Consider the following 56759-nt stretch of genomic DNA (forward strand, 5'->3'; position numbering starts at 1 on the left):
GGACGACAAGGCGCTGAAGATGGCCGACGACCTGCTGCACGGCATCAAGTCGACCTCGAGCGCGACGCCGGCACCGGCAGCGCCCGGCGACAAGGCCGCGGTCGACAAGCCCGGCAACAAGGCCGCGAACTGATCCAATCCAATCGTTGTGGCGAACAGGGCGGCCCTCGGGCCGCCCTTTCTGCTTTCGCCGTCCACCGCAGCCCGTGCTTTGACGGGGGAGGCCGGCGCGCGGGAATGCACCGCATCGTGCTATCGTTCGCGCTGTTGATTCGGGGAGGGGCATGGCAGAAGCGGCCGACGAACTGAGCACGCCGCTTGGGCAGCAGACCGTGGGCAGGACGCGCCGTTTCCGCCTGCCATTCACGGCGATGCAGGCGCTCGCCGTGCTGCTGGGGCTCGTGCTGGTCGGCTTCGCCGGCGTCGCGCTGTTCAACGACAATCCGCTCGGCGGCGAACCGATTGCCCGCATCGCGCTCCGTAGTCCCCCGCCCGCAGCCGCCGACGATAAACACGCCCCGGCCGAACCGGCGGTCAAATCCGCAGCCAAGGCGCCGGCCGCAGCCGGCGATGCCAGGAACGACGCCAGGACCGTCACCATCATCGACGGCTCCAGCGGCAAGCGCCAGGATGTGGTGATCGGCGCCGGCGATCCGGCCGAAAAGACGACGGATGGCGACGCGCCGCCGCTCGCGATGACCGGGATCGACCCGCGCCTGCTGGAAAAATCGCGCTACGGCATGATCCCGGCGGTCGCCGACGGCCTGAAGCCGTTCACGGTCTATGCGGCCGAGGCCGACCGCGCCAAGGCGGCCCGGATGCCCGTGGTCGCCATCGTGATCGCCGGCCTCGGGGTGGGCGCCGCCAAGACCACTGACGCCATCATGAAGCTGCCGCCGGCCGTGACGCTGGCCTTCACACCCTATGGCGCCGACCCCGGCAAGCTCGCGGAACGCGCGAGGGCGCAGCGCCACGAGATCCTGCTGCAGATCCCGATGGAGCCATTCGACTATCCCGACAACGATCCGGGCCCGCAGACCCTGCTGACCACATTGAGCAGCGAGCAGAACCTCGACCGTCTCTATTGGCACCTCAGCCGCCTGCAGGGATATGCCGGGATCGCCAATTTCATGGGAGCCCGGTTCGTCGCAACCGACCCCGTGATGCAGCCCATCGTGCGCGAGGCGGCCAAGCGCGGCCTGAGTTATTTCGACGACGGTTCCACCCCGCGCAGCGTCGCGCAGAGCCTCTCGGCCGGCCAATCGTTGCCGTTCGCCAAGGCCGATTTCGCCATCGACGTGGTGCCGACATCGGCGGAAATCGACCGCGCGCTGGTCAAGCTGGAAACGATCGCCAAGGAACGCGGCACGGCCGTGGGCGTCGCCTCGGCGCTGCCGGTCTCGATCGAGCGGCTCGGCACCTGGCTCAAGACACTGGACTCCAAGGGCATCATGCTTGTGCCATTGACAACGGCGATGCTGAAATCAAAATCGGGCTAGAAGATCAATCTGTTGGTGCAACCTAAGACCTTGCCGGGGGGCCGGGTCGGGTGGCGCCAGGAACTGTGCGAGGTAGCGGCAGCATGGCACGTTATGAGGACCTGCCCTATCGAACCTGCGTCGGCATCATGCTTTTGAATACGGCGGGACTGGTCTTCATCGGACGCCGCGCCGGCGGCATCGAGCATGTCGACGACGCGCATGTCTGGCAAATGCCGCAAGGCGGCGTCGATCCCGGTGAGGATACGTTTCAGGCCGCACGGCGCGAGCTCTATGAAGAGACCAGCGTCAAGTCGGTGGAGAAGCTCGGCGAGGTCTCGGACTGGCTGATCTATGATATCCCGCGCACCGTCGCGGGCCGCGCCTGGAAGGGCCGCTATCGCGGCCAGCGGCAGAAGTGGTTCGCGCTGCGCTTCACCGGCGACGAGAACGAGATCAACGTCGCCCACCCCGGCGGCGGCCACAAGGCCGAGTTCGTCACCTGGCGCTGGGAGCCGATGAAGAATCTTCCGGAGCTGATTGTGCCGTTCAAGCGTCCGGTCTATGAGCGCGTCGTGAAGGAATTCGCCGGTCTGGCGGCCAAGTGATTGGCCAGATGATCGGCCAGATCAACGCGCGACGCACCGGTCGAGATGTCATCAGATAAGCCCTATCGCCCCAATGTGGGCATTGCGCTGTTCAACGGCGACGGACGCGTGTTGATCGGCCACCGGATCAAGGACGACGGTCCGGAGATCGTGCTGCCCGGCCTCGAATGGCAGATGCCGCAAGGCGGTATCGACGATGGCGAGGATCCGCGCCAGGCCGTGATGCGCGAATTGTGGGAGGAGACCGGAGCGGTCAACGCCGACTATCTCGGCGAGACCGACTGGATGACCTACGAATTCCCGGCCTATGACGGGCCGGCATCGCATCGGCTGGCCAAATTCCGCGGCCAGCGGCAGAAATGGTTTGCGCTGCGCTTCACTGGACGCGACGAGGAGATCGATCCATTGACGCCGCGCAACGGCCAGCCCGCCGAGTTCGATCAATGGCGCTGGGAGCGTCTCGATCGCGTCGCCGATCTCGTGGTGCCGTTCCGCCGCGAGGTCTATCGCGCGGTCGCGATCCGGTTCGCGGAATTCGCTAAAGCGCGATGAGATTAGGTTGAATCGTCATCGCGCTTTAGATTCTCGTTCGAGCATGATCTCCGCGCAAACGCGTTCCGCGTTTGTCGCGAGGGAAAACCGCTTCACACTTTTCCGGATCATGCTCTAGCTGATCCTGCGGCGGAAGGCGCCGCGCATCACCCGGCGTCATGCCGTAGGTCGCGCGGAACACGCGATAGAAGGTCGCGATGCTGTCGAAGCCGCACGAGAACGCGATCTTGTCGATGCCGCGTTCCTGCATCGATGAGAGAAGCCGCCTCGCCTCCTTCAACCTCGTCGCTGTCAGCGTTCGCGCAAACGAGAGACCGGTCGGCTCGAACAGCGCATGCAATTGCCGCAGTGAAATGCCGAGCTCGGCGGCGACGGCGGCCGGCGTGAGCGAGGCGCGATGCAGATCGCGCAGCAGGATCTCGCGCGCGGCATGCAGGTAGCCCGCATGCAGCGCCGCACGGATCTCATCCTGGCGTGGCCGCACGCGTCCGCGCGCAAGCAGCGCCAGGCGCGCCATATGCGTAACCTCGCCGGCGAACTGCCCGGCTTGCGCCGGATCGCGCGTCATGGAGCGGAACATGGCGCCGACAAGCTGGGTCAGGCTCGCATCACGCGCCAGCGTGACCGGCGGCACGTCCTCGATCCGCGCACCGAGCACGAGCTCGTCGGTGACGGGAATCTTGAGGCTGAAGAAGCGAAAGCCGTCGGTCCGATCGGGCGTCGACGCAAACGGAAGATTGGAATGGCCGAACACCATATCTCCGTTGCCTACCCATTGGATGCGATCGCGGCCGATATTCATGTGACCGGGGCCGCGCACCTGCCAGCCGAGATGCAGGCTGTTGCTCGGAACACGTCCGATGTCGGATGATGTCCGGCTGACGCGGTAGGACGACGCCGACATTTCCGCCAGCACGGCGCCGCCGACCTGCGTCGCGGAAAAGTGTCCGCGGAAATCGGGCCGCTTGTCGCGCTCGAGCTCGATGGTAACCCCGAACAGGCTTTTGCCGCGCACGTCGCACCAGTGCTCGAAACGGTCCTGCGGGCGGAGAGCATCGGTGGAGAAAGTCAGCACAGCATCTTGTCCGTTACATCCGAAGTAGCATCACGATACCATGGGGCCAATTCGTCATCGCGCCGCAGCTTGTCATTGGTGCACGATCCCCGCTGTAAGCTGCTTCACATTTTTCGGATCGTGTTCAGAGCGCGATGACGATTCACCTCAATCTTATCGCGCCTGGGCTCTCGGTTTGCGCATGATCCCCGCGTTACACGTTTGTCGCGAAGCAGCTCTGCCGGATCATGCTCTGGTGAGCTGAATGCGAAGTTCGTGCGATTTCGCGGCAGCCGCTTTCACGAACTTCGCATTCATAAAGCACACTAGAATCATAAGTTTGCTAGTGTCCTTATCGAATCCGAAGTTCGCTCCGAAGGTGCGGCGAATGATACGAACTTCGGATTCGGGACACTAGTCCGGGACGACCGCAACCGCCTTCCAGCCTGCCGTCGGAGACGCTTCCGGAAGCAACAAGTATTCAACGCCCGCCGGGGTGCGGCGAGCGTTGAATTGTTCAGGCCTTCGTCGGCGATGACTGGAAAAGTGTGAGCGATTTCACAAAGAGAGCCGGCTCACTCGACGCTATGGCGCGATCGCTGGTCAGCAATCGCGCCTTAGTGCATAGCCGTCGCGTTGAGCTCGTGCTGGATGCCCTTGAAGTGGTCGAGCCGCTCGATCGCGTGGTCGAGCTCGGAGCCTTCCTTCTCGGAGAGCTTCTCCTCCATCTCGTTGATCGTCTCGGCGAACTTCGCGCGATCGAGATCTGCAATCGCGGTCGCGACGTCGGCGAGCACGGTGAGGCCCTTGTCCGACACCTCGGCGAGGCCGCCGAGCACGATCACCTTCTCGCGCTTGCCTGCGCTCGTGATCGTCAGGATACCCGGACGAATCGTGGCGATGACCGGAGCATGGCCGGCGAGCACACCGAAATCACCCTCCACGCCGGGGACGTCAACCTGATCGACCTCGCCGGAGAAGGCGAGCTTTTCGGGAGAGACGAGATCGAAGTGGAAGGTGGCCATGGTCTTTCCGTTCTTTGCGCTGTCACCCGCGGGCTCGACCCGCGGGTCCATCAGTCAAAACAGTTCTCGTTCGATGGATCGCCGGATCAAGTCCGGCGATGACGACATCATGAAGCTTAGGCCGCCTCGGCGGCGAGCTTCTTGCCCTTCTCGACGGCTTCTTCGATCGTGCCGACCATGTAGAACGCCGCTTCCGGCAGATGGTCGTACTTGCCCTGGCAGAGATCGCGGAAGCCCTTGATGGTGTCGGCGAGATCGACGAACTTGCCGGGCGAGCCGGTGAAGATTTCGGCGACGTGGAACGGCTGCGACAGGAAGCGCTCGACCTTGCGGGCGCGGGCGACGGTCAGCTTGTCCTCTTCCGACAGTTCGTCCATGCCGAGAATGGCGATGATGTCCTGCAGCGACTTGTAGCGCTGCAGGATCTGCTGGACGAGGCGCGCGGTGTTGTAGTGCTCTTCACCGACAACGAGCGCCGACAGCATGCGCGAGGTCGAGTCGAGCGGGTCCACCGCCGGATAGATGCCCTTTTCCGAGATCGCGCGCGACAGCACCGTGGTGGCGTCCAAGTGCGCGAACGAGGTGGCGGGCGCCGGGTCGGTCAAGTCGTCGGCCGGCACGTAGATCGCCTGCACCGAGGTGATCGAACCCTTCTGGGTGGTGGTGATGCGCTCCTGCAGCGCGCCCATGTCGGTCGCGAGCGTCGGCTGATAACCCACCGCCGAAGGAATACGGCCCAGCAGCGCCGACACTTCCGAACCCGCCTGGGTGAAGCGGAAGATGTTGTCGACGAAGAACAGCACGTCCTGGCCCTGGTCGCGGAAGTGCTCGGCGACCGTCAGACCGGTCAGACCGACGCGGGCGCGGGCGCCCGGCGGTTCGTTCATCTGGCCGAACACCAGCGCGCACTTCGACTTCACGCTCGGATCCGGATTGTGCGGATCGGCGTTGACCTTCGATTCGATGAACTCGTGATAGAGGTCGTTGCCTTCACGGGTCCGCTCGCCGACGCCGGCGAACACGGAGTAACCACCGTGCGCCTTCGCGACGTTGTTGATCAGCTCCTGAATCAGCACGGTCTTGCCGACGCCGGCGCCGCCGAACAGGCCGATCTTGCCGCCCTTCGCGTACGGAGCAAGAAGATCGACGACCTTGATGCCGGTGACGAGAATTTCGGCTTCGGTCGACTGGTCGGTGTAGGTCGGCGCTTCCTGGTGGATGGCGCGCAGGCCTTCGGACTTGATCGGACCGGCTTCGTCGATCGGCTCGCCGATGACGTTGATGATGCGGCCGAGCGTGCCTTCGCCGACCGGCACCCGGATCGGCTCGCCGGTGTCGGTGACTTCCTGGCCGCGCACCAGACCTTCGGTGATATCCATCGCGATGGTGCGGACGGTCGATTCACCGAGATGCTGTGCGACTTCGAGCACCAGGCGGTTGCCGCCGTTCTTGGTCTCGAGCGCATTCAGAATCGCCGGAAGATGGCCTTCGAACTGCACGTCGACCACGGCGCCCGTGACCTGGGTAACGCGACCGATCTGATTGGCTGCTGTAGCCATGGACTGTTCTCCTTCGAAAATCTGCCTTAGACCGCCTCAGCGCCGGAGATGATCTCGATCAGCTCCTTCGTGATCTGGGCCTGACGGGTTCGGTTGTAAATCAGGGTTTGCTTACGGATCATCTCGCCGGCGTTGCGCGTCGCGCTGTCCATCGCGCTCATCTGCGCGCCGTAGAACGAGGCGTTGTTCTCCAGCAGCGCGCGGAAGACCTGCACCGCGAGGTTGCGCGGCAGCAGGCTGCCGAGAATCTGGTCCTCTTCCGGCTCGTATTCGTACGAGGTCGCGGGAGCCGCGCTGGCGGCGGGTGCAGCCACCTCGAGCGGGATGATCTGCTGCGCGGTCGGGATCTGCGCGATCACCGACTGGAAGCGCGAATAGAACAGCGTGCAGACATCGAATTCGCCGGCCTCGAACCGCGCCAGCACCTTGTTGGCGATGTCCTCGGCGTTGACGAAGCCGATCTGCCGCACCGAGCGCAGGTCGAGGTGCTCGACGATCCGCTTCTCGAACGTCCGCCGCAGCTGCTCGTAGCCCTTGCGGCCGACGCAGAAGAATTTGACTTCCTTGCCCTGCGCGAGCAGCGACTGCGCCCGCTCGCGCGCCAGACGCACGATCGCGGAGTTGAATGCGCCGGACAGGCCGCGCTCGCCGGTGCAGACCAGCAGCAGGTGCACCTGGTCGCTGCCGGTGCCGGCCAGCAGCGCCGGCGCACCGGGCGAGCCGTTGGCCGCGGCAGCGATGTTGGAAATCACCGCGTCCATCTTGGTGGCATAGGGCCGCGCCGCCTCGGCGGCGTTCTGCGCGCGGCGCAGCTTCGAGGCTGCGACCATCTGCATGGCCTTGGTGATCTTCTGCGTCGCCTTGGTCGAGGCGATGCGGACCCGCATGTCTTTCAGTGACGCCATTCTTCGTCCACCCCGGCAATCCGACCGCAACGGTCAGATCGCAAGCCTCTCTGTTCCTATCGTCCGGCCAACGGCCAGGCGATGCCCTTATGCGAAGGTCTTCTTACGCAAACGTCTTGGCGAAGCCCTCGACCACCGTCTTGAGCTTGGCAGCGGTGTCGTCGGACAGATCGCGGCTGGTGCGGATCGCGTCGAGGATCTCGACGTTCTTGCCGCGCAGCAGCGAGAGCAGGCCGTCCTCGAACGCCTTCACCTTGTTGAGCGGCAGCGGATCGAGGTAGCCGTTGGTGCCGGCCCAGATCACGCAGACCTGCTCTTCCATCTTCAGCGGCGAGAACTGCGGCTGCTTCAGGAGTTCGGTCAGGCGCGAGCCGCGATTGAGCAGGCGCTGGGTCGAGGCGTCGAGGTCGGAGCCGAACTGCGCGAACGCCGCCATTTCGCGGTACTGCGCGAGTTCGCCCTTGATCTTGCCGGCGACCTTCTTGGTTGCCTTGGTCTGCGCGGACGAGCCGACGCGCGACACCGACAGACCGACGTTCACGGCGGGACGGATGCCCTGGAAGAACAGGTCGGTTTCCAGGAATATCTGGCCGTCGGTGATCGAAATCACGTTGGTCGGAATGTAGGCCGACACGTCGTTGGCCTGGGTTTCGATGACCGGCAGCGCCGTCAGCGAGCCCAAGCCATGCTCCTTGTTGAGCTTGGCGGCGCGCTCGAGCAGGCGGGAGTGCAGATAGAACACGTCACCCGGATAGGCTTCGCGGCCCGGCGGGCGGCGCAGCAGCAGCGACATCTGGCGATAGGCGACGGCCTGCTTGGACAAGTCGTCATAGATGATCACGGCGTGCATGCCGTTGTCGCGGAAGTACTCGCCCATGGTGCAGGCAGTGAACGGCGCGATGTACTGCATCGGCGCCGGATCGGACGCGGTGGCAGCGACGATGATCGAGTATTCCAGCGCACCCTGCTCTTCGAGCACCTTGACGAACTGCGCGACGGTGGAACGCTTCTGGCCGATCGCGACATAGACGCAATACAGCTTGAGGTTCTCGTCCGGCTGGGCGTTCAGCGGCTTCTGGTTCAGGATGGTGTCGAGCGCGATCGCGGTCTTGCCGGTCTGACGGTCGCCGATGATCAGCTCGCGCTGGCCGCGGCCGATCGGAATCAGCGCATCGATCGCCTTCAGGCCGGTGGCCATCGGCTCGTTGACCGATTTGCGCGGAATGATGCCGGGCGCCTTGACGTCGACGCGCTTGCGTTCGGTGGCCTGGATCGGGCCCTTGCCGTCGATCGGATTGCCGAGCGCGTCGACGACGCGGCCGAGCAGGCCCTTGCCGATGGGCGCGTCCACGATCGCGCGGGTGCGCTTGACGGTCTGGCCTTCCTTGATCTCGCGGTCGGCGCCGAAAATCACGATACCGACGTTGTCGGTTTCGAGGTTGAGCGCCATGCCGCGCGTGCCGTTCTCGAACTCGACCATTTCACCGGCCTGGACGTTGTCGAGACCGTAGACGCGAGCGATACCGTCACCGACCGACAGCACCTGGCCAACTTCGGTGACTTCGGCTTCCTGGCCGAAATTCTTGATCTGGTCCTTGAGGATCGCAGAAATTTCTGCGGCGCGGATGTCCATCAGCCTGCCTCTTTCATCGCGTTCTTGATCGAATTGAGTTTGGTGCGAAGCGAACTATCCACCATGCGGCTGCCGAGCTTGACCACCAGGCCACCAATAATGGAGGGATCGACCTTCACGTTGAGCGCGACGTCCTTGCCCGTCACTGATTTCAGTGCGGCCTTCAGCCCGTCGAGATTCTTGTCACTGAGCTGCTCGGCGACGGTGACTTCGGCAGTCGCCTCGCCCTTGAACTTCGCCACCAGCGCGCGATAGGCGCGGATCACATCGGCCACGGCGAACAGCCGGCGATTGGCGGTGAGCACCTTGAGGAATTTCGCCGACGTACCGGCGATACCGGCCTTGTCGAGCACCACGGTCAGCGCCTTCAGCTGGGCGTCCGCGGAAAACACCGGACTGCGGACGAGGCGCTTGAGATCGGCGCTCTCGTTGAGCATGGCCTCGAATTTGTCGAGGTCGGCCCTGACTTGATCGACGGATTGCTCGTCGCGCGCCAACTCGAACAAGGCCGTTGCGTAACGACCGGACACTCCCGAAACGGACGGATCTTCAGCAGCCACGTGCTCGCTCTTTTTTGCTGTCAAATTCGCAAGGGAAAAACCGTCGCCACCAAAGCAGCGCCTAGCGATCCAAGCCCTTGGAATTCAAGCGGGACTTCGATTTTCGACCGGCACAGGACGTGCCGGGACCGTTAAAATCGCGGCTTTGCTAACATAGCAATCGCGCAGGTGCAACATGACGGCATCGTGCGAGCCGCCTTGTCGCATGCGGTTTTTGGCGACCGCACCCGGCGGTCGAATCAGAAAAATTCGACGCGCGGAAATTCAGCGCGCAGCCCCCGATTCGCGCCACCGCGGATTTGTTCCATCGAAATTTGCATGGGCCTATGGCCAAACGCGCAAGGAACCCGAAACGCACCGTCGTTTCATTTGGCGATTACTTACGGAAACCTTACCGCTGGCCTACTAATCAGTACTCGTAAGTATATTATTGGTTAAAGATTGGTTAAAGGCCAAGATTACGGAACATCGATTGAATACCCCGAGGCGGTAACAAGATATTTCAGCCCGAGACAATCGGGATTTACTGCCCAATTCGTGCCTCATTGCGAAACCAAACGGCGATGGTCAACGAAGGGACGGGGGTCCACTTGCCGCGTTAGTGGCAATACTGTCTGAGGGTCTTATCAATGCTGAATATCAAGAAGGCGGCGGGCAATGTAACCCGCTCGCGCACGGCGCTTGCGTTTGTAGCCGCAACTATCCTGGTGGGGGGCAGCGTGACGGAGGCGTCCGCGAAGTCCAGGCACCACCATCATCGCCACCACCATCATCACCAGGCCCGCGCCGAAGGTTCGTCCTGGCGCGACGCCAATGCATCGATCCAGCCGTCCGGCGGCCACACGTTTTCGGGGATGGCCTCCTTCTACGGCAGTGAGTCGGGCAGCCGCACCGCTTCCGGCCAGCGCTTCAATCAGAACGCCATGACCGCCGCCCACCGCTCGCTGCCGTTCGGCACCAGGCTCCGCGTCACCCACGGCGGCCGCAGCGTCGTCGTCACCATCAACGATCGTGGCCCGTTCATCCGCGGCCGCGTGCTCGACCTCTCGACCGGCGCAGCCCGCGCCATCGGCCTGACCGGTGCCGGCGTCGGCCGCGTCACCGCCGAGGTCGTCTCGTAAGCGCATCAGTAAGCGTTGCGTTGCGTATCGGCCGCGAGGCCTGCCTCGCGCCAAAAGGCCTGCCGTCGCAAATGACGGCAGGCTTTTTCTTTGCCGGCTCGCCTACAGGAAGCTCTGCGGATCGACGTCGACCTCGAGCTTCAGATTGCCCTTGGTCTTCGGACCTGCCTCCAGCCATTCGCGCAGATATTGCGACAGGTCGACATTGCGCAGCGACTTCACCAGCAGGCGGAAGCGGTAGCGGCCCTTGATGACGGCAAGCGGCGCTTCGGCGGGGCCGAGCACCTGGATCCGCTCGTCGAGCGGCGCGACCGCAGCGAGCTTGCGGGCAAACCCCTCCGCTGTCGGACGATCCCCGGCGGAGACGATCAGGCTCGCCAGCCGGCCGAACGGCGGATAGCCGGTGCGCTCGCGGATATCGATCTCGCTGGCGTAGAACGCCTCGCGATCGTTCGCGATCAGGGCCTTGATGACCGGATGCTCCGGCTGATGGGTCTGCAGATAGCCGACGCCACGGCCCTGCTCGCGGCCGGCACGGCCGACCACCTGGTTCAGCAACTGGAACGTCCGCTCGGCCGCGCGCGGATCGCCGTTGCTCAAGCCGAGATCGGCATCGATGACCCCGACCAGATTGAGCCGCGGGAAGTTGTGTCCCTTGGCCACCAGCTGGGTGCCGATGATGATGTCGACGCGACCCTCGGCAATCTCGTTGAGCTCGCTGCGCATGGTCTCGATCGAGGTGATGAGATCGCTCGACAGCACCATGGTGCGGGCCTCGGGAAAAATGCTGGCGGCCTCCTCCTGCAGGCGCTCGACGCCGGGGCCGACCGCAACCAGCGATTCCTCTGCCGCGCAATGCGGACAAATGTTCGGGCGCGGCATCGAGAAGCCGCAGTGATGACAGACCAGCCGCTGCCGGAAGCGATGATCGACCAGCCAGGCGTCGCAGATCGTGCAGGCGAAGCGGTGGCCGCAGGCGCGGCAGAGCGTCAGCGGCGCATAGCCACGGCGATTGAGGAACAGCAGCGCCTGCTCGCGGCGCTCGATCGCATGGCGAATCTGCTCAGCCAGAACGGGCGAGATGAAGCGGCCGCGCGGCGGCGGCGCACGGCGCATGTCGATCGCCTCGATATGCGGCATGTGCTGGCCGCCGAACCGCGACGGCAGCGCCACGCGCTGGTAGCGCCCCTTGCGCGCATTGACCTCGCTCTCGACCGAGGGCGTGGCCGACGCCAGCACGATCGGGATCTTCGCGATATGGGCGCGGACCACCGCCATGTCGCGCGCGTGATAATGCGCACCGTCATCCTGCTTGTAGGCCTGGTCGTGCTCCTCATCGACGATGATGAGACCGAGATCGGCATAGGGCAGGAACAGCGCCGAGCGGGCGCCGACCACGACCGGCGCCTTGCCCTCGGAAATCGCAGCCCAGTTTCGTGCCCGCGTGCGCGGCGTGAGCTCCGAATGCCATTCCAGCGGCCGCACGCCGAAGCGCTGCGCGAAGCGGTCGAGGAACTGGCCGGTCAGCGCGATTTCCGGCATCAGGATCAGGGTCTGCTTGCCGCGTCGGATATTCTCCGCAATCGCCTCGAAATAGACCTCGGTCTTGCCGGAACCGGTGACGCCGTCGAGCAGTGCGACGTGAAAGCTGCCGCTCGCCGCCAGCGTCCGCATCACGTCGACCGCACTGCGCTGCTCGCGCGAGAAATCCGGCTGCGCGTAGGAAGGATCAGGAATCGGTGGCGGTGCGGGCGGCGGCATCGCCTCGACCGTCAGCGTGCCCTCGTCGACCAGGCCGTCGACCACGCCCGAGCTGACACCGGCCTCCCGCGCCGCCTCGGACTTGCCGTGCAGCAAGCCATCCGACAGCACCTCGATCAGCCGCCGGCGCGCCGGTGTCAGGCGCTGCGGCGGCTCGCCTACGAGGCGCACCCCGAGCCGCATCCGCTCCGGCCCGAGGTTCTCGCCCATCCGCAGCGTCATCCGCAGCACCATGCCGCGCGCCGACAAGGTGTAAGTGGAGACCCAGTCGACGAGCTGGCGCAGCTCGGCCCTGAGCGGCGGAACATCGAGCTTCTCGCTGACGTCCTTGAGCCGGTTGTGCAGCCGCGGATCCGGCCTGGCATTCTCGGCCCACACCACCGCGACGACCTCGCGCGGCCCCAGCGGAACAGAGATCACGTCGCCGGGCACAAGCTCCATGCCGCGCGGCACGCGGTAGGAATAGGTCTGATTCAGCGCGACAGGCACCAGCACGTCGACGACGCGTGTCGTCGATGCGGGGGCTGGGCTGGGGCGCGTGGTGTGGTCCATTGAATCAGAGCTTTGAGCCGGGGCTAGCACCGCTGCGCTCTCTTAGCGAACGGTAAACGAAGGCAGTGCGATATAATCAGGAGATCAGCAGCGCCAATAGCCCTTAAGGACTTGCCGCTCAAGACATGGCCCGGACCGATCAGCCCATGCAACCGCTCGAGCTCGACTGCGCCGACGTGTCGGTCACGCAGGAGATGACGCGCTGGCTGTCGCATCTGCGCGCCGAGCGGCGACTGTCGCCGAAGACGCTCGAGGCCTACGCCCGCGATGTGCGTCAATGCCTGGTCTTCCTGGCCGGGCACTGGGGCACGCGCGTGACGCTTGCGGCATTTTCCGCGCTCGAGGCCAGTGACGTCCGCGCCTTCATGGCGATGCGCCGCGCCGACGAAATCGGCGGGCGATCGCTGATGCGGGCGCTGGCGGGCCTGCGCTCGTTCGGACGTTTCCTGGAACGCGAGGGCAAGGGCAAGGTCGGTGCGCTGTCGGCTATCCGCGCCCCCAAGGTGGCGAAGAGCCTGCCGAAGCCGATCCATATGGAAGCGGCGAAACGCTTTGCCGACGCCGACGAGCGCGCCGGCGAAACCCGCGAGACCTGGATCCTGGTGCGTGACGCCGCCGTGATGGCGCTGCTCTATGGCTCGGGCCTGCGCATCTCCGAAGCATTGGGGCTGAAGCGCCGCGACGTGCCGAAGCCGGGCGAAGGCGACGTGCTGGTCGTCACCGGCAAGGGCAACAAGACCCGCATGGTGCCGGTGCTGCAGAACGTGCTGCAATTGATCGCGGACTATGCGGCGATCTGTCCGCATCAGCTCAGCCCGACCGGGCCGATGTTCGTCGGTGCGCGCGGCGGCCCCTTAAGCCCGCGCATCATCCAGCTCACCATGGAGCGGCTGCGCGGCGCGCTCGGCCTGCCCGACAGCGCAACGCCGCATGCGCTGCGGCACTCCTTCGCCACGCATCTGCTCAGCCGCGGCGGCGATTTGCGCGCGATCCAGGAATTGCTCGGCCACGCATCGCTGTCGACCACGCAGATCTACACCGGCATCGACAGCGAGCGCCTGCTGGAAGTCTATCGCTCCGCGCACCCGCGCGGCTGAACGCGCGGGCCTGAGTTGAAAACAAGGCGCGGGGCCGGCATCAACGCGCCGTTCATCTTGCGCCGTTCATATTCATACGGCTGCCACAAATCGCTCGGCACTTGCCTTGTGCGCCGCATTCAGCAATCGTGGCGCGGTCTCATCCGGAGGGGGAATCATGAGCGCACATGAAAGTATGGAGCAGGCGGAGCATGCCGAGCATGCGTCGGGCGAGAACAGGAAGATCGCCCTCCTGATCGCCGTGATCGCGCTCTGCCTTGCGCTGTCGGAAACGCTCGGCAAGGGCGCCCAGACCGAATCGATCAGCAAGAACGTCGAGGCCTCCAACCTCTGGGCTTTCTTCCAGGCCAAGAGCATCCGCCGCACCGCGGTGCAGACCGCAGCCGAACAGGGCAAGCTGAACCTCGCGACCACCACCGATGAGGCGGCCAAGGCCGCGCTGCAGAAGCAGATCGACGACTGGCAGAAGACCGCGGCACGCTACCGCTCGGAGCCGGAGACCGGCGAGGGCTCGGAGCAACTCTCCGAACGCGCCAAGCACGCCGAGCATGAGCGCGACGAGGCCACCGCGAAATATCATCACTTCGAACTTGCCTCCGCCGCCTTCCAGATCGCCATCGTGCTGGCGTCCGCGACCATCATCACCGGCATCGCCGCGCTGGCCTGGGTGTCCGGCCTGGTGACGCTCGCCGGCGTCGTGATGACCTTGCTCGGCCTGCTCCAGCCGCACCTGCTGCATCTGCATTGAGGCGCACGACTCCCCTGCGCGACCGTCATCCTGAGAGGATGTGAGGCTATATCCTCGTCCACCGCGGTCATCGCCCGGCCTGTGTGCAATTGCGCACATGGACCGGGCGATCCAGTACGCCGCGGCCCCTCGGCTCGAGCACTGCGGTCTCTGGAATACTGGATCACCCGCATGCGCGGGTGATGACACTGAGCAAGCAGAGCAATCACCCCGTCACCCTGAGGAGCCGCGAAGCGGCGTCTCGAAGGGTCGACGGCCCGGCTGGTGGCCGTGCATCCTTCGAGACACGCGCAATGCGCGCTCCTCAGGATGACGGTACAAAAGGTCTTGCTTAGAGAACCTTGCTGGTCTGGTGGACGCTTTTGCGGAAGCGGGCGATCAGGCGCAGCGTCCGTGCCGTCCAGCCGTCACCATCGCCACTGATCATCTCGAGGATGCGCCGCTTGATCGGATCGACCAGCTCGGTGGCCTTGGCGCGCAGCGCCATCACGAAGTTATAAAGCGCCTCGAACCAGGGCATCTCAAGCAGTTTCGACCGTGTCACGTCGAACAGGAATGCGGTGACGCCGACGCCGACGATCTTGGCGAACAGGATCAGCGAGACCGCGCTGAACCAGTACTGGTTCGCCAACAGCCAGAGGCCGACCAGCTTGAGCGGAAACAGCGGGATCAGCGGCACGACGAAGACGATCAGCGTCATCGCCGGCGACAGCGCATCGACCCGGTCGGCAAGCCATTGCTTGAGCGCGCGCAGCGGGATCCACGCCACCACCCGGGCCACGATCGGCTCGACGTGATCCCATAGCCAAGCCTCGATCAGGAAGATGATCGCAAGCAGGACCCAGAACGGCTGAAGCAGGCGGCGCAACATCACTATGATCTCTACCCGGCTCGCGCCGGACGGTTGATCACATATGGATGGCGCGCTTGCCCACCGCAAGCGCGGCTTCCTTGATCGCCTCAGAGCGGGTCGGATGTGCGTGGCAGGTGCGCGCCAGATCCTCGGCCGAACCGCCGAATTCCATCAGGACGCAGGCTTCGTGGATCATTTCGCCGGCTTCCCGGCCGACAATGTGCACGCCGAGCACCCGATCGGTCTTCGCATCTGCGAGAACCTTTACGAAGCCCTCGGTGGTCTGGTTGACCTTGGAGCGGCCGTTCGCGGTGAAGGGGAATTTGCCGACGGTATAAGCGATGCCGGCTTGCTTGAGATCTTCCTCGGTCTTGCCGACCGACGACACTTCCGGCGTGGTATACACAACACCTGGAATGACGTCGTAGTTCACATGGCCGGCCTGGCCCGCGATGATCTCCGCGCAGGCAACGCCCTCGTCTTCCGCCTTGTGCGCAAGCATCGGCCCCGCGACGACGTCGCCGATCGCGTAGATGCCCTTCACATTGGTCGAGAAGTGCGCGTCGATCTCGACGCGGCCGCGATTGTCGAGCGCAACGCCGGCTTCCTTCAACCCGAGGCCCTCGGTGTAGGGCACGCGGCCGATGCACACGAGTACGACGTCGGCTTCGATGGTTTCCGCAGCGCCGCCCGCGGCCGGCTCGACCTTGGCCTGGAGCGTCTTGCCCGAGGTGTCGACCGCTGTGACCTTGGCGCCGAGCTTGAAGGCAAAGCCCTGCTTCTCCAGCAGGCGCTGGAATTGCTTCGCCACCTCGCCGTCCATGCCGGGCAGGATGCGATCGAGGAATTCCACCACGGTGACCTTGGCACCGAGACGATGCCAGACCGAACCGAGCTCGAGCCCGATCACGCCGGCGCCGACGATCAGCAGGCTCGACGGCACCTTCTCCAGCGACAGCGCGCCGGTCGACGACACGATGCGCTTCTCGTCGATCTCGATGCCCTTCAACCGCGCGATGTCCGAGCCCGTCGCGATGACGATGTTCTTGGTCTCGACGGTCTCGGTCTTGCCGTCGTCGGAGACCTCGACCTTGCCGGCGCTGATGATCTTGCCGGTGCCCTTGAGGACGTCGATCTTGTTCTTCTTCATCAGGAACTCGACGCCCTTGACGTTGCCGTCGATGCCCTGCTGCTTGAAGTCCATCATCGCGGGCAGATCGAGCTTCGGCGCGGAGACGCTGACACCCATCTTGGCGAAGGAATGCCCGGCTTCCTCGAACATCTCGGAGGCATGCAGCAGCGCCTTCGACGGCATGCAGCCGACATTGAGGCAGGTGCCGCCCAGCGTCGCGCTCTTCTCGACGACGGCAACCTTCATGCCGAGCTGCGCCGCGCGGATCGCGCAGACGTAACCGCCGGGGCCAGTGCCGATGACGACGAGATCGTAAGAAGCCATGATTGAGGTCCTGTAGCTAAACTCGGTGACAGTTAGGCGGGCGCGCGATCTTGTCGGAAGACCGCTCCCGCTGATCGTGCTCTAGCGACCGCCCGACACGTCGAGGATCGCGCTGGTGACGTAGGAGGCTTCGTCAGAGATCAGCCAGACGATGGCGTTGGCGATCTCGTCCGCGGTGCCGACGCGCTTCATCGGCACCATATGGGCCAGCCGATGGGCGCGATCGGGCTCGCCGCCCGCGGCGTGGATGTCGGTGTCGATCAGTCCGGGCCGGATGCCGGCGACGCGGATGCCTTCACCGGCGACTTCGTAGCCGAGGCCGATCGTGAAGGAATCGATCGCCCCCTTGGAGGCGGCATAGTCGACATAGGTGTTGGGCGCGCCGAGCTTTGCCGCGACCGAGGAGAGGTTGACGATGACGCCGCCTGCACCGCCGTGCTTGGTCGACATCCGCTTCACCGCCTCGCGCGCGCACAGGATGCTGCCGGTGACGTTGACCGCCATCATCTGCTGGATGCGCTCGGCCGACATCTCGTCGACGCGCACACCGCTCTTGCCGACGATACCGGCATTGTTGACGAGCGCGCCGAGCGTGCCGAAGCTATCTGCCGCCTTGAACAGCGCCAGGATGTCCTGCTCGCTGCCGACGTCGCACTTCACCGCGATCGCCTTGCCGTTGCTGGCCTCGATCGCGGCGACGACCTCGTTGGCCGCAGCCTGGTTGGAGGCGTACCCGACCACCACGCGATAGCCGCGCGCTGCAGCCGCAAGTGCGGTGGCGCGGCCAATGCCGCGGCTGCCGCCGGTGATGACAACGACCTTGTCCGTCACATTGATCCCCAAACGTGAGCACCCAACGAATCGCGACGCCCGAGCCGATCGGGCGCCGCGCGCGATATGACCTCAGAGATCCAGCACCAGCCGGGCCGGATCTTCCAGGCTCTCCTTGACGCGCACCAGGAAGGTGACCGCTTCCTTGCCGTCGATGACGCGGTGATCGTAGGACAGCGCCAGATACATCATCGGGCGCACCTCGATCTTGCCGCCGACCACCATAGGCCGCTCCTGGATCTTGTGCATGCCGAGGATGCCGGACTGCGGCGCGTTGAGGATCGGCGTCGACATCAGCGAGCCGTAGATGCCGCCATTGGTGATCGTGAAGGTGCCGCCCTGCATCTCGTCGATCTTGAGCTGACCGTCGCGGGCGCGACGGCCGTAATCGGCGATCGACTTCTCGATCTCGGCGATCGACTTGTGGTCACAGTCGCGCACCACAGGCACCACCAGGCCGCGGTCGGTGCCGACCGCAACGCCGATGTGGTAGTAGTTCTTGTAGATCAGGTCGGAGCCGTCGATCTCGGCGTTGACGGCCGGAATGTCCTTCAGCCCCTGCACCACCGCCTTGGTGAAGAAGCCCATGAAGCCGAGCTTCGAGCCGTGCTTCTTCTCGAACGTATCCTTGTAGAGGGCGCGCAGCTTCATCACCTCGGTCATGTCGACCTCGTTGAAGGTCGTCAGCATCGCGGCGGTGTTCTGCACGTCCTTGAGGCGGCGCGCGATGGTCTGGCGCAGCCGGGTCATCTTCACGCGCTCCTCGCGCGCGGCGTCGTCCGCCGGCGAGGGCGCACGAACCTGCACGGCGGCGGCCGGCTGGTTGACCGGGGTCGGCGCCGAGGCGGCCTTCTCGATCGCGGCCAGCATGTCGCCCTTGGTCACGCGGCCATCCTTGCCCGAGCCCGGAACGGTGGAGGCGTCGACGCCGCTTTCGGCGGACAGCTTGCGCACCGAAGGCGCGAGCGGCGCATCCGCCGGCGGCACCTTGGGCGCGGCAGGGGCCGGTGCGGGAGCGGCGGCAGGCGCCGCGGCGGCAGCCTTGGCCGGAGCGGCGGCTGCAGCCGGCTTGGCCGGAGCCGCGCCGTCATTGATCTGGCCGAGCAGCGCGCCGACGGCGACGGTCTCGCCGTCCTTGGCGATGATCTCGCCCAGCGTGCCGGCGACCGGCGCGGGCACCTCGATGGTGACCTTGTCGGTCTCCAGCTCCACCAACGGCTCGTCCACCGCGACGGCCTCGCCGGCCTTCTTGAACCAGCGGCCGATCGTGGCCTCAGTCACGGATTCACCGAGCGTTGGAACGCGAATTTCAGTCATGATCTTTTCCTCGATAACCTTGCGGTCGCAAAATTGGCAGTCGCAAACCTGGTCCGCCACCGTCCGCCAAAGCGAACGACCCGGTACTCCGTGACGACAGCGGTGAGGCTGGATGACGCGGGATACCGGATGCCCCGCTCCAGTGCGCAATTGCGCACAAGGCGGGGCATGGCTTCAGTGAAGGCCGTTAGTTCAGAGCGTCGTCGAGCAGCGCCTTGAGCTGCGCCAGATGTTTGGACATCAAACCGGTGGCGGTCGCCGCCGATGCCGGACGGCCGGCATAGCGCGGACGCTTGTTGGCGGCGTGGGTCTGGTTGAGCACCCATTCCAGATAGGGCTCGATGAAGTGCCAGGAGCCCATGTTGCGGGGCTCTTCCTGGCACCAGACCACCTCGGCACCCTTGAAGCGGCCGAGCTCCTGCACCAGCGCCTTCAGCGGCACCGGGTACAACTGCTCGATGCGCATCAGATAGATGTCGTCGATGCCGCGCTTCTCGCGCTCCTCGTACAGGTCGTAATAGACCTTGCCGGAGCACAGCACGACGCGACGGATCTTGTCGTCCGGCACCAGCTTGATCTTCTCGTCCGGCAGCATCTGCGCGTCATCGTACAGGATGCGGTGGAAGGTCGCGTTCTTGCCGAGCTCGTCGAGCCGCGACACGGCGCGCTTGTGACGCAGCAGCGACTTCGGCGTCATCAGGATCAGCGGCTTGCGGATTTCGCGATGCAGCTGGCGCCGCAGCACATGGAAGTAGTTCGCAGGCGTGGTCGGATTGACCACCTGCATGTTGTCCTCGGCACACATCTGCAAATAACGCTCGAGGCGCGCGGAGGAGTGCTCCGGTCCCTGCCCCTCATAGCCATGCGGCAGCAGGCAGACGAGACCCGACATGCGCAGCCATTTGCGTTCACCCGAGGAGATGAACTGGTCGAACACCACCTGGGCGCCATTGGCGAAGTCGCCGAACTGGGCTTCCCAGAGCGCCAGCGCATTCGGCTCGGCCAGCGAGTAGCCGTACTCGAAGCCGAGCACCGCCTCTTCCGACAGCAGCGAGTTGATGACCTCGTAATGGCCGGTGTCCTCGCCGCCGAGATGGTTGAACGGCGTGTAGCGGCTCTCGTCCTCCTGATCGATCAGGACCGAATGGCGCTGCGAGAAGGTGCCGCGCTCGGAATCCTGGCCGGACAGGCGCACATGATGGCCCTCCTGCAGCAGCGTGCAGAACGCCAGCGCCTCGCCGGTCGCCCAGTCGATGCCGACGCCGGTGTCGATCGCCTTGGCGCGATTGTCGAGGAAGCGCTGAATGGTGCGGTGGGCGCGGAAGCCGTCCGGCACCCTGGTGATCTTGCGGCCGATCTCCTTGAGCACGGCGACATCGACACCGGTGACGCCGCGGCGCGCGTCTTCTTCCTGATCGGCCGACTTGAAGCCGGCCCATTTGCCGTCGAGCCAGTCGGCCTTGTTCGGCTTGTAGCCCGAGCCGGCTTCGAGCTCGGCATCGAGCCGTGCGCGCCAATCGGCCTTGGCCTTCTCGACCTCGCCCTCGGTCAATACGCCGTCGGCGACCAGCCGCTTGGCGTAGATCTCCAGCGTCGACGGATGCGAGGCGATCCGCTTGTACATCACCGGCTGGGTGAACGCCGGCTCATCGCCCTCGTTGTGGCCGTGACGCCGGTAGCAGAACATGTCGATGACGACCGGCTTGTGGAATTTCTGCCGGAACTCGATCGCGACCTTGGCCGCGAACACCACGGCCTCCGGATCGTCGCCATTCACATGGAAGATCGGCGCATCGATCATCTTCGCGACGTCGGACGGATAGGGCGACGAACGCGAGTAGCGCGGATAGGTGGTGAAGCCGATCTGGTTGTTGACGATGAAGTGCAGCGAGCCGCCGGTGCGGTAGCCCTTCAGGTCGGACAGGCTGAAGCATTCCGCCACCACGCCCTGGCCCGCGAACGCCGCGTCGCCGTGCATCAAGAGCGGCAGGACCGAGATGCGCATGTCCGGCGGATCGCCGTGCTGATCCTGCTTGGCGCGCACCTTGCCCATCACGACGGGATCGACGATCTCGAGATGCGACGGGTTGGCGGTCAGCGATAGATGGATGTTGTTGCCGTCGAACTCGCGGTCCGAGGACGCGCCGAGGTGATACTTGACGTCACCGGAGCCCTCGACATCGTCGGGATTGGCCGAGCCGCCCTTGAACTCATGGAACAGCGCGCGGTGCGACTTGCCCATCACCTGGGTCAGCACGTTGAGGCGGCCGCGATGCGGCATGCCGAACACGATCTCCTTCACGCCGAGATTGCCGCCGCGCTTGATGATCTGTTCCAGCGCCGGGATCAGCGATTCGCCGCCGTCGAGGCCGAAGCGCTTGGTGCCGGTGAATTTGGTGTCGCAGAACTTCTCGAAGCCGTCGGCCTCGATCAGCTTGTTGAGGATCGCGCGGCGCCCCTCGGGCGTAAAGCTGATCTCCTTGTCCGGACCTTCGATGCGCTCCTGGATCCACGCCTTCTGCGCGGCATTCGAGATGTGCATGAACTCGACGCCGAGCGTCTGGCAGTAGGTGCGCTCGCAGATCTGGACGATCTCGCGCAGCGTGCCGTATTCGAGGCCGAGCACGTGGTCGAGGAAGATCTTGCGATCGAAGTCGGCCTCGCTGAAGCCGTAGGAGCGCGGATCCAGCTCCTCGCGGTCGCGCGGCGCCTCGATGCCGAGCGGATCGAGCTTGGCATGGAAATGACCGCGCATGCGGTAAGCGCGGATCAGCATCAGCGCGCGAACCGAATCGCGGGTGGCCTGATGCACGTCGGCGTCAGATAGCTCGGCGCCCTTGGCCTGCGCCTTGGCGGCGAGCTTGGTGCCGACCGCCTTCTCGACCTGGGCCCAGTTGCCGTCGAGCGCCGAGGTCAGCTCGTCACGCGGCGTCACCGGCCAGTTGGCGCGGCCCCACGAGGCGCCGTCGGCGTTCTTCTGGACGTCGGCTGGGGCGTCCTTCAGGCTCTTGAAGAAATCCTGCCATTCGGCGTCGACCGACGACGGGTCCTGCTCGTACCGGGCGTAGAGGTCGTCGATGTAAGCGGCGTTGGTGCCCTGCAGGAATGATGAGAGTGCAAAAGCGGCGTTCGCGTCTTGGCGAGACATGGGGCAGTCCTGGTGATTTATTTCGGTTCGCGCGTAGGAGACGGCGCTGGTGCCGGTCTGGAAGTGCGCCGGCTGGATTGATACCCTTTACCCTATCTAGGACAGATATTCCTGCCTAAAAGAACCAAGAAATGAACTTATTTTCATATTTTATTGATCGGCATTCTGGCTGCAAAGTGCAATAAAAAGGCGGGTTCCCCAAGGAGAACCCGCCCAAAACTACGCCAAACCCCGAAGGGAACTTTGCCCGACGGCGGTTACTTCAGCATCTCGGCGAGCGTGTGCCCGAGGCGCGCCGGCGACGGCGACACCTTGATGCCGGCGGCTTCCATCGCCGCGGTCTTGGAACCGGCATCGCCCTTGCCGCCGGAGATGATCGCGCCGGCATGACCCATGCGGCGGCCGGGAGGTGCGGTGACACCGGCGATGAAGCCGACCATCGGCTTCTTGCGGCCGCGCTTGGCCTCGTCCTTCAGGAACTGGGCGGCATCTTCCTCGGCGGAGCCGCCGATTTCGCCGATCATGACGATCGACTTGGTCTTCTCGTCGGCCAGGAACATCTCCAGCACGTCGATGAACTCGGTGCCCTTGACCGGGTCGCCGCCGATGCCGACCGCCGTGGTCTGGCCGAGACCCTCCTGGGTGGTCTGGAACACCGCCTCATAGGTCAGGGTGCCGGAGCGGGAGACGATGCCGACCGAGCCGGGCTTGAAGATGTTGGCCGGCATGATGCCGATCTTGCACTCGCCGGCGGTCATCACACCGGGGCAATTCGGCCCGATCAGTCGCGACTTCGAACCCGACAGCGAGCGCTTGACGCGCACCATGTCGAGCACCGGAATGCCCTCGGTGATGCAGACGATCAGCGGGATCTCGGCATCGATCGCCTCGCAGATCGCGTCCGCCGCGCCCGGCGGCGGGACGTAGACCACGCTGGCGTCGGCGCCGGTCTTCGCGCGCGCGTCCGCGACGGTGTCGAACACCGGCAGGTTGAGATGCGTCGAGCCGCCTTTGCCCGGCGCCACACCGCCGACCATCTTGGTGCCGTAAGCGATCGCCGCTTCCGAATGGAACGTGCCGTTCTTGCCGGTGAAGCCCTGGCAGATGACCTTGGTGTTCTTGTCGATCAGAATGGACATGGTTCGAGATGCTTTCGCGAGACGATCGGTGAAGGGTTCAGTGGATACGCCGGTACACGCCGGTGAGCACGTCGGCCCACCCTTCCGCGTCAGGCGAGAATTGGATCTTCATGTTGTAGGTGTTGTCGTCGACGACCTCGTAGACATGACGCGCATTGCCGCGCAGCGAGCCGCGCACCAGGATCAGCGACTTGCCCGCCCAGCCGCCGGACGCCGGCGACGGAGGGTAGTAGCCGAGTGAATCGTGCCAGAACAATCGGTAGGCCCGATCCTCGCGGTCGTAGGTGAAGACGCCGTGGGTGGCGAAGCTCTCCTTGCCGTCGCGGGTCTGCACGCTGTCCTGGATCAGGTAGAAACCGTTGAGCGCGATGCGCGCGACGACATGCGAGGTAGCCGGACCGCCGGCGGTCCAGCGCGACGGATAGACCATCTCTTCGCCGTTCCACTCGCCCGCGAAAACCGCGAGCTTGCGGTGTTCGTCCAGCGGGGTCGGAGCGTCGAGATGATCGGCCATCGTTAGCCTCCCTTGACGGCTTTCACGATCTTCTGCGCGGCATCATCGAGATTGTCGGCGGGCACGACGTTGAGGCCGCTCTCGCGGATGATCTTCTTGCCCTGCTCGACATTGGTGCCTTCGAGGCGCACCACCAGCGGCACCTTGAGGCCGACCTGCTTCACCGCGGCGACCACGCCCTCGGCGATCACGTCGCACTTCATGATGCCGCCGAAGATGTTGACCAGGATGCCCTTCACGTTCGGATCGGCGGTGATGATCTTGAACGCCGCTGCGACCTTCTCGACGCTGGCGCCGCCGCCGACGTCGAGGAAGTTCGCCGGCTCCATGCCGTAGAGCTTGATGATGTCCATCGTCGCCATGGCGAGGCCGGCGCCGTTGACCATGCAGCCGATCGTGCCGTCGAGCGCGACATAGTTGAGGTCATATTTCGACGCCTCGATCTCCTTGGCGTCCTCCTCGGACTCGTCGCGCAGCGCGACCACATCCGGATGACGGTAGAGCGCGTTGCTGTCGAACGACACCTTGGCGTCGAGCACGCGGAGCTGGCCCTGCTTGGTGACGACGAGCGGGTTGATCTCGAGCATCGCCATGTCCTTGGCGGCGAACGCTGCATAGAGCTGGCCGGTCAGCTTCTCGGCCTGCTTGGCGAGATCGCCCTTCAGCTTCAGCGCCTCGGCAACCGTGCGGCCGTGGTGAGGCATGATGCCGGTGGCGGGATCGACCGAGAACGAGACGATCTTTTCCGGGGTCGAATGCGCGACGTCCTCGATGTTGACGCCGCCTTCGGTCGACACCACGAAGGAAATCTCGGAGGTCTCGCGATTGACCAGGATCGAGAGATAGAACTCCTTGTCGATGTCGGAGCCTTCCTCGATGTAGAGGCGGTTGACCTGCTTGCCGTGCGGGCCGGTCTGCACCGTGACCAGCGTCGCGCCGAGCATCTGCTTGGCGAACTCGTCGACTTCGGCAACCGACTTGGCGATGCGGACACCGCCCTTGTCGCCGGCGGATGCCTCCTTGAACTTGCCCTTGCCGCGACCGCCGGCATGGATCTGGCTCTTCACCACCCAGATCGGGCCGGGGAGCTGCTTTGCCGCCGCGTCGGCATCTTCCGGCTTCAGCACCGGCACGCCGCGCGAGATCGGCACGCCGAATTCATGCAGCAGAGCCTTGGCCTGGTATTCGTGGATATTCATGGAAAGACGCTCCCAAACCCTCGTGCGGCGAACTTCAAGTCAGCCTTGATGCTGGTATACCATATACCAAAGCTCGCGCAACTACAAAATCCGCCGGAATTTCATCACCTTGTACCCGACAGGCGATTGAAATCGCCTATCGGGCCATTGCCGATTGAGATTACTTGCCGAGCAGATCGGGCGCGATCTTCTTGCAGGCGTCGACCAGGCCCTGCACCGCGCCGACCGACTTGTCGAAGGCTTCGCGGTCCTTGCCGGCGAGCTCGATCTCGACGATGCGCTCGACACCCTTGGAGCCGATCACGGTGGGCACGCCGACATACATGTCCTTCACGCCGTATTCGCCGTTGAGATAGGCGGCGCAGGGCAGCACGCGCTTCTTGTCCCTCAGATAGCTCTCGGCCATCTGGATCGCGGACGCCGCCGGCGCGTAGAAGGCCGAGCCGGTCTTGAGCAGGTTGACGATCTCGGCGCCGCCGTTGCGGGTACGGTCGACGATCTCATCGATGCGGGCCTGCGAGGTCCAGCCCATCTTGACGAGGTCGGGCAGCGGAATGCCGGCGACGGTCGAGTAGCGGGTCAGCGGCACCATGGTGTCGCCGTGGCCGCCGAGCACGAAGGCGGTGACGTCTTCGACCGAGACGTTGAATTCGTCGGCCAAGAAATAGCGGAAGCGCGCGGAGTCGAGCACGCCGGCCATGCCGACCACCTTCTTGTGCGGCAGGCCCGAAGCCTTCTGCAGCGCCCAGACCATCGCATCCAGCGGGTTGGTGATGCAGATGACGAAGGCGTCGGGCGCGTACTTCTTGATGCCGGCGCCGACCTGCTCCATGACCTTGAGGTTGATGGACAGGAGATCGTCGCGGCTCATGCCGGGCTTGCGCGGCACGCCGGCGGTGACGATGCAGACCTTGGCGCCGTCGAGCGCTTCATAGGAGTTGGCGCCGACCAGGTTGGAGTCGAAGCCGTCGACCGGCGACGACTGCGCGATGTCGAGCGCTTTGCCCTGCGGCACGCCCTCGGCGATATCGAACAGCACGACGTCTCCGAGTTCCTTGAGGCCAACGAGGTGCGCCAGCGTTCCGCCGATCTGTCCGGAGCCAATCAGTGCAATCTTGTCGCGTGCCATGGGAAATCAGTCCTTTGAACTGGTGCAGGAGGGAGGGAAGTCGGTTGCAAGGGTGGTTATCCCTTTCGAATGATCCATTCAAGTCGCGGCCTGCCCGATTGCGGGCCGTGCCTGCAATTCGGTCAGGCATGCCAGCGACATCCGCCGGGAGACACGAAAAGTTGCTCCGAACCGGACCGCGCGCAAGACCGAATTTCGAGACCGAATTTCGAGGCTGAATTTCAGGTCTCGACCAGGCCGGTCGAGGCGCCGCTGGCCGAGGAGTCCTTGCGGCCGTGCGGCAGCGCCAAATAGGATTCCGAGCTCATCTCAATCAGGCGCGAGGCCGTGCGCTTGAACTCCATCGCCTCGATGCCGTCGGTCGCAAGGTACAGCGACACCGGATCGGCCTCGGCCGAGGCCATCAGCTTCACGGCATTGTCATAGAGCGTGTCGATCAGCGAGATGAAGCGCTTGGCGGCGTTGCGCTCGGCGTAATCCATCACCGGAATATGGTCGATCAGGATCGTATGGTAGTCGTGCGCCAGCCTGAGGTAATCGGACGCGGCAAGCGGCTTCTCGCAGATATCGGCAAAGCCAAAGCGCGCGACGCCATGCGACGAGCACGGCACAGTCAGCAAACGCTTTTTGATCTCGATAAGGCGCGTCTTGCACGGCGCGTTGCCGGTCATCTTGCGCCACGCCGTATTGAGCACATCGCGAGCCGCGTCATCCGCGGGCACCAGCCACATCTTCACGCCGACGAGCTTCTCGAGCCGGAAGTCGGTGCGCGCATCGAGCCGCAGCACATCCATGTGGTCGGAGATCTGCGCGATGAACGGCAGGAACAGCGCGCGATTGAGACCGCCCTTGTAGAGATCGTCAGGCGCGACGTTCGAGGTCGCGACCACGACGGTGCCGAGGTCGAACAGCTTTGCGAACAGCCGCCCGAGGATCATCGCATCTGCGATGTCGGTGACGTGGAATTCGTCGAAGCAGAGCAGCCAGGCTTCGTCGAAGATCGCCTGCGCGGTGAGCGCGATCACGTCGCCGTCTGCGATCTCGCCGCGCGCGATCTGCTGGCGGTAGCCGTAGATGCGCTCATGCGCCTCGGCCATGAATTCGTGGAAATGCGCGCGGCGCTTGTGCTCGACCGGGCTCTGCTGGAAGAACAGGTCCATCAGCATGGTCTTGCCGCGGCCGACCTCGCCATGGACGTAGAGGCCGCGCGGCGGCTTGTCGTCCTTGTCGCCGCCGAACAGCCGTCCGAGCAGGCTCTGCTTGCGCTGCGGCTTGTAGCTCGCGAGCCGCTCGTCCAGCGCGCCGAATGCTTCGGCGGCGCCGGCCTGCGCGGGATCGGCCTCGATCGCGCCGGAGGCGACCAGGGCTTTGTAGTGTTCGAGAAAGGAACTCGGCGAGGTGGACAGCATGGGTCCACCTTACGGCCCTAGTGCGCGGAAAATTGCAAGCCGTGAATTGTGCCAATGGGGTATGCAAGCGCAAGCCCTTGCATACCCCGGCCGACCGCACCGGCCGCTGCCTGACACCTCAAGCCGCGATCCCAAGAAACCTCACGCGCAGAGCGCGTAGGAATCCTCGACCACGTAAGGGCCGCCGCCTGTCGACGCGCGCGACGAGAACAGCACGAAGCGGTCCGCCATGAAGGTGCGGCTCGGGAAGTAGCCGCGCACGGACAGATAATCCGCGACGTCCTGGCTCGATGCGTCATGCAAACGCGCGAGCGTGACATGGGGCGTGAATTTCCTGCCCTCGGGATCGAGCCCCATCCGCTGCATCATCCGCTCGAGCTCGGCCTGCAGTTCGATCAGCGGCCGACTGGGCTCGACGGCGGCAACCACCGCGCGCGGCTTGCGTCCACCGAAGCTCGACAGGCCCCGCAATTTGACCTCGAACGGTTTTCGGTTCACCCGAAACAGCATCGTTGCGATCTCGTTGGCCCAGAGACCATCGATGTCGCCGATGAAGCGCAGCGTGACGTGATAATTTTCGGGATCGATCCAGCGTGCGCCGGGAAGGCCGCCACGCAAGCTGGACAGGGTTTGGCCGATCTCGGCCGGAATTTCCAGACCAGTGAACAGACGCGGCATCGCAATAATCCTCGATGCTTGGCGCGGGTTTTGGGAGCCCGCCCCTGTAACAAGCCCGGTGACGAATCACCGATGCCTATTTGTACCCGAGATATGTGACTCTGCGAAGCATGACCCGTTAACGGCTCGTAAACCTACGGGCATAACACGGCCCGCTGCCTGCGTTTCAACTGCGTTGCCCTGATAATGCGCCGAGAAATGCCTCCACCGTGGGCAGCATGTTCTTCACGACGATGTCCACACCTTCCGCCGTCGGATGCATGCCGTCGGCCTGATTGAGCTTGGCGTCGGCAGCCACGCCATCGAGGAAGAACGGATAGAGCGGCACGCCAAGGGACTTCGAGAGATCCGGATAGATCGCGTTGAACTTCGCTGCATAGTCACCGCCATAGTTCGGCGGCGCGAGCATGCCGCACAAGAGCACGGCGATCTTGCGCGCCTGCAACTTTGTGATGATGTCGGTGAGCGCGGCACGCGTGACCGCGGGATCGATGCCGCGCAGCGCATCGTTGGCGCCGAGCTCGACGATCACGGCGTCAGTTCCGTCAGCCACCGACCAGTCGAGCCGCTCGCGGCCCCCTGAGGCGGTATCCCCGGATACCCCGGCATTGGTCATACTGACCGTTATCCCCTTGGCTTCCAAGGCTTTTTGCAGCCGGACCGGAAATGCCGCCGCCGCCGGAAGGCCGTAACCGGCGCTCAGGGAATCGCCCAGAACCACCATCTTGATCGGTTTCGCCGAACCTTGTGCCGGACCATTCTCCGGTCCCGGCGTCTGCGCACTTGCCGCCGTCATCAAGCCCATAAGCAACACGAGTATGTGCACGAAGATTCTCAACCGGCCCTCGACCGCAGCAGCGGAAGTGCCATATGACCGAACCATGGACAGTCTCATCGAATCCTCTTCACTGACCGACGTCGAGCCGGACACCATTGCCGTCAAGAACGTCAATCTCTCGCTCGGCACCGGCGCGGCACGGGTCCATATCCTCAAGGATATCAGCCTTCGTGTGGCAGCGGGTGAGGCCATCGGCCTGATCGGCCCGTCGGGTTCGGGCAAGTCGACCTTGCTGATGGTGATGGCGGGGCTTGAACGTCCTGACGGTGGAGAGGTGGTCGTCAACGGCACCTCGTTCAATGCCCTCGACGAAGATGCGCTGGCGCGCTTCCGCGGCCGCCAGGTCGGCATCGTCTTCCAGTCGTTCCATCTGATCCCGACCATGACGGCGCTGGAGAACGTCGCCGTGCCGCTCGAGCTCGCCGGCAATCCCGATGCCGCCGCGCGCGCCGCGCAGGAACTGCAATCGGTGGGGCTCGGCGAACGGCTGCATCACTATCCGACGCAGCTTTCCGGCGGCGAGCAGCAGCGCGTCGCGATCGCACGCGCGCTCGCACCCGATCCCGCGATCCTGGTTGCCGACGAGCCGACCGGAAATCTCGACGAGACGACGGGAAAGCAGATCATCGACCTGCTCTTCACCAAGCACGCCGAGCGCGGCATGACGCTGGTGCTGGTGACGCACGACCTCTCGCTCGCGCAGCGCTGCGATCGTGTGGTGCGGCTGCGCTCCGGCCGCATCGACGGACAATCAACTACATGAGATTTGCCACGACATGAGCATTGCGTCCGAAGTCGCGGTGCAGGGTCGCGCGTCGTCGCTTGCGTTCCGCTACGCGCTGCGCGAATTGCGCGGCGGCCTGCGCGGGTTCTACGTGTTCATCGCCTGCATCGCGCTCGGCGTGATGGCGATTGCCGGCGTCGGCTCGGTCGCCGCGAGCCTCGGCGACGGCCTGTCGCGCGAGGGCCGCACGCTGCTCGGCGGCGACGTCGCATTCTCGCTGATCTCGCGCGAGGCCAAGCCCGAGGAGGTCGCGTATCTGCGCACTCGCGGCGAGGTTTCGGTGGCAGCCACGCTGCGCGCGATGGCCCGCAGCGGCGACGGCAAGCTGGCGCTGGTCGAGCTCAAGGCGGTCGACGGCAAATATCCGATGCTCGGCGAGCTGACGCTCGAGCCGAGCATGCCGATTGCCGATCTGCTGGCTGAACGCGACGGCGTCTATGGCGCGGCGGCCGATTCGACGCTGCTGGCGCGGCTCGACCTCAAGCTCGGCGACCGCGTCAGCATCGGCAGCGCGACCTACCAGATCCGCAGCGTGGTGGCGGCCGAGCCCGACAAGCTCGCCGGCGGCGTCGGCCTCGGCCCGCGCTTCCTGATCAGCGAAGCCAGCCTGCGCGCCACCGACCTCTTGCAGCCGGGCAGCCTGGTACGCTGGATCTACCGGGTGAAGCTGCCCGACGGCGCCAACGACGATCGCACCACCACCGCACTGATCGACGGCGCGCGGGCTGCCGCGCCGGAGGCCGGCTGGGAGGTCCGCAGCCGCAACAACGCCTCGCCGCAGCTCGAACGCACCATCAACCGCTTCACTCAGTTCCTGACCCTGGTCGGCCTCGCCGCGCTCTTGGTCGGCGGCGTCGGCGTCGCCAACGCGGTGAAGAGCCACATCGACCGGCGCCGCGACGTCATCGCCTCGTTCAAGGCGCTCGGCGCCACCGGCCGCGACGTCTTCACGATCTACTGCACGCAAGTGGTGGTGCTGGCCGCGATCGGCTCGGTAATCGGGCTGGTGCTCGGCGCCGCGCTGCCGTTCGTCATCGTCGGCCTGTTCGGCAAGGTGCTGCCGCTGCCGGTGGTGCCGGCCCTGCATCCCGACGAGCTCGCGCTTTCGTTCCTCTACGGTCAGCTCACCGCGCTGGCGTTCGGACTTTGGCCGCTCGGCCGGGTCCACGACGTGCCGGTCGCAGCGCTGTTCCGCGAGACCGTCGCCAGCGAGTGGCACCGCCCGCGCTGGAGCTATCTCGCGCTGATGGCCGTGGTGGTCGCGCTCCTGATCGGGGTCGCGATCGGGCTCGCCTATGACAAGCGGGTGGCTTCGGTGTTCGTCGCCTCGTCGATCGCGGTGTTCCTGCTGCTGCGCGGAATCGCCGAAATCCTGATGGCGGTGGCGCGCCGGCTGCCGCGCAGCCGCATGACCATGCTGCGGCTCGCAATCGCCAACATCCACCGGCCGGGCGCGCTGACGCCGTCAGTCGTGCTGTCGCTGGGCCTCGGCCTCGCGGTGCTCGTCACCATCACCCAGATCGACGGCAATCTGCGCCGGCAATTTTTGGCCGCGTTGCCGGAACGGGCGCCGTCGTTCTTCTTCATCGACATCCCGTCCACCGAAGCCGACCGCTTTGCCGCCTTCCTGGCGCAGATCGCCGCCGGCTCGACCGTCGAGGACGTGCCGATGCTGCGCGGGCGCATCGTCGCCGCGCGCGGCGTCAAGGCCGACCAGCTCAAGCCGTCGGTCGATTCGGAATGGGTGCTGCAAAGCGACCGCGGCCTCACCTACACCGGCGAAATTCCCAAGGGCTCGAAGATCGTCGAGGGCGAATGGTGGGGACCGGACTACAGCGGACCTCCGCTGGTCTCGATGGAGAAGAAGATCGCCGACGGCCTCGGTCTGAAGATCGGCGACGAGATCGTGGTCAATGTGCTCGGCCGCGACGTGCCGGCGAAGATCGCCAATCTGCGCAACATCGACTGGCAGGGCCTCGGCATCAACTTCGTGCTGGCGTTTTCGCCGAATGCCTTCAAGGGCGCCCCGCACAGCCACGTCGCGACCCTGACGGAACCGCATGCGAGCGCGACCGACGATGCGCGGATCATCAAGCAGGTCGCCGACGCGTTCCCGATGGTAACCAGCGTCCGGGTCCGCGAGGCGCTGGAGACGGTCGGCACCGTCGTCAGCAATCTGGTGCTGGCGATCCGCGGCGCCAGCGCCGTGACGCTGATCTCGGCGATCCTGGTGCTGGGCGGCGCGCTCGCCGCCGGGCACCGCCACCGCGTCTATGACGCCGTGATCCTCAAGACGCTTGGCGCCACGCGGGCCCGATTGCTCGGCGCCTACGCGCTGGAGTATCTAATGATCGGTTTTGCAACCGCAATCTTCGGGGTGATCGCCGGGTCGGTCGCGGCCTGGCTGATCGTGACACGGCTGATGACGTTGAGTTTCATCTGGCAGGCCGGCAGCGCCGCGCTGGTCGTCGTCGCCGCGCTGGTCGTGACGGTCGGATTGGGGCTGGCAGGAACGCTGCTCGCGCTGAACCAGAAGCCGGCCTCGGTGTTGCGGAATTTGTGACAATTTGTAGCGGCGGCGGTGCCGTTTTTGCCTATGCTGCCAAGCCAGAGCGACATTCGGCCGCGCGTGGAAGCTTGCGTCGGATGTGTTAATTTCCCACATACCAATCAGGTCGGATGGTTGGTTTGAATGACACGGAATTAATATTCCGCAAACCGAGCCATCTGAGATAGATTTAGAACCGGCGCCGCAAATCCCTTGCGCTCCACCGGGACCAACCACGGGAATTCGACCATGTCGGACCTAGACCGCAATTACGCTTCTCCTTTCGGCCGGGCCGCCGGGCGCATTGACGCTGCGGCCGTCGACGCCGGTCTGCGCGCCTACATGCTGCGCATCTACAACTACATGAGCATCGGCCTGGCCATCACCGGCCTTGCCGCGCTCGGCGTCTACATGGGCGCGGTGACCACTGATCAGTCCGCCGCCGTCGCCAAGTTCGGCAACGCCTATCTGACGCAGTTCGGCTACGCGATGTTCGTGAGCCCGCTGAAGTGGCTGTTCATCCTCGCCCCGCTGGCGATGGTGTTCGTCATCTCGGCCGGCATCAACCGCCTGCAGCCTGCGACCGCCCAGCTCTTGTTCTGGGTATTCTCGGCACTGATGGGCCTCTCGCTGTCGTCGATCTTCCTGGTGTACACGCACACCTCGATCGTGCGCGTGTTCTTCATCACCGCGGCGACGTTCGGTGCGCTGAGCCTCTACGGCTACACCACCAAGCGTGACATGAGCGGCATGGGCTCGTTCCTGTTCATGGGTCTGATCGGCATCATCATCGCGAGCCTGGTCAACCTGTTCCTGGCGAGCTCGGCGCTGCAGTTCATCGTCTCGGTGGTCGGCGTGCTGGTGTTCGCGGGCCTCACCGCCTGGGACACCCAGCGGCTGAAGAACGACTACATCTACGGCTACGCCTCGCAGGGTGGCGTGATGGCAGAGCGTGCGGCAATCACTGGTGCGCTGTCGCTCTACCTGAACTTCATCAACCTGTTCACGCTGCTCCTGCAGCTGCTCGGCCAGCGCGACTAAGCGCCTCGAGCCAGGCGATCGATCCAAGCCCCGGCCATACGGCCGGGGCTTTTCTTTTGCGCGGGGCAAATGTGGCGCAGCCGGGATGGAGCGGAGCGTAATCCAGGAGAGGCTCATCCGCGGCTTCAGCGGCCCCGGATTTCGCTTCGCTCCATCCGGGCTACGACACGCCGAGTTTGCCGCGCCTACACCAGCGAGAGCTTGCGATCGATCACGAACAGCACCCGTTCGAGTTCGTGGCCGCGGCGCAGGATCAGGCCGGTCGCCGAAATCACGCTGTACATGCCCTGCTTGCGCGCAAGCCGGGGATCCTTCTCGATCCGGTAGATCGGCACTTCGGATGCGCGCCGGAACACCGAGAACACGGCGCGGTCCTTCAGGAAGTCGATCGCATAATCGCGCCACTCGCCATCGGCGACCATGCGGCCATAGAGATTGAGAATGCGGTTGAGCTCAAGTCGATTGAACGTCACGCGGTTGGGCTGAACGGTCGCGGCGGCGGGACGCGCCGCGGCACGATTCCCACTCGGATCAGTGTCCTCCGAGATCAAACTCATCGAGCGCCTCCTGTCATCCCGGTGACGATCGGGTGCCGAAGGCCGGTGCCCCCACTTCGGGATCGTCACGAGAGTGACATGATTGCGCTAAGCGAAGGACGCTGCAAGGGGCCATTCGCAATGCAACCAGCCCTTAACCACGGTCAGGCGCGACGGATTGTCCGGAAAACCGAAGAGTCACGGGAACGTTAGAGGAATCATATTGCTGCCCCACTTCCGCCCATCGCCCGCCCCGCTGCCCTGCGAAAAGATAATCCTGCGTTGGCCCGGTCCTTTCGGTTCCGGATTCCTCAGCCCCCAGCCCCCCGGGGCCGTCGGGATCGGGCCTGTTCGCAGGGGAATCAAATCCCAACACTGGGCCAACGAAAGTTGGTCCTTTTTGTTTTTGGGGCCCTGCGCGATCACGCACGATCGAGACGCGCAAAACCGCGGCGCTTCCTTTCAGCAAATCACTGGATGCTTGCCGCCGCGCGGAGCTGCACGACAGCATGCGTGCGGCCCAACGACGCGACTGGCAGAAGCCAGCGCCGCGCTAAAGCACTTTCGAGCGAAGTGGACACCGGTTCGCGTCAGGAAGACGCGTCAAAACAAGAATCCAGAGCTTCGGTTCTGATCAATCAGAACCGAAGGCTCTAGTGAAGCGAGGTGAATGCGGCGCCCAGCATCGGGCCCGGCTTGTCGCGATTGCCGTCCTGGACGTAGACGGCCGCGGCATCGACGCCATCGCGCGTGATGTTCTCAAGCGGCACGGTCCAGCTCCCGGACGAGCCGTTCCAGTCACCGACCTTCAAGAGATTGCGCACCACGTTGTGGTAGGTGATCTCGCGGCCGCGGTTCTCGCCGCGCGCGATCGAGATCGGCACCGACTTCGAGATCGAGCAGATCCAGACTTCGCCGCGCGACACTGCGGGCGACTTCGATGCAGCCACCGAAACGTTGATCTGCTTGCCGGTCAGCGTCATCGTCACCGGCACCGACATCACGCTGCCGCTCTTCTCGGTGTCCCTGATGGCACTCTCGATGCTGTCGCGGTCGCTGCCGATCACGTGGGCGGAGCCGTTGATGACGGCCTGCGGCGTGTAGACGTCGCGGTCGCCGCGCATATGCGAATACGCTTTCTGGCGCGCGCTGAAACGCGAATCGGCCAGCGTGTCCTTCCAGCCGAGATAGTCCCAATAGTCGATCGGCATGCTGAGCGCGATGACGTTGGGGTCCTTCGCGAGGTCACCGATGATCTTGTCCGCAGGCGGACAGGACGAGCATCCCTGCGAGGTGAAGAGTTCGACGACAGCACGCGGATCGGCGTGAGCGGGGCGGATGATCGCAACGATCGCGCAGAGACCAAGGGCGCTGGACCATCGCGAGATAGAATTATAGGCCATCATCGCTGTCATACTGCGAACCAGTCGTGATGATTTCTATCCGTAATTGTACGGAGCATGAAGTCTGTCCCTGAACTTGCGTGCCCCAAAACGCGAGAAAGCGGCCTTGTCATAGGCCGCCTTCTTTTTAGCCGCTACTCACTAAGCAGTGAGGCACCGATCACAAATCCGCGCAAGAGCATGGTCCGGAAAAGTGTGAAGCGGTTTTCCGGGCAGACCATGCTCAAACAAGGGGCCTAGGCCGCGAGCTTGCGCAGCACGTAATGCAGGATGCCGCCGTTGCGATAGTAGTCGAGCTCGTCCAGCGTATCGATGCGGCAGAGCAGCGGGACGTCCCGCTTGCCGCCGTCGGCGGAGACGATTTCGGCCGTCAGCGTCTGCCGCGGCTTCAAATCGCCCTGCAGCCCGCGGATCGTGACCTTCTCGTCGCCCTTGAGGCCGAGCGAGGACCACGAGGTGCCGTCCTGGAAGGTGAGCGGAAGCACACCCATGCCGACCAGGTTGGAGCGATGGATGCGCTCGAAGCTCTGGCAGATCACCGCGCGCACGCCGAGCAGGCGGGTGCCCTTCGCGGCCCAGTCGCGTGACGAGCCGTTGCCGTATTCGGCGCCGGCGAACACCACCAGCGGCACGTTCTCCTGCTGGTACTTCATCGCTGCGTCGTAGATCGACATCTGTTCGCCGTCGGGCCAGTGCTTGGTCAGACCGCCTTCCGGAATATTGCCGTCGGCGCCCTTCAGCATGAAGTTCTTGATGCGGATGTTGGCGAAGGTGCCGCGCATCATCACTTCATGGTTGCCGCGGCGCGTGCCGTACTGGTTGAAGTCGGCGGGACGCACCTGGTGCTCGCTGAGGAACTTGCCGGCGGGCGAGGTCAGCTTGATCGAACCGGCCGGCGAGATGTGGTCAGTGGTGATCTTGTCGCCGAACATCGCCAGGATCCGGGCGTCGACCACGTCGACGATCGGCTCCGGCTGCTTCTTCATGCCTTCGAAATAGGGCGGGTTCTGCACATAGGTCGAGCTCATGTTCCAGCGATAGGTCTCGCTTTCCGTGGTCTTGATCTTGCGCCAGTTGGTATCGCCCTTGAACACGTCGGCGTACTTCTTCTTGAAGATCGTCGCGGTGACGTACTTCTTCATGAAGGTGTTGATCTCCTTGGCGGTCGGCCAGATGTCCTTGAGGAACACCGGCTTGCCGTCCTTGCCGATGCCGATCGGCTCGACTGCGAGATCCTTCGTCACGGTGCCGGCGAGCGCATGCGCGACCACCAGCGGCGGCGAGGCGAGGTAGTTCGCCTGCACGTCGGGCGAGACGCGGCCTTCGAAGTTGCGGTTGCCCGAGAGCACGGCGGCGGCAACGATACCGTTGTCGTTGATCGACTTCGAGATGTCTTCCGGCAGCGGGCCGGAGTTGCCGATGCAGGTCGTGCAGCCGAAGCCGACCAGGTTGAAGCCGACCTTGTCGAGATCGGCCTGCAGGCCGGAATTGGCGAGATATTCCGCCACCACCTGGCTGCCCGGCGCGAGCGAGGTCTTCACCCACGGCTTGGCCTTCAGGCCCTTGGCGGCCGCCTTGCGCGCCAAGAGGCCGGCGCCGATCAGCACGCTCGGGTTCGAGGTGTTGGTGCAGGAGGTGATCGCCGCGATCACGACGTCGCCATGGCCGAGATCGAAATTGCGGCCCTCGACCGCGAAGCGCTTCGCTTCACCCTCGGGCTTCTTGTACTCGTTGACCAGCGCGGTGGCGAAACCGGTCGACACCGCGGGCAGCGCGATGCGGCCTTCGGGACGCTTCGGTCCGGCCATCGACGGCACCACGTCGGCGAGGTCGAGCGTCAGCGTGGTGGTGAACACCGGGTCAGTCGACTTGGCGGTACGGAACAGGCCCTGCGCCTTGGCATAGGCCTGTACCAGCTTGACGCGATCGGCCTTGCGGCCCGAAGTCTTCAGGTAATCGATGGTCGCGGCATCGACCGGGAAGAAGCCGCAGGTCGCGCCATATTCGGGCGCCATGTTGCCGATCGTCGCCTTGTCCGCGACCGACAGGAAATCGAGGCCCGGACCGAAGAACTCGACGAACTTGCCGACCACGCCGAGCTTGCGCAGCATCTGGGTGACTGTCAGCACGAGGTCGGTCGCGGTGACGCCTTCCTTGAGCTGGCCCTTGAGCTTGAAGCCGACCACTTCCGGCAGCAGCATCGACAGCGGCTGGCCGAGCATGCAGGCTTCCGCCTCGATGCCGCCGACGCCCCAGCCGAGCACGGCGAGACCGTTGACCATCGTGGTGTGCGAGTCGGTGCCGACCAGCGAGTCGGGATAAGCGACCTCGAAGGTGCCGGTCTTCTTGCCGACCGTCATCTTCTCCTTCTTGGTCCAGACCGTCTGAGCGAGATATTCGAGATTGACCTGGTGGCAGATGCCGGTGCCGGGCGGCACCACCGAGAAGTTCGAGAACGCCTTCTGGCCCCACTTCAGGAACTCGTAGCGCTCCTGGTTCTGCTTGTATTCTTCGGTGACGTTCTTCGCGAACGCCTTGTTGTCACCGAAGAAGTTGACGATCACCGAGTGGTCGATGACCAGATCGACCGGCACCAGCGGGTTGATCTTCTCGGCATCGCCGCCGAGGTTCTGCATCGCGTTGCGCATCGCCGCGAGATCGACCACGGCCGGAACGCCGGTGAAATCCTGCATCAGAACGCGCGCCGGGCGGAATGCGATTTCGTGCTCGAGCTGGCGCTTCCTCAGCCACTTCGACACCGCAACGATATCTTCCTTCTTGACGGTGCGGCCGTCCTCGTTGCGCAGCAGGTTCTCGAGCAGAACCTTCATCGAATACGGCAGCTTCGAAATTCCCTTCAGTCCGTTCTTCTCTGCCTGGGGCAGGCTGTAATAGACGTAGGACTTGGCGCCGACCTTCATGGTCTTGCGGCATTTGAAGCTGTCGAGTGAGGTCATGCGGAGGATCCCAATTCTCAGTTATACCCGGCAAGGGTAACTAAACACCGGCGATCGACACTGGCCGAGGGGATGGCCTGGATGGCTTGCGGCCGCCGGTTGTGTGTGCTGCATCAAGTTCCGGGCTTATAGAACCTTTCTAGAAGCACTGCCACACCGACAAGCGCGCGACAACGTTGCGCGACCCAAAAATTCTCACGCGGTAGCGAAAGATTTCAGAGGGCTGTGACAAGACGAATCATGCGGCTCTCGGGACGAAATCTGAAATGCGTGCGCGGCGGACGGGAGGTGTTTTCCGGCCTCGATCTGTCGGCCACGGCCGGCGAGGCGCTTGCCGTCACCGGACCCAACGGCGCGGGCAAGACCTCGCTGCTGCGCGTCCTCGCCGGGCTCTTGGTTCCCGCCGAGGGCTCGATCGCGCTTGACGGCGGCGACGCCGAACTCAGCCTGCCCGAACAGGCCCACTATCTTGGCCACCGCGACGCCCTGAAGCCGGCGCTGAGCGTTGCGGAAAATCTTTCCTTCTGGCGGGAATTCCTCGGCGGCGAGACGGAGGATGCCGGCCGCTGCCTGGCCGCCGTGGCGCTCGACCACGCCGCGCACCTGCCGGCGGCCTATCTCTCGGCCGGCCAGCGCCGCCGCCTGTCGATCGCGCGCCTGCTCTCGGTGCGCCGGCCGGTCTGGCTCCTGGACGAGCCGACTTCGGCGCTCGATGCGGCCGGACAGGCGCTGTTCGTAGGCCTGATGCGCGAACATCTCGCGAGCGGCGGCCTGATCGTCGCCGCGACGCACCTTCCGCTCGGCATCGATGCGCGCGACCTGCGGATGGGAGGCGCGGCATGAGCGCGCTGGCCGCATTGATCCGCCGCGACATCCGCATCGCGCTGCGCGTCGGCGGCGGGGCGCTGATCGGCGTGCTGTTCTTCCTCACCGTGACGGTGCTGATGCCGTTCGCGGTCGGGCCCGATCTGGCGCTGCTGTCGCGGCTCGGGCCCGCCATCCTCTGGCTCGGCGCGCTGCTGGCGAGCCTGCTCACCCTCGACCGGCTGTTCACGGCCGACCACGAGGACGGCTCGCTCGACCTGATCGTGATGAGCCGGACGCCGCTGGAACTCGCCTGCGCGGCCAAAGCGCTGGCGCATTGGCTCGCCGCGGGGCTGCCACTGATCATCGCGACGCCGGTGCTCGGCTTGCTGCTCAATCTCGACGGCACCGCGACGCTGGCGGTCGCGGCGACCCTGCTGGCGGGAACACCGGCGCTGACCTTCACCGGCATGATCGGCGCGGCCCTGGCGGTGACGCTGCATCGTGGCGGGCTGCTGCTCGCGGTGCTGGTGCTACCGCTGTCGATCCCGGTGCTGATCTTCGGCGTCGCGGCCTCGCAGGCGGCGATATCGGGGTCCGTGCCCTTCGGAACACCGTTCTCGATCCTCTGCGCGCTGTCGCTTGCCAGCCTCGTGATCGGCCCGTTTGCCGCCGCGGCGAGCCTGCGGCACGGGCTGGACTGAAATTGGCCGGCAATATGAGCCCGATCAAATCTCGCCGAGAGAAATTCGGCCAATTGCCTGCGACACATCGGACGACTATCAGGGTGCCATGAAGCTGACCGAGACGCTGACCGACCTCGCCAATCCGACCAGGTTTCTGGCGCTGACCGCGCGGATCCTGCCGTGGCTCGCGGGCGTGACCGCGATCCTGCTTGCGATCGGCCTCTACCAGTCCGCCATGGCGCCCGACGACTACCAGCAGGGCGCCACGGTCAAGATCATGTTCATCCACGTGCCGAATGCGTGGCTGTCGATGTTCGTCTGGGGCGTCATGAGCGTGGCCGCGCTCGGCACGCTGGTGTGGCGTCATCCGCTCGCCGACGTCGCTGCGAAGGCCGCAGCCCCGATCGGCGCCGCCTTCACCTTCCTTGCGCTGGTCACCGGCTCGCTATGGGGCCGGCCGATGTGGGGTACCTACTGGGAGTGGGATGCGCGGCTGACCTCGGTGCTGATCCTGTTCCTGATGTATCTCGGCCTGATGGCGCTGTGGCGCGCGGTGGAGGATCCTTCGCGCGCGGCGCGAGCGGCGGCGGTCCTGACCCTGGTCGGCGCGATCAACATCCCGATCATCAAGTTCTCGGTCGACTGGTGGAACACGCTGCATCAGCCGGCCTCGGTGCTCCGCATGGGCGGATCGACGCTCGACAAGGCGTTCCTGTGGCCGCTGCTGGTGATGGCGATCGCGTTCTCGCTGCTCTTCATCACCTTGCACCTGGCGGCGATGCGCAACGAGATCCTGCGCCGGCGCGTGCGCAGCTTGCAGATGATGCAAGCCAACCGCATCGCGTTTTCGAGCGAAGTGGGCACAGGTTCGCGTGAAGAAAACGCGTCAAAACCAATTGGGGCGGCGTGACACGATGTCGCTTGGTCCCTACGCCTCCTTCATCGTGACGTCCTATGCGCTGGTCGCCATGGTCGTGCTGTTCTTGATCATCTGGATCATCGCCGACTATCGCCGCCAGCAGGCGCGCCTGAAGGAGATCGAGGCCAGCGGCATCACGCGCCGCTCCGGCCGCAGCGCGGCGGATATAAGATGAGTGACCAGGCGACAAACAGTCCGCCGCAAGCCCGCCGCCTGCTGGTGGTACTGCCGCTGGTGGTTTTCCTCGGGCTCGCCGGGCTGTTCCTGCTGCGGCTCTATGGCGGCGACCCCTCCAAAATCCCGTCGGCACTGATCGGCCGACCGGCGCCGCAGACCGCGCTGCCGGCGCTCGACGGCCTCGTGAAGGACGGCGCGCCCGTCCCCGGCCTCGATCCCGCGGCCTTCAAGGGCAAGGTCAGCATCGTCAACGTCTGGGCGTCGTGGTGCGTGCCGTGCCATGACGAAGCGCCGCTGCTGACCGAGCTCGGCAAGGACAAGCGCTTCCAGATCATCGGCATCAACTACAAGGATTCGCCCGAGAACGCGCGGCGCTTCCTCGGCCGCTACGGCAATCCGTTCGGCATCGTCGGCGTCGACGGCAACGGCCGCGCCTCCATCGAGTGGGGCGTCTATGGCGTGCCCGAGACCTTCCTGGTCGGACGCGAAGGCACGATCGTCTACAAGCTGGTCGGACCGGTGACGCCTGATAACGTCAACACCGTGCTCAAGGCCGAGATCGAGAAGGCGCTGCGCGCGGACAAGTAACCGCATCGGCACGCCGCGGCCGGCGAACATGAATCGGGCATGAACGACGCGAGAAAACACCTGCGGCATAATACTTCGACGGGTTTATCTGCGGTTCATTTCACGGCCACGGCGACGCCACGAACGCAACCCTAACTCCATGGCGTGACTTCACTCATTCCTCGGAGAGGACATATGCGCAAGACCACGCTCGCTTCACTTCTTGCTACCGCACTCACGCTCGGCCTGATGACGGCCACGCCGTCGATGGCCCAGTCGCCGCAGCCGGCCGCGCCGGCCGCCAAATCCGAGAGCCACATGGCGCCAGCGCCGAAAGCGGCGGCCCCTGATCTGAAGACGACGGGGATGGCGAAGGACGACCTGCTCGACATCAACAGCGCCAGCACCGACCAGCTCGACGCGCTGCCTGGCGTCGGCAAGGCCTATTCGGCCGCGATCATCAAGGGCCGCCCCTATAAGGGCAAGGATGAACTGGTGCAGAAGAACATCCTGCCGCAGGCGACCTACGACAAGATCAAGGACAAGATCGTCGCCAAGCAGAAGAGCTGAGCTCGGTCTCGTGCCCCGGACGCAGCGCAGCACGCAAGTGATGCGCTGCAGAGCCGGGGCCTGCAGCTCAACGAAACCTGCATGGCGAGATAGGTCCCGGCTCTGCGGAGCGGCGCGGCGCGCCGCACCGCGTCCGGGACAAGAGATCAGTCACTTTCGCAGGTCGCCGGCTTCCGCCTCGCTGGTTTCCAGCGAGACCGGCTCCAGATGATAGCGCTTGGTCAGCGGCATCTGGGCGATGGCGAAAACCATGGTCAGCGGCGTCACGCCGAACACCTTGAAGTTCACCCAGAAATCCGTGGTCTGCGTCCGCCAGACGATCTCGTTGAGGATGGCCATGCCGGCGAAGAACAGCGCCCAGCGCATGGTGAGGATACGCCAGCCCTGCGGCGTCAGATTGAACATCTGGTCGAACATCACGGCGATGAAGGAGCGGCCGAACAAGAGCCCGCCGCCGAGCACGGCCGCGAACAGGCCGTAGATGATGGTCGGCTTGACCTTGATGAAGGTCTCGTCGTGCAACACCAAGGTCAGGGTGCCGAACACCAGCACGATCGCGCCGGTCACCAGCGCCATGATCGGCACGTGTTTGGTCACCACATAGGACGCGATCATCGCCGCGACGATCGCCACCATGAACGCAGCCGTAGCCACGAACAGATGGTACTTGGCGTTCGCGACGAAGAACACGAGCAGCGGGCCGAGCTCGGTCGCAAGCTTGAACAGCGGATGTGGCTGGGTCTTGTCCATTAATTCAGTCCATTGAACTCGTGTCTTGGCCATCCTTCGAGACGGCGCTCCGCGCCTCCTCAGGATGACGACCATTCGTATCCCACCGTCATCCCTGCACAACGGCTTTGCCGTTGTTGCTGGAGGAGCGCGCACTAGCGCGCGTCTCGAAGGATGAATTATTCAATCCCGGCAATCGCCTTGGCAAAATCCTTCGCCGTGAAGGGCGCGAGGTCCTCGACGCCTTCGCCGACGCCGATGAAATGCACCGGCAGCTTGTGCTTTTCCGACAGCGCGACAAGGATGCCGCCGCGCGCGGTGCCGTCAAGCTTGGTCATCACGAGGCCGGTGACGCCTGCCGTACGATGAAACGCCTCGACCTGCGACAGCGCATTTTGTCCCACCGTGGCGTCGAGCACGAGCAGCACCGCATGCGGCGCCGACGCATCGACCTTCTTGATGACGCGCACGACCTTTTCGAGCTCGTTCATCAGCTCGGACTTGTTCTGCAGCCGGCCGGCGGTGTCGATCAGCAGCACGTCGCGCGCCTGCTCCTTCGCCGCGGTCAGCGCACTGAAGGCAAGGCTCGCCGAATCCGATCCCTGGGTCCCGGCGATGACCGGCGACTTGGTGCGCTCGCCCCAGACCTTGAGCTGCTCGATCGCCGCGGCACGGAAGGTATCGCCGGCGGCCAGCATGACCTTGCGGCCCTCGGCGGAAAATTTCGCGGCCAGCTTGCCGATCGTCGTGGTCTTGCCGGAGCCGTTGACGCCGACGACGAGGATCACGAACGGCTTCAGCGTCGCATCGATCTCGAGCGGCTTGGCCACCGGCGCCAGCACCTTCTCGACCTCGGTCGCGACGACGTCCTTGACCTCGTCGGCCGAGATCGCCTTGTCGTAGCGGCCTTTGCCGACCGCCTCCGCAATGCGGACCGCGACATCAGTGCCGAGATCGGCGCGCAGCAGCACATCCTCGATGTCATCGAGCATGGCAGAATCGAGCTTGCGCTTGGTGACGAGGTCGGCGACCGCGGTCCCGATCGAACTCGAGGTTCGCTTCAGGCCGCCTTTCAGCCGCTGCCACCAGCTCTGTTTGGGAGTTCCCGCAGTGGTATCGTTCATGCCTAGTGTCCGGCTCTAACATTCGCATCCCGTTGCGGCTAGCTCTGTTGCGAATGTTAGAGCCGCAGGGACACTAGAAAATTTTGATTCTGGTGCGGCTTTTCGGATTTGACATTCGCTCGCCAGTGCGTGGAAACAGGAAGCGAATGTCAAATCCGCCGCACCAGGGACGTGTTAGCCGTTTCGGCCCATAAACGAAAGTCTCGACGAATTGATCGATGTTCCCCAATTGACCGCGGAAGAAATCCTGGGCCGGGTGCTCCACCGCGACGGGCTGATGCTGGTCATCGACAAGCCGGCCGGCCTGCCGGTGCATCGCGGCCCCAAGGGCGGCCCCAATCTGGAGGCCTCGTTCGACGCGTTGCGGTTCGGCCTGCCCCGGCCGCCGGTGCTGGCGCATCGGCTGGACAAGGACACCTCCGGCTGCCTCGTCCTGGGACGCCACCGCAAGGCCACCGCCTCGCTCGGGCTGTTGTTCAAGCACAGCAAGATCGCGAAGACCTACTGGACCGTGGTCGAGGGCGGCCCTGCTGAGGATCAAGGCACCATCGACATGCCGCTCGGCCGGCTCAACGCCGAGCGCGGCTGGTGGCAGAAGCCGGATCCGGATGGCCAGAAGGCCATCACCAACTGGAAGGTGCTGGGACGCGGCGACGGCCTCGCCTGGCTCGCGATGGAGCCGGTCACCGGCCGCACCCATCAGCTCCGGGTGCATTCATCGGCGATGGGCTGGCCGATCGTCGGCGACAATATCTATGGCAACGGTCCGCGCTTCGGCGAGCCGACCCTGCATCTGCATTCCCGCGAAATCGGCATCCCGATTTCCCGCAACAAGGACCCGGTGCATGTCGTAGCACCAGCGCCGGCGCACATGCGGGAGCGGCTCAAGGCTTGTGGCTGGAACGGCGAATAGAGCGTTTTCCAGCAAAAGCCTGTCCCGGACTTGATCCGGGATGGATAGCGGTTCGCGTAAAGAAAACGCGTCAAAGTGTAGCGCGTCCTCCGGGATTCTACTGATCATTATCCTTACGAAACGTTCAGGTCCGCCCGATAAAGCTGCAAACCGGCTTAGAACAAGCAATCGGGACGGGCTCAGGACGAGCAATGCTGACTGCCGGGCAGGCGATTGTCGACGAGGTCGAGGCTGCGATACGCGCCGGCTCCGCCGAAAAATGCATCGCGACGGCGAAGCGCGTCACTGACCTGTTTCTCCACTCCGCCGGCAGCTTCAACAGCGAGCAGATCGAACTGTTCGACAATGTGCTCGAACGGCTGGTCAAGACCATCGAGCTGCGCGCGCTCGCCGAGATCAGCGCCCGCATGGCGCTTGCCGAGATCAGCGAGCAGCTTGCCCCGGTCGCGCAGGCACCGCCCGCGATCGTTCGCCGCCTCGCCAGTAACGACGAGATCCGGATCGCGCGGCCGATGCTGCAGGAATCCTCGCGCCTCAGCGCCGAGGACCTGGTCGAGATCGCGCAGACCAAGAGCGAGCAGCACCTGCTCGCCGTCGCCGGCCGCTGGTGGCTCAAGGAAGTCGTCACCGACGCGCTTCTGGCTCGTCGCTTTGCGAGCGTGAGCCACCGCCTGGTCAGCAATCCCGGCGCCAAGGTATCGGCGAGCGGGTTTGCGGTCATCCTGGCGCAGGCCGAGCACGACCCGGTGCTTGCGGTCCAGACCGGTATTCGCGCCGATCTGCCCTCGGAGCTCCGTCTTCAGCTCCTGCACGATGCAACGGAGGAGGTTCGCGGCCGCTTGCTGGAACGTGCCCCGCCGTATCTTTACGAGGAAATCCGGCACGCGGTCGCCGCGGTCACCGCCGGCGTCGAGCGCGACATGTCGCAGGTCCGCGATTTCACCGCAGCCAGGCGCCACGTCGCGAAGCTGAAGGACAGCGGCGAGCTCAACGAGGCCGCCCTGCTCGGCTTCGCCCGGCAGCGACGATATGAAGAGACTGTTGTTGCGCTGGCGGATCTTGCGCAGTCGAACATCGAGGTGATCCGTTCCCTGATGCAAAGCCTGCGCAGTGAAGGCCTTTTGGTGCCGTGCCGGGCGGCAGGCCTGAGCTGGGAGACCACCGCCGCGGTGATGGAATGCCGCTATACGACCGGCTCCATGGGCCCCGTCGAGCTCGCCCATGCGAAGAGCCAGTTCACGAAAATGGCACGCGCAAATGCCGATCGCCTGCTGCGATTCTGGCAGGTTCGCGCGTCGCGGCCGCCAAAGCCCGGCGGCCGCGCGCACTGAGTGCATCATGCGCGACGGCGCGACTGGGAGCGATTAACCTGCCAAACAGCTGGTTCGGTGTCATCACCCGCGCATGTCGCTGATCCAGTACTTGAGCGGCGTCGGTGCTTGAGCCGAGAGGCCGCGGCCTCTCCGGGCGTCGTCCCGAAATAAGGCGCAGAGCGTCGGCTCAACGGACGTCGTCGACCGATGCAGTGAGGCGCGCGCCGTCATGTCCGCTGATGGACATCGCACGAACAGTGCCCGGCACGTCCCCATCGATCGCAACCGGCAGGAAATGCTCGGTGCGGCCCTGCGTGCCGCTCTCGATCAACACCTTGCGCGTCGCGCCGACTTCCGCCGCCAGCCGCCGCACCAGCGCGGCTTCGCCGGCTGCGCGCAGCCGCTTAGCGCGCTCCCTGATTGCTCCGCCGTCGACCTGTGGCATCCGTGCGGCCGGCGTGCCCGGACGTTTCGAATAGGGAAACACATGCAGGAAAGTGAGATCGCATTCCGCGACCAGATCGAGCGAGCGCGCGAACATTTCCTCGGTCTCGGTCGGAAAGCCCGCGATGATGTCGGCGCCGAACGCGATGTCCGGCCGCAGCCGGCGCAGCTGCGCGCAGAAATCGATCGCGTCCCGGCGCGAATGCCGGCGCTTCATCCGCTTGAGGATCATGTCGTCGCCGGACTGTAGCGACAGATGCAGATGCGGCATCAGCCGTGCGTCGTCGGCGATCACATCGAGCAGATCGCGGTCGGCCTCGATCGAATCGATCGAGGAGATGCGCAACCGCTTCAGCTCGGGCACATGGCGCAGGATCTGCCGGGTCAACTGGCCGAGCTTCGGCGCGCCCGGCAGGTCGGCGCCGTAGCTCGTGAGATCGACGCCGGTCAGCACGATCTCGGCATGGCCGCGCTCGACCAATGTGCGGACCTGATCGACGACCGCGCCCATCGGCACCGAGCGCGAATTGCCGCGGCCGTAGGGGATGATGCAGAAGGTGCAGCGATGATCGCAGCCGTTCTGCACCTGCACGAACACCCGCGGCAGGCCGCGCTCGAAGCCGTCGAGCAGATGCGGCGCCATCTCCGTCACCGCCATGATGTCGGCAACCGCGACCTTCTCGCTCGCATCGATGGCAAACGGCGCATCGAAGGCCGCGCGCGTCGCCTGCCAGGCGGCGCCGCGCATCTTCTCGTCATTGCCGACGACGCGATCGACCTCGGCCATCTCGGCAAACATGTCGGCTTGCGTCTGCGCCGCGCAGCCGGTGACGACGATGCGCGCGGCGGGGCGTTCACGTTTCAGTTTGCGGATCGACTGCCGGGCCTGCGCCACCGCCTCGTTGGTGACGGCGCAGCTGTTGATGACGATGGTGTCGGTGAGCCCGGCCTGTTCGGCCTCGCGCCTGATCACCTCGGATTCGAATGCGTTGAGGCGGCAGCCAAAAGTGACGACATCGACGCTCATGACGGTCAAGCGACGCTGGCGAACAGCGCCGGATCGAAACGGCCCTCATATTCGAAATCGGCGGTGCCGGTCATCAGCACGTGATCGTCGCGCTCGCGCCACTCGATGCCGAGCTTGCCGCCGGGCAGCGTGATCTCGACAATTCGGTTAGCGCGCTTCAGCCGCGCCGCCGCAACCGCGGTCGCGCAGGCCGCCGAGCCGCAGGCCCTGGTCAGGCCGGCGCCGCGCTCCCAGGTGCGGATCGTGATGTGGTCGCGATCGACGATATGGGCGAGCGTGATGTTGGCGCGCTCCGGAAAGATCGGATGGTTTTCCAGCAGCGGCCCGAAACGTTCGAGGTCGTAGGCATTGACGTCGTCGACCCAGAAGATCGCGTGCGGGTTGCCCATCGAGACCACCGATGGCGAATGCAGCACCGGATTGTCGATCGGCCCGACCTGCAGCTCGATGTAGCGGGTGTCACGAAATTCCTCAGCCAGCGGAATGTCCTGCCAGCCGAACTTCGGCGCGCCCATGTCGACGGTGTAGAGATCGGGCGCCGGCCCCTGCCAGCAATTGAGCAGGCCGGCGCGGGTCTGGAACGTCGCTGTGGTCTGGCCGGTCTTCTCGAAGATCCGCCGCACCACGCAGCGCATGCCGTTGCCGCAGGCGCCGGCCTCCGAGCCGTCATTGTTGTAGATCGAGATGAACGCTTCGGTGCCGTCGAGCCGCGGCGGCTGCAGCACCATCAGCTGATCATAGGGCACGCCGCCGGCCGGCGACGCCACGGCGCGCGCCTCATCAGCCGAAACCTGCGCTTTGGAATCGCGCAGGTCGACGACGACGATCTCGTTGCCGATGCCGTTCATCTTGGCGAATGCGTGATTGGCGAGCGCGCTCATCGATTTTCCTAAATTCTGCCCGGTTATATGGCGAGTGGTGGCCCCTTAGCCAGTCTGAATAGCCCTATGACACATCTGTCATGGGACGAATGCAGAACTCGCGTGTTAGGAATATCGCACCTCAAGGACCGCGCGCGCCGGGACAGATCGAGCGGCCGTTTGAGGGAAGGGGATGGAGAATACCGAATGAACCGTATCAACACGCTCCGCGCGGCCCTGGTCGCGCTGCTCCCTTTGGCCGCGATCGCCCTGGCAAGCCCGGCGCCTGCCCAGTCGCCGTCAGCCTCGCCCGCTCCGGCAGCAAGCCCGAGCCCAACTCCCGCGCCTGCGCCATCGGCAACGCCGGTGCCCCCGCCGGCCGAGACCAAGTCGCCGGCCGACAGCCCGGCCGCATCGCAGTCCCCGACGCCGCCACCGGCTGCGCCGGTGCAGACCGCCGATCCCTTCGGCGAGCCGTTCACGCTGGAACCGAAGAAGGTCGTGATGCTCAAGGGCACGGCCAATTGGGATTCGGCCTTCGACGCGCTGATCGAGGCGTTCAAGCAGCTCACCGCGCTGCTCGACAAGGACGGCGTCAAGGCAGCGGGCAATCCGATGATCGTCTACACCTCGACCGACGACACCGGCTTCACCTTCATCGCCGAAATCCCGGTCGACCAGGACGTCAAGAACCTCGGCAAGAACATGAGCATGGGCAATTCGCCTGATGGCAAGGCCCTGAAATTCGTCCATCGCGGTTCCTACGACAACATGGACAACACCTATGAGGCGATCACCAATCACCTCGACGACAAGAAGCTTGAAGCCAAGGACACCTTTATCGAGGAATACATCACCGATCCGCTGAAGACCGCCGAAGACAAGCTTGTGATCAACGTCTACGTACCCCTGAAGTGAGCCAGATGACCCGTCGCCTTCCCCTCGGCCTCCCCCACGGCCTCCCCATCGCTGCCACCCTCATCGCGACCACGCTGCTGGCTGCGCCCGCACTCGCCGACAGCGACTTCCCGCCGGCGATCTCGGTCACCGGCGAGGCGACCGTATCGGCCGCGCCCGACGAGGCGCAGCTCGACGCCGGCGTCACCACCGACGGCAAGACCGCACGCGAGGCCACCGACGCCAACAATGTGACGATGGGCAAGGTGCTGGCCGCACTGAAGGGCGCCGGCCTTGCGGAGAAGGACTATCAGACCTCGCGGCTGTCGCTGCAGCCGCAATTCGCCAACCGCTCGCCGTCGTCGCCGAACGCCCCGCCCAGCATCGTCGGTTACCACGCGAGCAATCGCGTCACGATCAAGCTGCGCGATGTGAGCAAGGTCGCTGGTGTCATCGACGTGCTGGTGGGCGCCGGCGCCAACGATATCGGCGGGCTCAATTTCTCGGTGTCGCAGGCTTCGAAGCTGCTCGACGAGGCACGCGAGCGGGCGATCGCCGACGCCCGCCGCAAGGCGGAGATCTACGCCAAGGCCGCCGGCGTCACGCTCGGCGCGCCGTTGAACATCGCGGAAGTCGGCTCGGCGCCGGTGCCGATGTTCCGCGCCAAGATGGCCACGGCAGGATTCGCCGCACCCACGCCGGTGGCGCAAGGCGAGGAAACGCTGACCGTCAATGTGACCGTCTCCTGGGCGATCAAGGAGAAGTAGCAGTTATTGTCGTCCCTGCGAAAGCAGGGACCCATATGTGGACGGCCCCCGTGGCACAAGAGCTTTCTGAGTAGATCGGATCGCTGCATCCATATGTCCGGCCTGTTGATGCGACGCGCAAAGGTCGCTGGCCAAGATGGGTTGCGCGACGCGAGCTCCAAACAACCCCGCGACCTGTTGGCGGCCAATGGGTCCCACGGACTGTCTCGCATCGTTGATCGACCGATTGCTCCATCTGCTCTTGCAGCTTCCGGGTCGGCTGGTGGGCGAACCCGCCGGCCGGCCAATCTGTTAGGCGGCGGCCGCCATGGCATTGAGCCGCGCGGCATCGTAACTCTCGCCCGTCGCCATCAGCTTCCAGGCGATGCGGGCAACCTTGTTGGCGAGCGCCACGGCGGCCAGCTTCGGCGGCTTGCGCTTGAGCAGCGCCAGCAGCCAGCGCGACGGATGGCCTCGGCCCCGCCGAACCTGCTGGATGACCGCCGTCGCCCCAACCACGAACAAGCGGCGCAGGTCTTCGTCACCGGCCCGCGTGATCTTGCCGAGCCTGGTCTTGCCGCCGGTGGAATGATCCTTCGGTGTGAGGCCGAGCCAGGCCGCAAAATGCCGGCCGGAGCGGAACGCATGCGGATCGGGCGTCTTCATCACCAGCCGTGTTGCGGTGATCGGGCCGACGGATGGGATCTGCGCCAGACGCCGGCTCAGCGCATCGGCGCGGTGCCAGGCCATCAGCCTAACCTCGAGTTGCTTGAGTTCGGCTTGCAGAGCAGCGTATTGGCGTCCCTGCACCGCAAACACCTCGCGCGCCATGCTGGGCAAGCTCTCGTCCTGCGCGATCCGCGCCAGCAGCGGCTCGATCTTGTCGAGCCCCTTGGGCGCGATCAGGCCGAGCTCCGCCGCATAGCCGCGGATCGCGTTGCTCAGCTGGGTGCGCCGGGCGATCAATCCATCGCGCAGCCCCGCCAGCATCAGCGCGGCCTGTTGCTCGGCCGTCTTGACCGGCACAAAGCGCATGTTCGGCCGGTCCATCGCTTCACACAGCCCTTCTGCATCGCGCCCGTCATTCTTGTTCCGCATCACGTAAGGCTTCACCAATTGCGGGGCCATCAGCCTCACCGCGTGACCGAGCTTGCCAAGCTCCCGCGCCCAATACTGCGAAGCTCCGCAGGCCTCCATCCCGATCACGGTCGGCGGCAATTTGGCGAAGAACTCCAGCACTTGCTTGCGCGACAGCTTCTTGCGCAGCACCACCTGCTCCGCCGCATCAACCCCATGCAGCACAAAAATATGCTTCGACGTATCCATTCCAATGCGGATAATCTCTCCCACGGACGGCTCCTTTGTCTGAGATTTGCAACAACCTCATTCTGGCACACTGATGCCGTAGGGGGCCGTCCACACCATCAACCACAGGATCGAGTCGTTCGAATTCGCTGTGGCCACGGCCGCTCAAGACAAACGATGACGGTGGTTATGGATCCCGGGTCGCGCTTCGCTTGCCCGGGACGACAGCTCTTAAATCTCCAACACCATCTAAATCTCGAACACCTGTCCCGGCTTCAGCGTCACAAATTTCTCGCGCGGCACCTTGGCCGCGTCGAGCGCTTCAGTGAGTGCGATCGCCGGCGCATCGATCGCCTCGTCGGTCAACTGGAACGTGCCGTGGTGATGCGCCAGTGCCTGGGCGGCGCCGCAATCGGCCAGCGCCTGCACCGCGTCCTCCGGGTTCATGTGCTGGTCTTGCATGAACCAGCGCGGCTCGTAGGCGCCGATCGGCAGGATCGCGAGCCGCAACGGGCCATGCGCCTCGGCCACCCTGCGGAAATGCCGCCCGTCGCCATAGCCGGAATCGCAGACGATGTAGAGCTTGCCCGCTGGCGTCTCCAGCACGAAGCTCGCCCACAGCGCCTTGTTGCGGTCGAACAGGCCGCGCGCTGACCAGTGCCGCGTCGGCACCAGCGTCACGGCAAGGCCGCCGCCGAGTTCGAGGCGCTGATGCCAGTCGAACGCCTCGGCCTTGATCGCGGCGTCGGAGGCACGCATCGTGACGTCGTTGCCGAGCGGCGTGATCACGCGAGGGCTGAACGCTGCAGCAAGCTTCGACAGCGTCGCGACGTCGAGGTGATCGTAATGGCCGTGCGACACCAGCACGACATCGATCCTGGGCAACTTCTCGAAAGCTATGCCGGGATCATTGTGCCGCTTGGGACCTGCGAAGCCGAACGGCGAAGCCCGCGTCGACCAGACCGGATCGACCAGGATGTTGAGGCCCGCGGTCTGGATCAACCAGCTGGCGTGGCCGACGAAGCAGAGCCGCACCTTGTCGCCATCGATGCGGGCCGGCGGCGTATCGGCATAGGGGCTCGGCGCCCATTCCGGCCAGACCGCGCGCTGCCGCCTGCCCCCGAACTGCCAGCGCAGCACCTCGCCGAGCGATTTCGGCGGCGCGCCATCCGGATCGAAGAAGTGCAGGCCGTCGAAATGATCCGAGACGGGGCCGTCATAGGTTTTCATAAAGGTCATCCAGATCGAGGACGCGCCGATCGCCGCAGTGGCTCCGGTCAAGGTCGCGAGAAGGCGGCGGCGGGTGATGATGGGCACGCGGGTTCCCAACAGGAGGCAGGCTCCGCTTATATGGGTGACGACGCCGAATTCGGAACCGGCATGACAAATTGGCGCAATTTCAATGCCTTAGGCTCTAAACCGCGCGAATTGCGGCGAAACTTTCCTTGACTTTGCTGCCCCGGCAGCGTTTAACGCCGCGACTTTCTCGGAAAGATCCGTCTTTTCGACCCGCCGACTGGCCCTGGAGGCCAGAGGCCAACGCCCGACAGCGCGATGCGCCCTCGGGCGCGAAAGTGTTTGGACCATCGTCTTGGCGATCCGTCGAGACGTCTTACGTCGTCATCACCCCGCGGGCGATGATGTGAACTGGGCGCCTGCTTTAGGCAAAGGACAACGGCATTGTTCGACAATCTGTCGGAACGGCTTGGTGGCATTCTCGATCGTCTGACGGGGCGCGGTGCGCTGACCGAAAAGGACGTCGATGCCGCGATGCGCGAGGTGCGCCGCGCGCTGCTCGAGGCCGACGTCGCGCTCGAGGTCGTCCGCAGCTTCATCGACCGGGTCCGCGAGCAGGCGATCGGCGCCACCGTCGTCAAGTCGGTGACGCCGGGCCAGATGGTCGTGAAGATCGTCCATGACGAGCTGGTCGCCACGCTCGGCTCCGACGGCCAGACCATCGACATCAATTCCGTGCCGCCGGTGCCGATCATGATGGTCGGTCTGCAAGGCTCCGGCAAGACCACCACCACCGCAAAACTCGCGCGCCGCATGGTCCAGCGCGACAAGCGCAAAGTGCTGATGGCCTCGCTCGACGTCTATCGCCCGGCGGCGATGGAGCAGCTCGCGGTGCTCGGCCGCGACCTCGACATTCCGACCTTGCCTATCGTCGCCGGCCAGATGCCGCCGCAGATCGCAAAGCGCGCGTTGGAGGCCGGCAAGCTCGGCGGCTACGACGTCGTGCTGCTCGACACTGCCGGCCGCACCACGCTCGACGAAGACATGATGAAGGAGGCGGCCGAGATCAAGGCCGCCGCCAACCCGCATGAAGTGCTGCTGGTCGCGGATAGCCTCACCGGCCAGGACGCAGTCAACCTCGCACGCGCGTTCGACGAGCGCGTCGGCCTCACCGGCATCGTGCTGACGCGCGTCGACGGCGACGGCCGCGGCGGCGCCGCGTTGTCGATGCGCGCGGTCACCGGCAAGCCGATCAAGCTGCTCGGCACCGGCGAAAAGACCGACGCGCTGGAAGACTTCCATCCGAACCGCATCGCCGGCCGCATCCTCGGCATGGGCGACGTCGTCTCGCTGGTCGAGAAGGCCGCGGCCAATATCGACGCCGAGAAGGCCGCGCGCACCGCCGAGCGGATGCGCAAGGGTCAGTTCGACCTCAACGACATGCGCGAACAGCTGCAGCAGATGGCGAACATGGGCGGCATCGGCGGCCTGATGGGCATGATGCCCGGCATCGCCAAGATGAAGAACCAGATCGCGGCGGCCGGCATCGACGACAAGATCATCAAGCGCCAGGTCGCGGTGATCGATTCGATGACGCGGCAGGAGCGCAAGAATCCGGACATCCTGAAGGCGAGCCGCAAGAAGCGCATCGCGGCCGGCGCCGGCCAGAGCGTCGAGCAGGTCAACAAGCTGCTGAAGATGCACCGGAACATGGCCGACATGATGAAGGCCATGGGAAGCGGCAAGCGCGGCCCGCTCGCCGGCATCGCGCAGGCGATGGGTTTTGGCGGCGGCATGAAGCCGCCTTCGGCCGAGGAGATGAAGGCACTCGCCGAGAAGATGCAGGGCGGCGCCGGCGGCGGTCTGCCGAATCTGCCGAAGGATTTGCCGGCCGGGCTGCGCGGCGGCCTGCCCAACGTGCCGGGCCTGACCGGGCTTTCCGGCAAGCCGATGCTGCCGGGCCTCGGCGGTTTCCCGGGCAAGAAGAAATGAGGAATTCGTCGCGATGGCTCACATGCAGCCGGCGCGACGCGGAATGCCAATCAATCGAACACATCGACCTTTGAAGGAGAACTAAATGTCCGTTGTTATCCGCCTCGCTCGCGCAGGCACCAAGAAGCGTCCGGTCTATCACGTCGTCGTCGCCGACTCGCGTTTCCCGCGCGATGGCCGCTTCATCGAGCGTCTCGGCCACTTCAACCCGCTGCTGCCGAAGGACAACGAGGCCCGCCTCAAGCTCGACATGGACAAGGTGAAGGCCTGGCTCGCCAAGGGCGCGCAGCCGTCGGATCGCGTGACCCGCTTCCTCGACGCCGCCGGCGTTGTGAAGCGCGCCGCGCGCAACAACCCGGAAAAGGCCGTGCCGCGCAAGGAGCGCAAGGCGCAGGCCGAAGCCGCCGCCAAGGCATAGACTGAACGGCGACCACGGTGACTGCACCGGTCTGTGTCGCCCGTATCGGCGCTGCGCATGGCGTGCGCGGCGCCGTCCGGCTGTGGACCTTCACCGAAGATCCGCTGGCCGTGAAGGACTACGGCCCGCTGATGACCAAGGACGGCACGCGCCAGTTCGAAGTCACGCATGCGCGCGAGGCCAAGGACCATCTGGTGGTGACGCTGAAGGGCGTCGCCAGCCGCGATGACGCCGAACGGCTCAACGGGCTCGAGCTCTACGTTCCGCGCGACCGGCTGCCGGAAACCGACGACGGCGAATATTACCACACCGACCTGATCGGGCTCGCCGCGGTGACGACGACAGATCAGCCGCTCGGCAAGGTGATCGCGATCCATAATTTCGGCGCCGGCGATATCATCGAGATCGCCCCGCCGCAGGGCGCGACGATGCTGCTGCCCTTCACCAATGCCGTGGTGCCGGCAGTCGATCTCGCCGGCGGCCGCGTCGTGATCGACCTGCCGCAGGAAATCGACGGCGACGATCCGTCGGCAGCTTGACCAGGAGCAATCCTCAGCCCGTCATCCGGCCCTGCTGCTCGAGCCAGTCGCAGAACACCGCGCTGTGCGGATCGTTGCTGCGGCCTGCCGGAAAATACGCGAAGTAGCTCCGCGCCGGCAGGCTGATCGCGGCAAACGGCGTCACCAGTCGCCCCGCCGCGAGATCGTCCGAGATCAACGCGGTCGGACCCATCGCAACGCCGAGACCATCGAGCGCGGCCTGGATCGTCAGATAGAAATGATCGAAGGTCAGCGCGGCCGCCGGCTCCAGCGCGGATTGCCCGGCCTCGGTCAGCCAGTCGCGCCACAGCCGCGGCATCGACGTGACATGCAGCAGCGTATGCCTGGAGAGATCCGCGATCTCATGCAGCGGCAGTCGTTCGAGCAGCGACGGACTGCACACCGGCAATCTCCGCTCCGACACCAGGAAGCGCGACGAGAAGCCATGAAACGTATCCGGACCACCGCGGATCACGACGTCGAATGATTCCGGCAGCGCATCCACCGGATCGTTCGACGTGCTCAGGCGCACCTCGATGTCGGGATGCTCGGCACGAAACCGGCTCATCCGCGGCAGCAGCCAGCGCAGGCTGAAGGTAGCGAGCGCATTGACGCGCAACACCGCCACCGCGGCGTCGCCGCGCCGCTCGCGATGCTGCTGCACGGCGGCCGATATCCGGTCGAGCGCAGGCGCGAACTCGGCCAAGAGCGCCGCGCCCGCCGGCGTCAGCACCACGCGCCGCACCGATCGACGGAACAGCGCCGGCGCGCCCAACCACTCCTCCAGCAGCCGGATCTGCTGGCTGACGGCGCCATGGGTCACGCTGAGCTCGGCGGCGGCTTCCTTGAAGCTGCCGAGCCGCGCGGCGGCCTCGAAGGCGCGGACCGCATTGAGCGGCGGCAGGCTGCGGCGTGGGACGAACATGATGCCTCATTACCAGATTTTCTAACGCATGATCCGATTATTACTGATTTGTGACAGCGACGGATCGGGCCCATATTGCGCAGCAAGTTACTTACGTATCTCTTCTTTTCGAAAGCCTGCTCCGATGCGCAGCCG

General features: G+C 64.9%; 52 protein-coding genes (1 of these 52 only partly in view). 23 read left to right on the forward strand and 29 right to left on the reverse strand.

All coding sequences use genetic code 11. The annotated features are described in order from the left end of the window. The 4 genes from ACE10Z_RS41945 to ACE10Z_RS41960 all read left to right on the forward strand — a co-directional run. Window positions 1-133 carry the final stretch of a S41 family peptidase gene (locus ACE10Z_RS41945; RefSeq protein ID WP_375785915.1) on the forward strand. Its footprint begins 1235 nt before the window's first position, so the window shows 133 of its 1368 coding nt (coding positions 1236-1368); its start codon lies beyond the left edge, outside the window; it ends in the stop codon at window positions 131-133. A gap of 151 nt (window positions 134-284) precedes the next feature. After that, the gene (locus tag ACE10Z_RS41950; RefSeq protein ID WP_375785916.1) at window positions 285-1499 is read left to right on the forward strand and encodes a divergent polysaccharide deacetylase family protein; all 1215 of its coding nucleotides are present in this window, start codon (window positions 285-287) and stop codon (window positions 1497-1499) included. Window positions 1500-1582: 83 nt separating this feature from the next. Continuing rightward, on the forward strand, window positions 1583-2086 hold the full coding sequence (locus ACE10Z_RS41955; RefSeq protein WP_097675902.1) for an RNA pyrophosphohydrolase: 504 nt from the start codon (window positions 1583-1585) through the stop codon (window positions 2084-2086). 45 nt (window positions 2087-2131) lie between these two features. Beyond that, window positions 2132-2638, forward strand: a complete 507-nt coding sequence (locus tag ACE10Z_RS41960) for an RNA pyrophosphohydrolase (RefSeq protein WP_375785917.1) — start codon at window positions 2132-2134, stop codon at window positions 2636-2638. A 25-nt stretch (window positions 2639-2663) separates the two neighbouring features. Here ACE10Z_RS41960 and ACE10Z_RS41965 read toward each other — a convergent pair whose 3' ends face one another. The 6 genes from ACE10Z_RS41965 to ACE10Z_RS41990 all read right to left on the reverse strand — a co-directional run bounded on the left by ACE10Z_RS41965 (window position 2664) and on the right by ACE10Z_RS41990 (window position 9374). Beyond that, on the reverse strand, window positions 2664-3713 hold the full coding sequence (locus ACE10Z_RS41965) for a helix-turn-helix transcriptional regulator (protein WP_375785918.1): 1050 nt from the start codon (window positions 3711-3713) through the stop codon (window positions 2664-2666). 596 nt (window positions 3714-4309) lie between these two features. Further along, a complete protein-coding gene (locus ACE10Z_RS41970) occupies window positions 4310-4717 on the reverse strand; it encodes a F0F1 ATP synthase subunit epsilon (RefSeq protein ID WP_375785919.1) in 408 nt (135 codons plus the stop codon). 116 nt (window positions 4718-4833) lie between these two features. Continuing rightward, complete coding sequence (atpD, locus tag ACE10Z_RS41975) at window positions 4834-6276, reverse strand: F0F1 ATP synthase subunit beta (protein ID WP_375785920.1); 1443 nt, start codon at window positions 6274-6276, stop codon at window positions 4834-4836. Window positions 6277-6302: 26 nt separating this feature from the next. Beyond that, the gene (locus tag ACE10Z_RS41980; RefSeq protein ID WP_375785921.1) at window positions 6303-7181 is read right to left on the reverse strand and encodes a F0F1 ATP synthase subunit gamma; all 879 of its coding nucleotides are present in this window, start codon (window positions 7179-7181) and stop codon (window positions 6303-6305) included. 103 nt (window positions 7182-7284) lie between these two features. Beyond that, a complete protein-coding gene (atpA, locus tag ACE10Z_RS41985; protein ID WP_092121635.1) occupies window positions 7285-8814 on the reverse strand; it encodes a F0F1 ATP synthase subunit alpha in 1530 nt (509 codons plus the stop codon). Then, window positions 8814-9374, reverse strand: coding sequence for a F0F1 ATP synthase subunit delta (locus ACE10Z_RS41990; protein WP_375785922.1), 561 nt, complete (start codon window positions 9372-9374; stop codon window positions 8814-8816). The genes atpA and ACE10Z_RS41990 overlap by 1 nt, the downstream gene beginning before the upstream one ends. A gap of 629 nt (window positions 9375-10003) precedes the next feature. Between ACE10Z_RS41990 and ACE10Z_RS41995 the strand changes: the two genes are divergently transcribed. Beyond that, the gene (locus ACE10Z_RS41995) at window positions 10004-10495 is read left to right on the forward strand and encodes a septal ring lytic transglycosylase RlpA family protein (protein ID WP_375785923.1); all 492 of its coding nucleotides are present in this window, start codon (window positions 10004-10006) and stop codon (window positions 10493-10495) included. A 102-nt stretch (window positions 10496-10597) separates the two neighbouring features. Here ACE10Z_RS41995 and ACE10Z_RS42000 read toward each other — a convergent pair whose 3' ends face one another. Then, window positions 10598-12808: a primosomal protein N' gene (locus ACE10Z_RS42000; RefSeq protein WP_375785924.1), complete on the reverse strand. Its 2211-nt coding sequence runs from the start codon at window positions 12806-12808 to the stop codon at window positions 10598-10600. A 146-nt stretch (window positions 12809-12954) separates the two neighbouring features. Between ACE10Z_RS42000 and ACE10Z_RS42005 the strand changes: the two genes are divergently transcribed. After that, window positions 12955-13905 carry a tyrosine recombinase XerC gene (locus ACE10Z_RS42005; RefSeq protein WP_375785925.1) on the forward strand — a complete coding sequence of 317 codons (951 nt, stop codon included), beginning with the start codon at window positions 12955-12957 and terminating at the stop codon, window positions 13903-13905. 157 nt (window positions 13906-14062) lie between these two features. After that, a complete protein-coding gene (locus ACE10Z_RS42010) occupies window positions 14063-14653 on the forward strand; it encodes a DUF4337 domain-containing protein (protein WP_375785926.1) in 591 nt (196 codons plus the stop codon). A gap of 331 nt (window positions 14654-14984) precedes the next feature. Here ACE10Z_RS42010 and ACE10Z_RS42015 read toward each other — a convergent pair whose 3' ends face one another. From ACE10Z_RS42015 to ACE10Z_RS42070, 12 genes are all read right to left on the reverse strand, one after another. After that, a complete protein-coding gene (locus tag ACE10Z_RS42015; protein WP_375785927.1) occupies window positions 14985-15524 on the reverse strand; it encodes a hypothetical protein in 540 nt (179 codons plus the stop codon). A gap of 37 nt (window positions 15525-15561) precedes the next feature. Beyond that, window positions 15562-16962 carry a dihydrolipoyl dehydrogenase gene (gene lpdA, locus ACE10Z_RS42020; RefSeq protein WP_375785928.1) on the reverse strand — a complete coding sequence of 467 codons (1401 nt, stop codon included), beginning with the start codon at window positions 16960-16962 and terminating at the stop codon, window positions 15562-15564. 81 nt (window positions 16963-17043) lie between these two features. Then, entirely contained in the window at window positions 17044-17793 is a 750-nt protein-coding gene (locus ACE10Z_RS42025; protein ID WP_375785929.1) for an SDR family oxidoreductase, read from the reverse strand. Window positions 17794-17865: 72 nt separating this feature from the next. Beyond that, a complete protein-coding gene (gene odhB, locus ACE10Z_RS42030; RefSeq protein WP_375785930.1) occupies window positions 17866-19110 on the reverse strand; it encodes a 2-oxoglutarate dehydrogenase complex dihydrolipoyllysine-residue succinyltransferase in 1245 nt (414 codons plus the stop codon). Window positions 19111-19297: 187 nt separating this feature from the next. Further along, a complete protein-coding gene (locus tag ACE10Z_RS42035; RefSeq protein ID WP_375785931.1) occupies window positions 19298-22258 on the reverse strand; it encodes a 2-oxoglutarate dehydrogenase E1 component in 2961 nt (986 codons plus the stop codon). Between the two features lie 257 nt (window positions 22259-22515). Beyond that, the gene (gene sucD / locus ACE10Z_RS42040; protein WP_092121610.1) at window positions 22516-23397 is read right to left on the reverse strand and encodes a succinate--CoA ligase subunit alpha; all 882 of its coding nucleotides are present in this window, start codon (window positions 23395-23397) and stop codon (window positions 22516-22518) included. A gap of 37 nt (window positions 23398-23434) precedes the next feature. Next, the gene (locus tag ACE10Z_RS42045) at window positions 23435-23911 is read right to left on the reverse strand and encodes a DUF1579 family protein (protein ID WP_212020024.1); all 477 of its coding nucleotides are present in this window, start codon (window positions 23909-23911) and stop codon (window positions 23435-23437) included. A 2-nt stretch (window positions 23912-23913) separates the two neighbouring features. Beyond that, window positions 23914-25110, reverse strand: coding sequence for an ADP-forming succinate--CoA ligase subunit beta (gene sucC / locus ACE10Z_RS42050; protein ID WP_097675922.1), 1197 nt, complete (start codon window positions 25108-25110; stop codon window positions 23914-23916). A gap of 160 nt (window positions 25111-25270) precedes the next feature. Beyond that, window positions 25271-26239 carry a malate dehydrogenase gene (mdh, locus tag ACE10Z_RS42055; protein ID WP_092121604.1) on the reverse strand — a complete coding sequence of 323 codons (969 nt, stop codon included), beginning with the start codon at window positions 26237-26239 and terminating at the stop codon, window positions 25271-25273. Between the two features lie 221 nt (window positions 26240-26460). After that, window positions 26461-27648: a cell division protein ZapE gene (zapE, locus tag ACE10Z_RS42060; RefSeq protein ID WP_375785932.1), complete on the reverse strand. Its 1188-nt coding sequence runs from the start codon at window positions 27646-27648 to the stop codon at window positions 26461-26463. A 141-nt stretch (window positions 27649-27789) separates the two neighbouring features. After that, on the reverse strand, window positions 27790-28326 hold the full coding sequence (gene thpR / locus ACE10Z_RS42065; protein WP_375785933.1) for an RNA 2',3'-cyclic phosphodiesterase: 537 nt from the start codon (window positions 28324-28326) through the stop codon (window positions 27790-27792). A gap of 166 nt (window positions 28327-28492) precedes the next feature. After that, window positions 28493-29152 carry an arylesterase gene (locus ACE10Z_RS42070; RefSeq protein WP_375790057.1) on the reverse strand — a complete coding sequence of 220 codons (660 nt, stop codon included), beginning with the start codon at window positions 29150-29152 and terminating at the stop codon, window positions 28493-28495. Between the two features lie 55 nt (window positions 29153-29207). Here ACE10Z_RS42070 and ACE10Z_RS42075 point away from each other — a divergent pair, with 55 nt between their 5' ends. From ACE10Z_RS42075 to ACE10Z_RS42085, 3 genes are all read left to right on the forward strand, one after another. After that, window positions 29208-29927 (forward strand): ABC transporter ATP-binding protein, encoded by a 720-nt coding sequence (locus ACE10Z_RS42075; RefSeq protein WP_375785934.1) that lies wholly within the window; start codon window positions 29208-29210, stop codon window positions 29925-29927. Window positions 29928-29940: 13 nt separating this feature from the next. Next, window positions 29941-32511, forward strand: a complete 2571-nt coding sequence (locus tag ACE10Z_RS42080) for an ABC transporter permease (protein ID WP_375785935.1) — start codon at window positions 29941-29943, stop codon at window positions 32509-32511. Window positions 32512-32745: 234 nt separating this feature from the next. Further along, the gene (locus ACE10Z_RS42085) at window positions 32746-33537 is read left to right on the forward strand and encodes a Bax inhibitor-1/YccA family protein (RefSeq protein WP_021078796.1); all 792 of its coding nucleotides are present in this window, start codon (window positions 32746-32748) and stop codon (window positions 33535-33537) included. Between the two features lie 185 nt (window positions 33538-33722). On the opposite strand, the gene ACE10Z_RS42090 is transcribed toward ACE10Z_RS42085, so the two are convergent. The 3 genes from ACE10Z_RS42090 to acnA all read right to left on the reverse strand — a co-directional run bounded on the left by ACE10Z_RS42090 (window position 33723) and on the right by acnA (window position 38433). Further along, window positions 33723-34094, reverse strand: coding sequence for a DUF2794 domain-containing protein (locus ACE10Z_RS42090; RefSeq protein ID WP_097675932.1), 372 nt, complete (start codon window positions 34092-34094; stop codon window positions 33723-33725). Between the two features lie 632 nt (window positions 34095-34726). Then, window positions 34727-35488 (reverse strand): DUF1223 domain-containing protein, encoded by a 762-nt coding sequence (locus ACE10Z_RS42095; protein WP_375785936.1) that lies wholly within the window; start codon window positions 35486-35488, stop codon window positions 34727-34729. 224 nt (window positions 35489-35712) lie between these two features. Next, a complete protein-coding gene (gene acnA, locus ACE10Z_RS42100; RefSeq protein ID WP_375785937.1) occupies window positions 35713-38433 on the reverse strand; it encodes an aconitate hydratase AcnA in 2721 nt (906 codons plus the stop codon). Window positions 38434-38673: 240 nt separating this feature from the next. On the opposite strand from acnA, the gene ccmA reads away from it, so the two are divergent. The 6 genes from ccmA to ACE10Z_RS42130 all read left to right on the forward strand — a co-directional run bounded on the left by ccmA (window position 38674) and on the right by ACE10Z_RS42130 (window position 42156). After that, window positions 38674-39276, forward strand: coding sequence for a heme ABC exporter ATP-binding protein CcmA (gene ccmA / locus ACE10Z_RS42105; protein ID WP_375785938.1), 603 nt, complete (start codon window positions 38674-38676; stop codon window positions 39274-39276). Beyond that, window positions 39273-39941 carry a heme exporter protein CcmB gene (gene ccmB / locus ACE10Z_RS42110; RefSeq protein WP_375785939.1) on the forward strand — a complete coding sequence of 223 codons (669 nt, stop codon included), beginning with the start codon at window positions 39273-39275 and terminating at the stop codon, window positions 39939-39941. The genes ccmA and ccmB overlap by 4 nt, the downstream gene beginning before the upstream one ends. A gap of 88 nt (window positions 39942-40029) precedes the next feature. Next, window positions 40030-40833, forward strand: coding sequence for a heme ABC transporter permease (locus ACE10Z_RS42115; RefSeq protein ID WP_375785940.1), 804 nt, complete (start codon window positions 40030-40032; stop codon window positions 40831-40833). Window positions 40834-40837: 4 nt separating this feature from the next. After that, window positions 40838-41017 carry a heme exporter protein CcmD gene (gene ccmD / locus ACE10Z_RS42120; RefSeq protein WP_375785941.1) on the forward strand — a complete coding sequence of 60 codons (180 nt, stop codon included), beginning with the start codon at window positions 40838-40840 and terminating at the stop codon, window positions 41015-41017. Then, window positions 41014-41607 (forward strand): DsbE family thiol:disulfide interchange protein, encoded by a 594-nt coding sequence (locus ACE10Z_RS42125; RefSeq protein ID WP_375785942.1) that lies wholly within the window; start codon window positions 41014-41016, stop codon window positions 41605-41607. Before ccmD ends, ACE10Z_RS42125 begins: the two co-directional genes overlap by 4 nt. Window positions 41608-41781: 174 nt before the next feature. Beyond that, complete coding sequence (locus ACE10Z_RS42130) at window positions 41782-42156, forward strand: helix-hairpin-helix domain-containing protein (protein ID WP_342725610.1); 375 nt, start codon at window positions 41782-41784, stop codon at window positions 42154-42156. Window positions 42157-42306: 150 nt separating this feature from the next. Here the strand turns inward: ACE10Z_RS42130 and ACE10Z_RS42135 are convergent, their stop codons facing one another. Further along, complete coding sequence (locus tag ACE10Z_RS42135) at window positions 42307-42906, reverse strand: septation protein A (RefSeq protein ID WP_298374150.1); 600 nt, start codon at window positions 42904-42906, stop codon at window positions 42307-42309. 158 nt (window positions 42907-43064) lie between these two features. Continuing rightward, window positions 43065-44009, reverse strand: coding sequence for a signal recognition particle-docking protein FtsY (ftsY, locus tag ACE10Z_RS42140; RefSeq protein WP_375785943.1), 945 nt, complete (start codon window positions 44007-44009; stop codon window positions 43065-43067). A 211-nt stretch (window positions 44010-44220) separates the two neighbouring features. Between ftsY and ACE10Z_RS42145 the strand changes: the two genes are divergently transcribed. Continuing rightward, window positions 44221-44922, forward strand: coding sequence for an RluA family pseudouridine synthase (locus ACE10Z_RS42145; RefSeq protein WP_375785944.1), 702 nt, complete (start codon window positions 44221-44223; stop codon window positions 44920-44922). 191 nt (window positions 44923-45113) lie between these two features. Further along, the gene (locus ACE10Z_RS42150; protein WP_375785945.1) at window positions 45114-46253 is read left to right on the forward strand and encodes a DUF2336 domain-containing protein; all 1140 of its coding nucleotides are present in this window, start codon (window positions 45114-45116) and stop codon (window positions 46251-46253) included. A gap of 169 nt (window positions 46254-46422) precedes the next feature. Here ACE10Z_RS42150 and mtaB read toward each other — a convergent pair whose 3' ends face one another. Then, on the reverse strand, window positions 46423-47706 hold the full coding sequence (mtaB, locus tag ACE10Z_RS42155) for a tRNA (N(6)-L-threonylcarbamoyladenosine(37)-C(2))-methylthiotransferase MtaB (protein ID WP_375790058.1): 1284 nt from the start codon (window positions 47704-47706) through the stop codon (window positions 46423-46425). 5 nt (window positions 47707-47711) lie between these two features. Beyond that, a complete protein-coding gene (dapF, locus tag ACE10Z_RS42160; RefSeq protein WP_375785946.1) occupies window positions 47712-48587 on the reverse strand; it encodes a diaminopimelate epimerase in 876 nt (291 codons plus the stop codon). 186 nt (window positions 48588-48773) lie between these two features. Here dapF and ACE10Z_RS42165 point away from each other — a divergent pair, with 186 nt between their 5' ends. Both ACE10Z_RS42165 and ACE10Z_RS42170 read left to right on the forward strand, forming a co-directional pair. Beyond that, entirely contained in the window at window positions 48774-49484 is a 711-nt protein-coding gene (locus ACE10Z_RS42165; RefSeq protein ID WP_375785947.1) for a GyrI-like domain-containing protein, read from the forward strand. A 5-nt stretch (window positions 49485-49489) separates the two neighbouring features. Continuing rightward, on the forward strand, window positions 49490-50230 hold the full coding sequence (locus ACE10Z_RS42170) for an SIMPL domain-containing protein (protein ID WP_375785948.1): 741 nt from the start codon (window positions 49490-49492) through the stop codon (window positions 50228-50230). Between the two features lie 291 nt (window positions 50231-50521). Here the strand turns inward: ACE10Z_RS42170 and ACE10Z_RS42175 are convergent, their stop codons facing one another. Together ACE10Z_RS42175 and ACE10Z_RS42180 are read right to left on the reverse strand one after the other, a co-directional pair. Further along, window positions 50522-51559: an IS110 family transposase gene (locus tag ACE10Z_RS42175; RefSeq protein WP_375784163.1), complete on the reverse strand. Its 1038-nt coding sequence runs from the start codon at window positions 51557-51559 to the stop codon at window positions 50522-50524. Between the two features lie 204 nt (window positions 51560-51763). Beyond that, window positions 51764-52744, reverse strand: a complete 981-nt coding sequence (locus ACE10Z_RS42180; RefSeq protein ID WP_375790059.1) for an MBL fold metallo-hydrolase — start codon at window positions 52742-52744, stop codon at window positions 51764-51766. Window positions 52745-53194: 450 nt separating this feature from the next. Here ACE10Z_RS42180 and ffh point away from each other — a divergent pair, with 450 nt between their 5' ends. From ffh to rimM, 3 genes are all read left to right on the forward strand, one after another. Beyond that, a complete protein-coding gene (gene ffh / locus ACE10Z_RS42185; protein ID WP_375785949.1) occupies window positions 53195-54742 on the forward strand; it encodes a signal recognition particle protein in 1548 nt (515 codons plus the stop codon). Window positions 54743-54827: 85 nt separating this feature from the next. Beyond that, a complete protein-coding gene (rpsP, locus tag ACE10Z_RS42190; protein ID WP_050402543.1) occupies window positions 54828-55160 on the forward strand; it encodes a 30S ribosomal protein S16 in 333 nt (110 codons plus the stop codon). Between the two features lie 17 nt (window positions 55161-55177). Further along, the gene (rimM, locus tag ACE10Z_RS42195) at window positions 55178-55699 is read left to right on the forward strand and encodes a ribosome maturation factor RimM (protein WP_375785950.1); all 522 of its coding nucleotides are present in this window, start codon (window positions 55178-55180) and stop codon (window positions 55697-55699) included. A 13-nt stretch (window positions 55700-55712) separates the two neighbouring features. On the opposite strand, the gene gcvA is transcribed toward rimM, so the two are convergent. Then, window positions 55713-56624: a transcriptional regulator GcvA gene (gene gcvA / locus ACE10Z_RS42200; RefSeq protein ID WP_375785951.1), complete on the reverse strand. Its 912-nt coding sequence runs from the start codon at window positions 56622-56624 to the stop codon at window positions 55713-55715. Between the last annotated feature and the right edge of the window lie 135 nt (window positions 56625-56759).

This window comes from Bradyrhizobium sp. Pha-3 (assembly GCF_042258615.1).
In the GTDB taxonomy this organism is placed as follows: Bacteria; Pseudomonadota; Alphaproteobacteria; order Rhizobiales; family Xanthobacteraceae; genus Bradyrhizobium.

Excerpts from the sequence above, each read along its gene's own strand:
- sucD (WP_092121610.1), bottom strand. The coding sequence starts at position 23,397 with ATGTCCATTCTGATCGACAAGAACACCAAGGTCATCTGCCAGGGCTTC.
- ACE10Z_RS41955 (WP_097675902.1), top strand. The coding sequence starts at position 1,583 with ATGGCACGTTATGAGGACCTGCCCTATCGAACCTGCGTCGGCATCATG.
- ACE10Z_RS41960 (WP_375785917.1), top strand. The coding sequence starts at position 2,132 with ATGTCATCAGATAAGCCCTATCGCCCCAATGTGGGCATTGCGCTGTTC.
- ACE10Z_RS41970 (WP_375785919.1), bottom strand. The coding sequence starts at position 4,717 with ATGGCCACCTTCCACTTCGATCTCGTCTCTCCCGAAAAGCTCGCCTTC.
- ACE10Z_RS42180 (WP_375790059.1), bottom strand. The coding sequence starts at position 52,744 with ATGAAAACCTATGACGGCCCCGTCTCGGATCATTTCGACGGCCTGCAC.
- lpdA (WP_375785928.1), bottom strand. The coding sequence starts at position 16,962 with ATGGCTTCTTACGATCTCGTCGTCATCGGCACTGGCCCCGGCGGTTAC.
- dapF (WP_375785946.1), bottom strand. The coding sequence starts at position 48,587 with ATGAGCGCGCTCGCCAATCACGCATTCGCCAAGATGAACGGCATCGGC.
- ACE10Z_RS42080 (WP_375785935.1), top strand. The coding sequence starts at position 29,941 with ATGAGCATTGCGTCCGAAGTCGCGGTGCAGGGTCGCGCGTCGTCGCTT.
- ACE10Z_RS42150 (WP_375785945.1), top strand. The coding sequence starts at position 45,114 with ATGCTGACTGCCGGGCAGGCGATTGTCGACGAGGTCGAGGCTGCGATA.
- ACE10Z_RS42000 (WP_375785924.1), bottom strand. The coding sequence starts at position 12,808 with ATGGACCACACCACGCGCCCCAGCCCAGCCCCCGCATCGACGACACGC.
- mdh (WP_092121604.1), bottom strand. The coding sequence starts at position 26,239 with ATGGCACGCGACAAGATTGCACTGATTGGCTCCGGACAGATCGGCGGA.
- ACE10Z_RS42010 (WP_375785926.1), top strand. The coding sequence starts at position 14,063 with ATGAGCGCACATGAAAGTATGGAGCAGGCGGAGCATGCCGAGCATGCG.
- ACE10Z_RS42165 (WP_375785947.1), top strand. The coding sequence starts at position 48,774 with ATGAACCGTATCAACACGCTCCGCGCGGCCCTGGTCGCGCTGCTCCCT.
- ACE10Z_RS42005 (WP_375785925.1), top strand. The coding sequence starts at position 12,955 with ATGCAACCGCTCGAGCTCGACTGCGCCGACGTGTCGGTCACGCAGGAG.
- ccmD (WP_375785941.1), top strand. The coding sequence starts at position 40,838 with ATGTCGCTTGGTCCCTACGCCTCCTTCATCGTGACGTCCTATGCGCTG.
- ACE10Z_RS42115 (WP_375785940.1), top strand. The coding sequence starts at position 40,030 with ATGAAGCTGACCGAGACGCTGACCGACCTCGCCAATCCGACCAGGTTT.
- gcvA (WP_375785951.1), bottom strand. The coding sequence starts at position 56,624 with ATGTTCGTCCCACGCCGCAGCCTGCCGCCGCTCAATGCGGTCCGCGCC.
- ftsY (WP_375785943.1), bottom strand. The coding sequence starts at position 44,009 with ATGAACGATACCACTGCGGGAACTCCCAAACAGAGCTGGTGGCAGCGG.
- ccmB (WP_375785939.1), top strand. The coding sequence starts at position 39,273 with ATGAGCGCGCTGGCCGCATTGATCCGCCGCGACATCCGCATCGCGCTG.
- ACE10Z_RS42035 (WP_375785931.1), bottom strand. The coding sequence starts at position 22,258 with ATGTCTCGCCAAGACGCGAACGCCGCTTTTGCACTCTCATCATTCCTG.
- ccmA (WP_375785938.1), top strand. The coding sequence starts at position 38,674 with ATGCGGCTCTCGGGACGAAATCTGAAATGCGTGCGCGGCGGACGGGAG.
- ACE10Z_RS42075 (WP_375785934.1), top strand. The coding sequence starts at position 29,208 with ATGGACAGTCTCATCGAATCCTCTTCACTGACCGACGTCGAGCCGGAC.
- ACE10Z_RS42135 (WP_298374150.1), bottom strand. The coding sequence starts at position 42,906 with ATGGACAAGACCCAGCCACATCCGCTGTTCAAGCTTGCGACCGAGCTC.
- odhB (WP_375785930.1), bottom strand. The coding sequence starts at position 19,110 with ATGACTGAAATTCGCGTTCCAACGCTCGGTGAATCCGTGACTGAGGCC.
- ACE10Z_RS42090 (WP_097675932.1), bottom strand. The coding sequence starts at position 34,094 with ATGAGTTTGATCTCGGAGGACACTGATCCGAGTGGGAATCGTGCCGCG.
- ACE10Z_RS42045 (WP_212020024.1), bottom strand. The coding sequence starts at position 23,911 with ATGGCCGATCATCTCGACGCTCCGACCCCGCTGGACGAACACCGCAAG.
- ACE10Z_RS42170 (WP_375785948.1), top strand. The coding sequence starts at position 49,490 with ATGACCCGTCGCCTTCCCCTCGGCCTCCCCCACGGCCTCCCCATCGCT.
- ACE10Z_RS42130 (WP_342725610.1), top strand. The coding sequence starts at position 41,782 with ATGCGCAAGACCACGCTCGCTTCACTTCTTGCTACCGCACTCACGCTC.
- sucC (WP_097675922.1), bottom strand. The coding sequence starts at position 25,110 with ATGAATATCCACGAATACCAGGCCAAGGCTCTGCTGCATGAATTCGGC.
- ACE10Z_RS41980 (WP_375785921.1), bottom strand. The coding sequence starts at position 7,181 with ATGGCGTCACTGAAAGACATGCGGGTCCGCATCGCCTCGACCAAGGCG.
- zapE (WP_375785932.1), bottom strand. The coding sequence starts at position 27,648 with ATGCTGTCCACCTCGCCGAGTTCCTTTCTCGAACACTACAAAGCCCTG.
- ACE10Z_RS42095 (WP_375785936.1), bottom strand. The coding sequence starts at position 35,488 with ATGACAGCGATGATGGCCTATAATTCTATCTCGCGATGGTCCAGCGCC.
- ACE10Z_RS41995 (WP_375785923.1), top strand. The coding sequence starts at position 10,004 with ATGCTGAATATCAAGAAGGCGGCGGGCAATGTAACCCGCTCGCGCACG.
- atpD (WP_375785920.1), bottom strand. The coding sequence starts at position 6,276 with ATGGCTACAGCAGCCAATCAGATCGGTCGCGTTACCCAGGTCACGGGC.
- thpR (WP_375785933.1), bottom strand. The coding sequence starts at position 28,326 with ATGCCGCGTCTGTTCACTGGTCTGGAAATTCCGGCCGAGATCGGCCAA.
- atpA (WP_092121635.1), bottom strand. The coding sequence starts at position 8,814 with ATGGACATCCGCGCCGCAGAAATTTCTGCGATCCTCAAGGACCAGATC.
- ACE10Z_RS41950 (WP_375785916.1), top strand. The coding sequence starts at position 285 with ATGGCAGAAGCGGCCGACGAACTGAGCACGCCGCTTGGGCAGCAGACC.
- ACE10Z_RS42085 (WP_021078796.1), top strand. The coding sequence starts at position 32,746 with ATGTCGGACCTAGACCGCAATTACGCTTCTCCTTTCGGCCGGGCCGCC.
- mtaB (WP_375790058.1), bottom strand. The coding sequence starts at position 47,706 with ATGAGCGTCGATGTCGTCACTTTTGGCTGCCGCCTCAACGCATTCGAA.
- ACE10Z_RS42015 (WP_375785927.1), bottom strand. The coding sequence starts at position 15,524 with ATGTTGCGCCGCCTGCTTCAGCCGTTCTGGGTCCTGCTTGCGATCATC.
- rpsP (WP_050402543.1), top strand. The coding sequence starts at position 54,828 with ATGTCCGTTGTTATCCGCCTCGCTCGCGCAGGCACCAAGAAGCGTCCG.
- acnA (WP_375785937.1), bottom strand. The coding sequence starts at position 38,433 with ATGACCTCACTCGACAGCTTCAAATGCCGCAAGACCATGAAGGTCGGC.
- ACE10Z_RS42125 (WP_375785942.1), top strand. The coding sequence starts at position 41,014 with ATGAGTGACCAGGCGACAAACAGTCCGCCGCAAGCCCGCCGCCTGCTG.